At 73.7% G+C, this 57,671-nt stretch carries 44 protein-coding genes, 1 tRNA gene and 3 pseudogenes (1 of these 48 running past the window's edge); 19 read left to right on the top strand and 29 right to left on the bottom strand.

The genetic code is table 11. The annotated features are described in order from the left end of the window. On the top strand, window positions 1–470 hold the 3' portion of the coding sequence (locus ABTY40_RS24210; protein WP_352061444.1) for a hypothetical protein. It extends 94 nt beyond the left edge of the window; the window shows 470 of its 564 coding nt (coding positions 95–564); its start codon lies off the left edge, out of view; it ends in the stop codon at window positions 468–470. 61 nt (window positions 471–531) lie between these two features. Here the strand turns inward: ABTY40_RS24210 and ABTY40_RS24205 are convergent, their stop codons facing one another. Then, window positions 532–954, bottom strand: a complete 423-nt coding sequence (locus tag ABTY40_RS24205; protein WP_352061443.1) for a GvpU-like protein — start codon at window positions 952–954, stop codon at window positions 532–534. Between the two features lie 44 nt (window positions 955–998). Then, window positions 999–1,373, bottom strand: a complete 375-nt coding sequence (locus tag ABTY40_RS24200; RefSeq protein WP_352061442.1) for a PRC-barrel domain-containing protein — start codon at window positions 1,371–1,373, stop codon at window positions 999–1,001. A 205-nt stretch (window positions 1,374–1,578) separates the two neighbouring features. Between ABTY40_RS24200 and ABTY40_RS24195 the strand changes: the two genes are divergently transcribed. Next, window positions 1,579–2,328, top strand: a complete 750-nt coding sequence (locus tag ABTY40_RS24195; protein ID WP_352061441.1) for a ZIP family metal transporter — start codon at window positions 1,579–1,581, stop codon at window positions 2,326–2,328. 111 nt (window positions 2,329–2,439) lie between these two features. Here ABTY40_RS24195 and ABTY40_RS24190 read toward each other — a convergent pair whose 3' ends face one another. The 6 genes and pseudogenes from ABTY40_RS24190 to ABTY40_RS24165 all read right to left on the bottom strand — a co-directional run bounded on the left by ABTY40_RS24190 (window position 2,440) and on the right by ABTY40_RS24165 (window position 9,161). Further along, a complete protein-coding gene (locus ABTY40_RS24190) occupies window positions 2,440–3,171 on the bottom strand; it encodes an alpha/beta hydrolase (RefSeq protein WP_352061440.1) in 732 nt (243 codons plus the stop codon). Between the two features lie 175 nt (window positions 3,172–3,346). Beyond that, window positions 3,347–3,472 (bottom strand): hypothetical protein, encoded by a 126-nt coding sequence (locus ABTY40_RS24185; RefSeq protein ID WP_345279188.1) that lies wholly within the window; start codon window positions 3,470–3,472, stop codon window positions 3,347–3,349. 35 nt (window positions 3,473–3,507) lie between these two features. After that, window positions 3,508–6,885 (bottom strand): RHS repeat-associated core domain-containing protein, encoded by a 3,378-nt coding sequence (locus ABTY40_RS24180; RefSeq protein WP_502990663.1) that lies wholly within the window; start codon window positions 6,883–6,885, stop codon window positions 3,508–3,510. Window positions 6,886–7,283: 398 nt separating this feature from the next. After that, window positions 7,284–7,590 (bottom strand): annotated as a pseudogene (locus tag ABTY40_RS24175) (VOC family protein). Between the two features lie 39 nt (window positions 7,591–7,629). Continuing rightward, window positions 7,630–8,046 (bottom strand): hypothetical protein, encoded by a 417-nt coding sequence (locus ABTY40_RS24170; protein WP_352061437.1) that lies wholly within the window; start codon window positions 8,044–8,046, stop codon window positions 7,630–7,632. Beyond that, window positions 8,004–9,161 carry an ArsR/SmtB family transcription factor gene (locus ABTY40_RS24165; protein ID WP_352061436.1) on the bottom strand — a complete coding sequence of 386 codons (1,158 nt, stop codon included), beginning with the start codon at window positions 9,159–9,161 and terminating at the stop codon, window positions 8,004–8,006. Before ABTY40_RS24165 ends, ABTY40_RS24170 begins: the two co-directional genes overlap by 43 nt. 675 nt (window positions 9,162–9,836) lie before the next feature. On the opposite strand from ABTY40_RS24165, the gene ABTY40_RS24160 reads away from it, so the two are divergent. The 4 genes from ABTY40_RS24160 (at window position 9,837) to ABTY40_RS24145 (ending at window position 14,691) form a co-directional block, all read left to right on the top strand. Then, complete coding sequence (locus ABTY40_RS24160) at window positions 9,837–11,366, top strand: Re/Si-specific NAD(P)(+) transhydrogenase subunit alpha (RefSeq protein WP_352061435.1); 1,530 nt, start codon at window positions 9,837–9,839, stop codon at window positions 11,364–11,366. A gap of 1 nt (window position 11,367) precedes the next feature. Beyond that, window positions 11,368–12,786: a Re/Si-specific NAD(P)(+) transhydrogenase subunit beta gene (gene pntB / locus ABTY40_RS24155; RefSeq protein WP_352061434.1), complete on the top strand. Its 1,419-nt coding sequence runs from the start codon at window positions 11,368–11,370 to the stop codon at window positions 12,784–12,786. Window positions 12,787–13,468: 682 nt separating this feature from the next. Further along, entirely contained in the window at window positions 13,469–13,828 is a 360-nt protein-coding gene (locus tag ABTY40_RS24150) for a helix-turn-helix domain-containing protein (RefSeq protein ID WP_352061433.1), read from the top strand. Between the two features lie 161 nt (window positions 13,829–13,989). Next, window positions 13,990–14,691 (top strand): hypothetical protein, encoded by a 702-nt coding sequence (locus tag ABTY40_RS24145; RefSeq protein ID WP_352061432.1) that lies wholly within the window; start codon window positions 13,990–13,992, stop codon window positions 14,689–14,691. A gap of 54 nt (window positions 14,692–14,745) precedes the next feature. Here the strand turns inward: ABTY40_RS24145 and ABTY40_RS24140 are convergent, their stop codons facing one another. The 4 genes from ABTY40_RS24140 to ABTY40_RS24125 form a co-directional block, all read right to left on the bottom strand. After that, window positions 14,746–15,132: a DoxX family protein gene (locus ABTY40_RS24140; protein ID WP_352061431.1), complete on the bottom strand. Its 387-nt coding sequence runs from the start codon at window positions 15,130–15,132 to the stop codon at window positions 14,746–14,748. Between the two features lie 180 nt (window positions 15,133–15,312). Next, window positions 15,313–15,957: an L-threonylcarbamoyladenylate synthase gene (locus ABTY40_RS24135; RefSeq protein ID WP_352061430.1), complete on the bottom strand. Its 645-nt coding sequence runs from the start codon at window positions 15,955–15,957 to the stop codon at window positions 15,313–15,315. Next, window positions 15,954–16,586 carry a carbonic anhydrase gene (locus ABTY40_RS24130; RefSeq protein ID WP_352061429.1) on the bottom strand — a complete coding sequence of 211 codons (633 nt, stop codon included), beginning with the start codon at window positions 16,584–16,586 and terminating at the stop codon, window positions 15,954–15,956. The genes ABTY40_RS24135 and ABTY40_RS24130 overlap by 4 nt, the downstream gene beginning before the upstream one ends. Window positions 16,587–16,685: 99 nt before the next feature. Continuing rightward, the gene (locus ABTY40_RS24125; RefSeq protein WP_352061428.1) at window positions 16,686–17,807 is read right to left on the bottom strand and encodes a hypothetical protein; all 1,122 of its coding nucleotides are present in this window, start codon (window positions 17,805–17,807) and stop codon (window positions 16,686–16,688) included. 304 nt (window positions 17,808–18,111) lie between these two features. Between ABTY40_RS24125 and ABTY40_RS24120 the strand changes: the two genes are divergently transcribed. The 4 genes from ABTY40_RS24120 (at window position 18,112) to ABTY40_RS24105 (ending at window position 22,278) form a co-directional block, all read left to right on the top strand. Next, window positions 18,112–20,082, top strand: coding sequence for an APC family permease (locus ABTY40_RS24120; RefSeq protein WP_502990662.1), 1,971 nt, complete (start codon window positions 18,112–18,114; stop codon window positions 20,080–20,082). A 240-nt stretch (window positions 20,083–20,322) separates the two neighbouring features. Next, complete coding sequence (locus tag ABTY40_RS24115) at window positions 20,323–21,528, top strand: cytochrome P450 (RefSeq protein WP_352061426.1); 1,206 nt, start codon at window positions 20,323–20,325, stop codon at window positions 21,526–21,528. Further along, window positions 21,525–21,746, top strand: a complete 222-nt coding sequence (locus ABTY40_RS24110) for a ferredoxin (RefSeq protein ID WP_352061425.1) — start codon at window positions 21,525–21,527, stop codon at window positions 21,744–21,746. Before ABTY40_RS24115 ends, ABTY40_RS24110 begins: the two co-directional genes overlap by 4 nt. A 187-nt stretch (window positions 21,747–21,933) precedes the next feature. Beyond that, window positions 21,934–22,278 (top strand): GNAT family N-acetyltransferase, encoded by a 345-nt coding sequence (locus ABTY40_RS24105; protein ID WP_352061424.1) that lies wholly within the window; start codon window positions 21,934–21,936, stop codon window positions 22,276–22,278. Window positions 22,279–22,350: 72 nt separating this feature from the next. On the opposite strand, the gene ABTY40_RS24100 is transcribed toward ABTY40_RS24105, so the two are convergent. Further along, a complete protein-coding gene (locus ABTY40_RS24100) occupies window positions 22,351–22,830 on the bottom strand; it encodes a hypothetical protein (protein WP_352061423.1) in 480 nt (159 codons plus the stop codon). A gap of 65 nt (window positions 22,831–22,895) precedes the next feature. Beyond that, complete coding sequence (locus ABTY40_RS24095) at window positions 22,896–24,218, bottom strand: hypothetical protein (RefSeq protein ID WP_352061422.1); 1,323 nt, start codon at window positions 24,216–24,218, stop codon at window positions 22,896–22,898. 96 nt (window positions 24,219–24,314) lie between these two features. On the opposite strand from ABTY40_RS24095, the gene ABTY40_RS24090 reads away from it, so the two are divergent. After that, on the top strand, window positions 24,315–24,980 hold the full coding sequence (locus ABTY40_RS24090; RefSeq protein WP_352061421.1) for a maltokinase N-terminal cap-like domain-containing protein: 666 nt from the start codon (window positions 24,315–24,317) through the stop codon (window positions 24,978–24,980). Between the two features lie 64 nt (window positions 24,981–25,044). Here ABTY40_RS24090 and ABTY40_RS24085 read toward each other — a convergent pair whose 3' ends face one another. Continuing rightward, complete coding sequence (locus tag ABTY40_RS24085; RefSeq protein WP_352061420.1) at window positions 25,045–25,632, bottom strand: helix-turn-helix domain-containing protein; 588 nt, start codon at window positions 25,630–25,632, stop codon at window positions 25,045–25,047. A gap of 98 nt (window positions 25,633–25,730) precedes the next feature. On the opposite strand from ABTY40_RS24085, the gene ABTY40_RS24080 reads away from it, so the two are divergent. Next, entirely contained in the window at window positions 25,731–27,188 is a 1,458-nt protein-coding gene (locus ABTY40_RS24080; RefSeq protein WP_352061419.1) for an MFS transporter, read from the top strand. Here the strand turns inward: ABTY40_RS24080 and ABTY40_RS24075 are convergent. The 3 genes from ABTY40_RS24075 to ABTY40_RS24065 form a co-directional block, all read right to left on the bottom strand. After that, window positions 27,175–28,245 carry a trypsin-like peptidase domain-containing protein gene (locus tag ABTY40_RS24075; protein WP_352061418.1) on the bottom strand — a complete coding sequence of 357 codons (1,071 nt, stop codon included), beginning with the start codon at window positions 28,243–28,245 and terminating at the stop codon, window positions 27,175–27,177. The genes ABTY40_RS24080 and ABTY40_RS24075 overlap by 14 nt on opposite strands. 33 nt (window positions 28,246–28,278) lie before the next feature. Further along, complete coding sequence (locus ABTY40_RS24070; RefSeq protein WP_352061417.1) at window positions 28,279–33,828, bottom strand: trypsin-like peptidase domain-containing protein; 5,550 nt, start codon at window positions 33,826–33,828, stop codon at window positions 28,279–28,281. 145 nt (window positions 33,829–33,973) lie between these two features. Beyond that, window positions 33,974–34,876, bottom strand: a complete 903-nt coding sequence (locus ABTY40_RS24065) for a DNA/RNA non-specific endonuclease (protein ID WP_352061416.1) — start codon at window positions 34,874–34,876, stop codon at window positions 33,974–33,976. A gap of 103 nt (window positions 34,877–34,979) precedes the next feature. Between ABTY40_RS24065 and ABTY40_RS24060 the strand changes: the two genes are divergently transcribed. Beyond that, entirely contained in the window at window positions 34,980–35,828 is an 849-nt protein-coding gene (locus ABTY40_RS24060) for a caspase family protein (RefSeq protein WP_352061415.1), read from the top strand. On the opposite strand, the gene ABTY40_RS24055 is transcribed toward ABTY40_RS24060, so the two are convergent. The 7 genes from ABTY40_RS24055 to ABTY40_RS24025 all read right to left on the bottom strand — a co-directional run bounded on the left by ABTY40_RS24055 (window position 35,818) and on the right by ABTY40_RS24025 (window position 47,209). Further along, on the bottom strand, window positions 35,818–38,826 hold the full coding sequence (locus ABTY40_RS24055) for a helix-turn-helix transcriptional regulator (RefSeq protein WP_352061414.1): 3,009 nt from the start codon (window positions 38,824–38,826) through the stop codon (window positions 35,818–35,820). The genes ABTY40_RS24060 and ABTY40_RS24055 overlap by 11 nt on opposite strands. 214 nt (window positions 38,827–39,040) lie before the next feature. Next, window positions 39,041–40,846, bottom strand: coding sequence for a S8 family peptidase (locus ABTY40_RS24050; RefSeq protein ID WP_502990659.1), 1,806 nt, complete (start codon window positions 40,844–40,846; stop codon window positions 39,041–39,043). Between the two features lie 1,181 nt (window positions 40,847–42,027). Further along, window positions 42,028–42,894: a GNAT family N-acetyltransferase gene (locus ABTY40_RS24045; protein WP_352061413.1), complete on the bottom strand. Its 867-nt coding sequence runs from the start codon at window positions 42,892–42,894 to the stop codon at window positions 42,028–42,030. A gap of 365 nt (window positions 42,895–43,259) precedes the next feature. Beyond that, complete coding sequence (locus ABTY40_RS24040; protein WP_352061412.1) at window positions 43,260–44,201, bottom strand: diacylglycerol kinase catalytic domain-containing protein; 942 nt, start codon at window positions 44,199–44,201, stop codon at window positions 43,260–43,262. Then, on the bottom strand, window positions 44,198–45,244 hold the full coding sequence (locus tag ABTY40_RS24035; RefSeq protein ID WP_352061411.1) for an SPFH domain-containing protein: 1,047 nt from the start codon (window positions 45,242–45,244) through the stop codon (window positions 44,198–44,200). The genes ABTY40_RS24040 and ABTY40_RS24035 overlap by 4 nt, the downstream gene beginning before the upstream one ends. A 49-nt stretch (window positions 45,245–45,293) precedes the next feature. Next, entirely contained in the window at window positions 45,294–46,358 is a 1,065-nt protein-coding gene (locus tag ABTY40_RS24030) for a DMT family transporter (protein ID WP_352061410.1), read from the bottom strand. Then, window positions 46,355–47,209, bottom strand: a complete 855-nt coding sequence (locus tag ABTY40_RS24025; protein WP_352061409.1) for a phosphatase PAP2 family protein — start codon at window positions 47,207–47,209, stop codon at window positions 46,355–46,357. The genes ABTY40_RS24030 and ABTY40_RS24025 overlap by 4 nt, the downstream gene beginning before the upstream one ends. A gap of 265 nt (window positions 47,210–47,474) precedes the next feature. Between ABTY40_RS24025 and ABTY40_RS24020 the strand changes: the two genes are divergently transcribed. From ABTY40_RS24020 to ABTY40_RS24005, 4 genes are all read left to right on the top strand, one after another. Then, complete coding sequence (locus tag ABTY40_RS24020; RefSeq protein ID WP_352061408.1) at window positions 47,475–48,077, top strand: TetR/AcrR family transcriptional regulator; 603 nt, start codon at window positions 47,475–47,477, stop codon at window positions 48,075–48,077. Window positions 48,078–48,106: 29 nt separating this feature from the next. Then, window positions 48,107–48,484, top strand: a complete 378-nt coding sequence (locus ABTY40_RS24015) for a DUF488 domain-containing protein (protein ID WP_352061407.1) — start codon at window positions 48,107–48,109, stop codon at window positions 48,482–48,484. A gap of 165 nt (window positions 48,485–48,649) precedes the next feature. Next, window positions 48,650–49,732, top strand: a complete 1,083-nt coding sequence (locus ABTY40_RS24010; RefSeq protein WP_352061490.1) for a MerR family transcriptional regulator — start codon at window positions 48,650–48,652, stop codon at window positions 49,730–49,732. Window positions 49,733–49,771: 39 nt separating this feature from the next. Then, on the top strand, window positions 49,772–49,984 hold the full coding sequence (locus tag ABTY40_RS24005; RefSeq protein ID WP_352061406.1) for a hypothetical protein: 213 nt from the start codon (window positions 49,772–49,774) through the stop codon (window positions 49,982–49,984). A 23-nt stretch (window positions 49,985–50,007) separates the two neighbouring features. Here the strand turns inward: ABTY40_RS24005 and ABTY40_RS24000 are convergent, their stop codons facing one another. Continuing rightward, a complete protein-coding gene (locus ABTY40_RS24000) occupies window positions 50,008–50,526 on the bottom strand; it encodes a DUF309 domain-containing protein (RefSeq protein ID WP_352061405.1) in 519 nt (172 codons plus the stop codon). A 126-nt stretch (window positions 50,527–50,652) separates the two neighbouring features. Here ABTY40_RS24000 and ABTY40_RS23995 point away from each other — a divergent pair. Then, a tRNA-Pro gene (locus ABTY40_RS23995) sits at window positions 50,653–50,726 on the top strand. A 97-nt stretch (window positions 50,727–50,823) separates the two neighbouring features. Here the strand turns inward: ABTY40_RS23995 and ABTY40_RS23990 are convergent. The 3 genes and pseudogenes from ABTY40_RS23990 to ABTY40_RS23980 form a co-directional block, all read right to left on the bottom strand. After that, window positions 50,824–50,961, bottom strand: a pseudogene (locus tag ABTY40_RS23990) (site-specific integrase); the annotation flags it as partial. A gap of 630 nt (window positions 50,962–51,591) precedes the next feature. After that, window positions 51,592–51,740: pseudogene (locus ABTY40_RS23985) on the bottom strand (transposase); the annotation flags it as partial. A 295-nt stretch (window positions 51,741–52,035) separates the two neighbouring features. Next, the gene (locus tag ABTY40_RS23980) at window positions 52,036–53,610 is read right to left on the bottom strand and encodes a S8 family peptidase (protein ID WP_502990661.1); all 1,575 of its coding nucleotides are present in this window, start codon (window positions 53,608–53,610) and stop codon (window positions 52,036–52,038) included. A 911-nt stretch (window positions 53,611–54,521) separates the two neighbouring features. On the opposite strand from ABTY40_RS23980, the gene ABTY40_RS23975 reads away from it, so the two are divergent. Next, window positions 54,522–57,143, top strand: a complete 2,622-nt coding sequence (locus ABTY40_RS23975) for a helix-turn-helix transcriptional regulator (protein WP_352061403.1) — start codon at window positions 54,522–54,524, stop codon at window positions 57,141–57,143. Window positions 57,144–57,671 lie beyond the last annotated feature (528 nt).

Below are 57,671 nucleotides of genomic sequence, written 5' to 3'. Positions count from 1 at the left end.
TGGGCACCCAGTCCCCGCCTCAGCACGCGGAGCGGCTCAGGAAGGCGGCTCGGGTCGCCCGGTTCCACATCGCCCTGACCCAGGACACGTGGGACCGGACCCGGCTCAGCGGCCGGGACGACCTGGACGCCGACACCTTCGGGGACGTGGAGCCGCGGGGACTCGAGGGCGAGCCGGGCAGGCGCGGCCTGATCGAGGTCACGCTGACCGGGCCCCAGCTGGCCGCCTACCTTCGCAAGCTCGACTACGACGCCCACGGCGGGACGGACCGGGACCGTACGGACGAGCCACTGGCCCGCCGCGTGTACGACGCGGTCGTCCGGGTCGTGGACCGGATGGAGCCGGGCACGGCAGCGGCAGAGGCGCCGTACGTCCTGGTCGACGAGGCGGCCGCGGCGGGCCCGTCGGCCGCTCCGGGTGCGCCGGAGCTCCGGCGGACGTCGGCCGCGCCGAACGGCCGGCCGGCCTGAGCCGCGCCGTACGCGTCCCTCCGCCGGTCCGCGCGGCCGAGTCCGCCGCTCGCCGCGCCCGTCAGGACGGGGCGCCGAGGGACCAGCCGCAGATGTCGCCGACCCGTCCGCGCCATACGGGGGTGGTCGGTGTCCCCGGCACGGACATGAAGGTGACGTCCACCAGGTGGATGAAGGGCTGGAGACCCCCGTCGTCCCCGGTGGTCTGCCGCAGAGCGGCCTGGACGGTGTGCGGCAGCTGCGCCAGCAACTCGGACCGCTCCTGCCGGCCGATCGCCTCGGACACGACCTCCTCCCACCGGTCGGCCCAGGCCTGGGGACCCACCAGGTGCCCGCCCACGATCCCGCCCGGTGTGGTGAGGCAGATCGCCATGCTGGCCTCCCGGCGCACCGCCACCAGACGGAGCAGGAGCTCCAGGTGGGCATCGACCGGCGGTGCGCCGGCCCCGCCGGGGGAGGAGGGCCCGGAGCCGGGCTCGTTCACGACGGTTCCTTCCGTATCGACAGGGGCGGGGCGGCCGGTGGTGGTCAGACGGGGCTCGGCCCGCCCCCGAACGGTCCGCCTTCCCGGTAGTAGAGGGCGATCTCCTCCCGGTACTGCCGGTCCGCGAGGTGCTTGTCGGCGTGGAACTCCGGGGCGTTCTTGATCTGTTCCTTGGTCAGGCCGACGTGCACGGTGTGTTCCTCCACGTCGACACGGGTGACCGTGCTCGCCGGGAGCAGCACCTCCTTGCCGAAGATCCAGACGCCGGTGTCGACGACCAGATAGGCGTCACCGACGTCCTCGGAGTGCTTGTCGACCTTGCCGATGTGCCCGTCGTTCGCCTCGACCCGCCATCCGGCCAGGTTCGTGCCCACCGGATATCCGGCCGACGCTCCGTAGGCCCACGCGTTCTCCGTCATGCGGATCCTCCTTCGTTCCGGTCGAGCGGTGCGGCGGTGCCTCCCGCCGCGACCCCAGGAGGACCGCCTGCCCCGGCCCCCGGGGACCCACACCCGTACGACCGCCCGGGTGCGCCGCCGAAGCCCGCGGGGACCCGCCGGTCTCAGGCGGCGGACGGCGGGTACACGCGGGGGACATGTGTCGTCGGCGTGGAGCGAGGCGGTTGTGGCGGGAGCACTGACTGCGGGGGGATGGGGGCTGTTCGCGGGCGCGGCGCTGTTGGTGGGAGCCGCTGCCGGCTCGTTCGTACGGGTTCCACCCCGCCTGATCGCGCTCGTGATGGCGTTCGGCAGCGGAGTGCTGATGGCGGCCGTCTCGTTCGAGCTGATCGCCGAGGCGTACGAACGGGCCGGTCTGGCGCCGGTGGTGGCCGGTGCGGTCGGCGGGGCGGTCGTGTACGCGGGGGCGAACGCCCTGCTGGCCCGGCGCGGTGCCCGGCACCGCAAGCGCTCCGGCCGGCGGCAGCCGAGCGAGAGCGAGGAGCCCGGCTCGGGCAACGCCCTCGCGCTCGGGGCGCTGCTGGACGGCGTCCCGGAGTCCGTGGTCATCGGCACCAGCCTGCTGGGCGGCGGGCATCTCGGGACGGCCACGGTGGGGGCGGTGTTCATCAGCAACCTGCCCGAGGGCCTGGCCAGCGCCGCCGGCATGCGCGCGGCCGGGCGCAGCCGCACGTACGTCTTCACCCTGTGGGGGAGCATCGCGGTCGTCAGCGGGCTGGCGGCGCTGGCGGGGTACGCACTGCTCGGCGGGGCGTCCCCCGCGCTGATGGCGGTGATCACGGCCATGGCCGCCGGGGCGATCCTCGCGATGATCGCGGACACGATGATCCCCGAGGCCTACGGCAGGGTCCACCTCCTGACCGGACCGGTCACGGTTCTGGGGTTCCTGTCGGCGTTCGCCCTCGCGCACCTGTAGGGGCGGGCCGGCGGTCACGAGCACCCGGTCCCTGCCCCCGTCCCGTACCCGCTCGGCATCCGGCGCGGCCCGCTCGGTCCCCTTGCCGTGGCGGCCCCGGGCAGGGTGCATTCACCGGGTGGCGTCCGGCGTGACGGGGCTGCCGTTCCAGTCGTCGTCCCCGGCGAGGGGCGAGGGGAACGGTGCGATGCCCAGGAGGGCCGCCGTGACGGCCGCGGTGAGGCGGTGCCAGTGGCCGGCCCGGCGGATCATCGCGTGTCCGCCGTGGGGCATGCGGATCCCCTTCGCCCGGGCGCCGGCCGCCCGGGCGCGGGTCAGGAGGGCCCAGGTGCCCTCGGCGGAGGTGACCCGGTCGGTCTCGTCATGGAGGGCGCAGACGGTACGGCCGCGCAGGTGGGCGACCGGTTCTCCCGGCGGGCACCAGGGGGCGAGCGCCACGACTCCGGTCACGTGCGGGTCCGACGCCGCGCGCAGCGCCGCCCGTGCGCCCATGGAGTGGCCGACGAGGACCACGGGCACGGGGCCGGTCAGCTCCCGCAGTTCCGCCAGGGCGCGGTGGGCGTCCGCGACGGGGTGCGCCCGGTGACCGTTCCAGCCCCGGTGCCCGTAGCGGACGTGGGCGACGAGGACGTCGTCGTGGGCGGTGGCCCGCGCGATGGCCCGGGCGAACGGCCGCATCCTCAGGGCGGGCGGATCGAGGGCGGGCGGTGCCTCCGGGCCTTCCGCCCGGCCGCCGTGGAGGATGAGCACCCCGGCCCGTACCCGCCGCGGAGGGCGGAGGTCCTGGGCGGGACGCAGGACGAGGGCCGCACGCGGGCCCTGTGCTTCTCGTGTCGGAGCCATGCCTCAGCTTCCCGGACCCGCCCCCATGGGCCGTCGCCGGGGCGGCGACGGCGGGAAGCCGCTGGTGCGCGCGGCCGCCCTCTCAGAGCGTGCCCTATGTGGGCAGCACTTCGCCCGGCCGGTGGGGAACCAGCCGGGCGGAGCGCCACACGTCCCGCGTGTCCGGCGGGTGGTGCTACCTCTTGCGGGCCTTACTCACCAGGAACGCCACCCCGACGATGACGACCAGGGCGATGGCGATGATCCAGAAGGGCGGAGTGCCCTCCCCGGCGCCCTTGGCCAGGAACTGGCCGTATGACATGTGGTCCTCCCGTTGCTGTCCATCGATTTCGATGCCTAGTTCAGGACGCTGGTTGCGGCCTTCTCGCCCAGTTCGCCCGCCCCGTATCCGACGGCGAAGCAGGTGGCGCCGACAGCCAGCCCGCCCACGCCTGCTGTGGGTGCGCTGGCAGCGACGGCGGCCGCGCCGCACCCGGCCTCGGCGGCGGCACCCGCCGCCAGGCCGACCCCCGTGGCCAGCGCGTCCTTGTAGTTGCCCTCGGACACGTCCTTGGCCATGCTGCCGATGTCGTACATGTCGAAGCCCTTGCCGACCGCGTCGAAGAAGGCCAGCCCGGTCGGGTCGATGCGGTTGACGGGGTCGCCCTCGGCGTAGAGGTAGGGGTTCTTCTCCTGGCCGGAGGGGTCGGTGCTGGTGAAGCGGCCGATGTTGGGGTCGTAGTAGCGGGCGGCGAAGTGGTAGAGGCCGGTGGCGTCGTGGTAACCGCCGGCGAACTGGTACGGCTGCGGCACCTGTTCCGAGGTCCCGGCACGCTGGACGCCGCGGGGGCTGTAGGAGTACGTGTTGACCTTCGTGCCGGCCTCGTCGGCGAGCGCCACGACCGAACCGAGCGCGTCGGTGAGGTAGTAGTAGCTCTTGCCGCCGGTCGTCATGGAGTTCAGGGTGCCCCCGGGCTCACGGTTGAATCCCATGTCGACACCGCCGAGGCTCTTCGCGGACAGGCCGAGCGGCCCGTTGTGGAAGAACGTGTCACCGAGCTTGATCCGCTCGCTCTGGTCCGTCGAGCCGTACTGGCCGGCGTAGGTCTTGCCGCCCACGGTGACCGACGTCATCTGGGAGTAGTCGGACCAGGCCGCGGCGGTGCGGGTGCCCTCGGGGGTGGAGGCCCCGGCGGTCTCGTTGCCGACCTTGTCGTACGACCAGTTCGTGGCGGAGCCGTTCTTCGCCGTGATCTGCTGGGCGTCGTTGACCGTGTAGGTCGTACCGCGCGGGCAGCCGGGGTCGACGCCCTGGGAGGTGAGGTTGCCGGCCAGGTCGTAGCAGTACTGCCAGGACGAGTTGAGGGTGGTGCCCTTCTCCTCCTTCGCGTAGGAGAACCGGCCCGCGCCGTCATAGGTGTACGTCGTCTTCATCCCCGCGACCGCGTCCGTGCGGGTGCGGATCTTCCCGCCGTCCTTGAGGGGGGTGGTGGTGTTGGCGTCGTGGTCGTAGCCGTAGGCGTAGGCGAGGTCGACCAGCGTGCCCTTGGGCGATGTCGCCCGGATCCGCTCCGGCCGGCTCGACTTGTCGAGCGTGACCTCCTGGGCGGTCCCGCCGGGGTACGTCGTCTTCGTGCGGACGTCGTTGCTGTTGTACGTGTACGTGGTGACCTTGCCGGTCGGGTCCTTGAGCTGCGTGAGCTTGTTGACCTCGTTCCAGGTGTAGTCGGTCAGGCCGGCCGGGTCCTCGTACGTGTCCACGTTGCCCGCCGGGGTGTAGGTGAGGCGGGTCTGGGATCCGTTCTGCAGGGTCCGGACGGTCTCACGGGACAGCGGGTCGAAGGCATAGGCGGTGACACCGGTGCCGTCGGAGCGCAGCGTGAGGTTTCCGTCGCCGTCGTAGGAGTAGGTGACGGTGGCGTAGCCGGAGGTGTCGACCTTCACGATCCGGTCGCGGTGGTCGTAGGTGTAGAGGGTGGTGACCCCCCGGCCGTCCCTGGCGGAGGCGGGCCGGCCCAGGTCGTCGTAGGTGTAGGTCGTCACACCGAGCGGCGCCGGCGGGGTGACCTTGATCAGGTTGCCCTTCGCGTCGTACGTGAAGGAGGTGGAGACCGACTTGGTCGAGGACATCTTCGTCGTGACCTTGCAGCGCTGGCCCTCGAAGCCGCCGCAGGTGGGCGTGGCGGGGTTGTGGTCGAAGGTCTGCGTGCCGCCGCCGGTGCCGGTGACGGCGACCGACTTGGTGTTGCCCGCCGTGTCGTAGGTGTAGTCCGTCTTCTCACCGTCGACGGTCGTCATCGAGCCGGGCAGATCTGCGCCCGACAGCGTCTGATAGCCGGCCACGGCGGCAGTGGCTCCGGTGGGCAGCTTGGCGGAGGTGAGGTTGTTGCGGGTGTCCCAGCCGTACGTGGTCACATTGCCACCGGTGCCGCCGACGCCCATCGCGTCCGTCGCGGTCTGCACGTTGTTGTTCGCGTCGAAGGTCTTCGAACGGGAGTGGCCGAGCGCGTCGGTCACCTTGGTGACCTTGCCGTCGCCGTCGTGCTCGTACTTCGTGGCGTGCTGCTCGGGGTCGGTGACGGTGGTCGTCCCGGCGTCGGAGGGATAGGTGCCGGTGTAGGCGTACGTGTAGGTGGGACCGGTGTGTCCGGAGGCGCCGGTCTGCGTCGCCCGCAGCATGGAGGTGACCCGGTTCTGGGCGTCGTAGGTGAAGACGGTCACCCGGCCCTCGGGGGTCGTGACCTTGGTGATCCTCCCGTCGGCGTCGAAGGCGTAGGTCGTCGTCTTGCCCTCGGTGTCCGTCGTGCGCGAGAGGTTGCCGCCGCCGTCGAGGTCGAAGACGGCGGTGCGGCCGGTGTGGTCCTTGGCCTGCCACTGGTTCGGATACGTCTTGAGCAGGTCGACCCAGCGGCCCGAGCGGGTCTCGGTCAGCCGGAAGCCCTTGTGCTCGCCGGTCTCGTCGTGCTGGTCGACCGTGATCGTGCCCTTGTTGCGGTCGGTGACCCTGGTCAGCGTCCCGTGGACGTCGTAGGTGTCCTTCACACCGGACTTGCGGTCGGTCAGGGTGTAGGTGCCGTCCGTGTTCTTCTTCAGGTCCTTCGAATATCCCTTGGGCGTGGTGAAGGTGCCGTCGGCGTTCGTGGTGAAGGACAGCGCGTCACCCGTCGCGTCGTAGACGACGACGGAGTTCGTGAAGACGTGCAGGTAGCGTTCGTACTCCTGCCACCAGCGGTCCGACACCTTGCCATAGGGCCCCTCGAAGGAGTTGTACGTACGGGCCAGGCGCAGTTTCTGTCCCACGCCGGCGACCTCGAAGTCGGTCGCGGCGAGCATGAGGTTGCCGTTGGACAGGTTGATCCGCGCGACGAGGGAGTCGGTGATGCGGAAGTCCGAGGTCTCGTGCCAGGGCACCGAGCCCTGTCCCTTGGGCACCCAGACCAGGGTTCCGGTCTCCCCGGCCGTGCGGTCGGCCGTGACCCCACCCCCGTTCGACGGGACGCCGCCGGTGCGGGCGCGTTCCTTCTGTGCCGCCCGCCAGGCCGCCTCGTCCTTCGACGGCGCCGCCTCGGGCTTGTTGGGCACGGGCTTGGTCGATCCCACCTTGACCGGCGGGATCTCCAGAGGCGCCGCCTTCCTGCCCCACACCGATCCGGGCCCCGGATCCGCCGCGGGCGGGGCGGCGAAGGCGGGCAGCGACGATGCGCCCAGTGCGAGGACCGCGACCGCCACGGTCAGGGAGTGTCTTGCCGATATCCGGGCACGCCGAGAAGGCGTGCCGGAAGCACGCGAAGTCATGCACTTCCCCCCACGAGAAGAGATGTCACAGCGGCCCCATCGGCCACTGGAGCCGCACACGTTGCCACAGCGGCGCTCCGGCCGGCCGGGGCCTGCCCCCCATTCCCTCGCACACACGGGCGAGAACCGGACGAAGTTGCGGCGCTCTTTGTCTCTTCAACTGATGCCGGAGGGAAACATGTGCCCGAGGACAAGGGCGGGCGCCCGCAGAGCAACGTGGCGGGAAATCGACCCGTGTCGTCCGCGTGCCGGACGCCGTTCGGAGCGGGGGTGAGGGCGGTGACCGCCCCCGGACGGCTCGTGGTGTCCCTCGTGTGCGCCCTCAGGCGCGGGCGGGGTCACCGACCTGGGAGCGGCTGGGTGAGGTTCAGCGGATTGCCGTCGGGGTCCCGGACGTGGGCGACGCGCTGCCCCACGGCATGTCGCGGGGTTCACCGCTGACCGTGCCTCCCCGCGCCCTCACCCGCCCGAGCGTCTCGGCGATGTCGTCGACACCGATGCTGAGCACGATCCACGGCGCCCCCGGTCCCCGGGGCCGTCCTGGGGCACGAGCCCCGAGGCCGGTGTCACCGATCCGCAAGCCCCGGTAACCGCGCCTCCCTCCGGTACCCGGAAGATCTCCTCGGCGCCGAACAGCCGCACCACCGCTCTCGAGGGCGGCCGTGCGGGTGTTTTGACTACTCGTCAGCAGTTGCGCAGGGAGTACACGGGCGACCAGTCCACGGCGTAGACGTTGCCGTCGGCGGGGTAGGTCCTGATCACGTTGCCGCCCGAGCCGTAGAGCGTCGCGGTGGCGCCGCCGGTCTGGCTGTTCTTGGCCTCGCCCCATCCGTTCCAGTTCGACAGGTAGTACCGGGTGCAGTGGTAGAAGTAGAAGACGCGGAACCGGTTCGCCGACGGGTCCCAGACGGAGGCGCAGAAGTTTCCCGGGGCGCAGTGGACACCGGCGCCGGGCGGCAGCAGCTCCGTGCGGGCCGGGGCGGGGGAGGTCCACGGGGCCGCGGCGGACGGCGCCGCCTGGGCGGGGCCGGTGGCGAGGACGGAGGCCAGCGCCAGGGTCATGGCGCCGAGGACTCCCGACAGAGAACGCTTGATGGGCATGGTTCGTCATCCCCCTGTGGATGCTCCGGGTGCGGACGGGGCGGGACAGCGGCTCCGCTGCTCCCGCCCGCCCATGCTCGCGGTCGTTCCGCGCCGCCGACCACGGGTTTCGAGCTCGGTCGAATACCGCTGGTCGTCCCGTGGTCCAGCAGGTCCGCGCCGAGGCGGGTGAGGGTGTGCAGGACGGCGCCGCCGATCCGCCGGCTGCTGAGGAGGCCGGCCTCCCGCAGGACGGTGACGTGATGGCTGACGGTCGCCGGGCTGAGGCCCACCCTGCTCGCCAGCTCGCTCGTGGTCCGGCCCTCGGCCACTTCCTCCAGGACCGCCGCCCGTGCCTTGCCGAGCAGCGCCGCGAGGGCCTGGTGGGAGGTGGCGGAGGAGGACGGCCGGGGCGAGAGCCAGCGCGGGTCGTGCGTGACCGGGTGCACGAGCACCGGGGGCAGGGAGCCGTCCTTCAGCACGATCGGCCCGGGCCAGCAGAAGAACGAGGGGACGATCCGCAGCCCTCTCCCGCCGAGGTGCAGGTCACCCTCCAGGTGCGGGCCCGCGATGTGCAGCACCGGTGCCGTCCAGCGCACGCCGGGATGCAGCCCCTCGGCCAGCCCCGCGAACCCGGACCGCGACAACGCCCTGGTCGCCACCGACCGCGCCTCGTCGACGCGGGAGCGGATGTGAGGCCAGTAGGGGGCCACGAACCGCTCGTGGTGTCTGCGCACCAGCCCCGCCAGCCCGCTCAGGGCCTGGGGGTCGCCCTCGGCGAGTGCCCGGGCCCAGCCGGGCAGCGGCCGGGCCCGGGCGAGTTCCGTCAGGTCGGTCCGCAGCTGCCGGCGGGGCGTGGACAGGAGCGCCTCGACACCCGCCTCGAAGCCGGCGGAGGCCGCGGAAGGGGTCAGGAAGTCCGCCGAGTATCCCCGGGGCGGGGCCAGTCGCCGCAGACGGAGCGAGTCGGGGGCGACGCAGCCGCTCGCCGCCCGTCGCCAACGGCCGTACAAAAGGGGCGCGTCCCGGGTCTGCAGCAGATGCAGGCTCAGCAGCCCCTCCCACAACGGGTCGGGTTCCTCCGCGAGAACCACCCGCGCGAGGTCCTCGTACGTGAAATGGATCCGCAGCCCCACCGGTCGCCGCTCCCCCTCCCGCCGTCACGTCCCCACGGGCCGTGCACCGCGACGAACGGTGGCGCGGTTTCCGTGCCCCGGCAAGGCGGACACGCGGGCCTGCACAACAACGGCACCTTCCCGCGGACACGGTGGCGCCCGTCCGCCACCTCCTCCCCGCCGCCACCTCGTCGCACGCCTCCACCGGCCGGGAACCGGTGAGCCGGCGCGTGCGGAACCGGCCAGGTTCCGGGAGGAGGCCCCGTCGTCCGTGCCCGGGTGCCGGCTCGCGCGCGCGAGGGCGGCGAGCCGGAGGGTGTGCCGGGTCCAGGCGCCGGCCTCAGGGCGGACGACGAGGGGTGACGGGGCTGGTCGGGGCCCCGTACCAGGGGAGGGAGCCGGTGACTGCGGCCCGTCGTCGTGGGATGTGTCACGGCCTGTCCGCGCGCCCCTCGCGGCGCCAGAATGCGGGAGATGGAAGCTTGCGTCGTGGCCGGTGGCGAACGGTATGAGCCATGCGAGGCGCCGGATGAAGCGCATCTCAAGCCGATACCACGCGAGTTGTGGCATTGATCACGACCGGCATGCTTCCGATCGACGCGGCGGCGGCCCGATTCTGATCGGGGCAAAAACTCGATCCTGAGTCGACATTTATTGGCACATTTTGACGGCAACATCTTTGAACGGAGATCACTCGTGATTGTCGGAGTGCTCAAGGAAGCGCGGGCAGGTGAGAGTCGCGTCGCGGCCACGCCGGCCACGATCGAACAAATCCGCAAATTGGGATACGACGTCGTGGTCGACCCGGGTGCGGGGGGCGCGGCGGGCTTCACCGACAGCGCCTACGAGGCCGCCGGCGCGGGCATCGGCGACGCGACGGCCGCGGATGTGGTGCTGGGGGTCAACGCTCCGAGCCGGTCCCAGCTGGACCGGGTACGGCCCGAGGCGACGGTCATCGCCCTTTTCGCGCCCGCCTTCGACCCGGAGATGGTCGAGGAACTGGGCCGTCGTCCCTTTACCGCCCTGTCGATGGACGCCGTGCCGCGCATCAGCCGGGCGCAGTCGATGGACGTCCTCTCGTCCATGGCCAACATCGCCGGCTACCGGGCCGTCATCGAGGCCGCGCACGAGTTCGGGCGCTTTTTCACCGGCCAGGTGACGGCCGCGGGCAAGGTCCCGCCGGCCAAGGTGCTCGTCGCGGGCGCGGGCGTCGCCGGTCTGGCGGCGATCGGCGCGTCCGGCTCGCTCGGCGCGATCGTGCGGGCGACCGACCCGCGACCGGAGGTGGCCGACCAGGTCCGCTCGCTGGGCGGCGAGTACCTGTCCATCGAGTCCCCCGAGGTGGAGGTCTCCAAGACCGGCTACGCGAAGGAGATGGGCGACGACTACAAGGCGCGCGAGGCCGAGCTCTACGCCGCGCAGTGCCGTGACGTCGACATCGTCATCACCACCGCGCTGATTCCGGGACGCCCCGCGCCGACGCTGATCACCGCCGAGATGGTGGCGAGCATGAAGCCCGGTTCGGTGATCGTCGACATGGCGGCCGCCAACGGCGGCAACGTCGTCGGCACCGTGAAGGGCGAGAAGGTCGTCACCGCCAACGGCGTGACGATCATCGGATACACCGACCTGGCGGGCCGGCTGCCCGCGCAGGCCTCGCAGCTGTACGGCACCAATCTGGTGAACCTGCTGAAGCTGATGACGCCCGCCAAGGACGGCGACCTGGTCCTCGACTGGGACGACCCGGTGCAGCGCTCCATCACCGTGGTGCGCGCGGGCGAGTCCGCCTGGCCGCCCCCGCCGGTCCAGGTCTCGGCGGCCCCGGCCGCCGCACCCGCCAAGGCCGCGGCGGAACCGGCGAAGCCGGCGAAGACGCCGATGACCCCGAAGCAGCGGTTCGGCGGAGTGGCCCTCGGCGCCCTGGCGCTGTTCCTCCTCGCCGCGTTCGCCCCCGCGGCGCTGCTGCCCCACGTGACGGTCTTCGTCCTGGCGATCGTGATCGGTTACTACGTGATCGGCCACGTGCACCATGCCCTGCACACGCCGCTGATGTCGGTGACGAACGCCATCTCCGGCATCATCGTCGTCGGCGCGCTCCTGCAGATCGGCCACTCCAGCACGGCGGTCACCGTGCTGTCGGTCGTGGCGATCCTCCTGGCCAGTATCAACATCTTCGGCGGCTTCGCGGTGACGCGTCGCATGCTCGCCATGTTCAACCGGAGCTGACATGTCTGCGACCCTTGCCGCACAGGCGGCCTACCTCGTCGCCGCGCTGCTGTTCATCCTGGCGCTGGCGGGACTCTCCAAGCACGAGTCGGCCCGACTCGGCAACGCCTTCGGCATGCTCGGTATGGGCGTCGCGCTCGTCGCGACGGTCGTCCTCGCGATCGACGGCGAAGTCAGCGCCGCCGGCCTCGGCCTGATGGCCGGCGCCATGCTGATCGGCGCGGTGATCGGCTTCCAGCGCGCCCGTGGCGTCGAGATGACCGGCATGCCCGAGCTGATCGCGCTGTTGCACTCCTTCGTCGGTCTGGCGGCCGTACTGGTCAGCTGGAACGGCTACCTCAACGTCGAGCACGACCCCGACGGCCACGAGGCCAAGGCCCTGGACGCCCTCGGCACGCTGGGCATCCACCACGCCGAGGTGTTCATCGGCCTCTTCATCGGCGCGGTGACCTTCACCGGTTCCATCGTGGCGTACCTGAAGCTCTCCGCGAAGATCAACTCCAAGCCGCTGGTGCTGCCGGGCAAGAACGCCCTCAACCTCGGCTCGCTGGTCCTCTTCGTCGCCCTGACGGTGTGGTTCGTCATCACGCCGGAGCTGTGGCTGCTGATCACCGTGACGGTCCTGGCGCTGGCCCTCGGCTGGCACCTGGTCGCCTCGATCGGCGGCGGCGACATGCCGGTCGTCGTCTCGATGCTCAACAGCTACTCCGGCTGGGCCGCGGCGGCCTCCGGCTTCCTCCTCGGCAACGACCTGCTGATCATCACCGGCGCGCTGGTCGGCTCCTCCGGTGCCTACCTGTCGTACATCATGTGCAAGGCGATGAACCGCTCCTTCATCTCCGTCATCGCCGGCGGCTTCGGCATCGAGGCCCCCTCGGGCGCCGACGTCGACTACGGCGAGCACCAGGAGATCACCGCCCAGGCCGCCGCCGAACTGCTGTCCTCGGCCCGCTCGGTCGTCATCACCCCCGGGTACGGCATGGCCGTCGCCCAGGCGCAGTACCCCGTCGCCGAGCTCACCTCGAAGCTGCGCGCGAAGGGCATCGACGTACGGTTCGGCATCCACCCCGTCGCCGGCCGCCTGCCCGGACACATGAACGTGCTCCTGGCCGAGGCCAAGGTGCCGTACGACATCGTGCTCGAAATGGACGAGATCAACGAGGACTTCGCCAAGACCGACGTGGTCCTCGTCATCGGCGCCAACGACACGGTCAACCCGGCCGGAGCGGAGGACCCCAGCAGCCCGATCGCCGGCATGCCGGTGCTCACCGTCTGGGAGGCCGGCAAGGTCATCGTCTTCAAGCGCTCGATGGCCTCCGGGTACGCGGGCGTGCAGAACCCGCTGTTCTTCCGCGAGAACACCGCGATGCTCTTCGGCGACGCCAAGGCCCGGGTCGAGGACATCGTCGGCGCCCTCTGACCCGCGGGGCGCCCTGAGGTGAGGACCGGGAGGCCGGTTCGGGGCGGCGACCGCTGCCCCGCACCGGCCTCCCGCGCGGTCGGCTCCCTGGGGGCGACCGCGGGGAAGGGACGGCAGCCGCCGTCCCTTCCGCCGTCCGCGCACCTTCTCGCATCCGACAGGCGAAGAATCGGACCTTCGTCCGACGCAGAAAATCTGTCATGGCGAAGATAGACATTGGTTCGCCCGAGGGTTAGTGTTGTGCCGTACCCAGAAGTCCGGGAGCGCGGCAGGGACGCATTGCCGCGCAGCAGTAGAAGCAGGTGCGGACCGGCGGCGGGGTGAAGGAGCCGGAAGTGGTGGGTTCCTTCGCCGGCCGCCGGTCCGAGCGGCCCCAGGGGTCGCAGGCAGTACCCGTGGTATCCAGCAGTACGTACGAGTAACCGCACGAGGTAGTGAAGGAGCCGAACGCCATCAGGATCGCCCGGGCGCGCGGGGAACGCCGCTCGGGTACCGCAGGCCCCGGATGGGAAGGTGGTCCACGGTCACGCAACCGCGATCCCCGCTCTTCCGCCCTCCGGGGCGGATCGCAGCGGACACGGAAGGCCGGCGTTGATAGGCCGGTAGATGGTGTTGCAAGCTCGGGGCCCGGGCGCCGTCATGGCGCCCGGGCCCCTCGACGCGTCCCCGGAAGAAGAGGTCTATGCCCCCTCGCAGTACCCGCCCCGCCGACAAGCTCGACGACGACGACTATCCCGCCTACACGATGGGCCGGGCCGCCGACATGCTCGGCACCACCCCCGGCTTCCTCCGGGCCCTGGGCGAACACCGCCTGATCACCCCGCTGCGCTCCGAGGGGGGGCACCGGCGCTACTCCCGCTACCAGCTGCGCATCGCTGCCCGTGCCCGTGAACTCGTCGACCAGGGCACCCCCATCGAGGCCGCCTGCCGCATCATCATCCTGGAGGACCAGCTCGAGGAGGCGCAGCGCATCAACGCCGAGTACCGCCGCGCTGCGGCCGGCGCGGTCCCGCCGCCCCAGGCGGTGGCCTCACCGGGCTGACCGCGACCCGGCCCCACGGGTGACCGGAGCCGTACGAGAACTCCGGAGCCGTACGGGAGGCCACGAGCCGTACGGGACCCCCGGGGTGAGTACGCGTACTCACCCCGGGCCCGGTAGCCGCCCCCATCCCCCCGGGCGGTCCGGCCGCCTACCGTCCTCGTATGCCCGACGACACCGCGCCCGCCCGCACGCCCGCCGCCGACATCCCCGCCCTGGTGCCCGACCCGGCCGAGGCGCGGGCGAAGGCCAGTGCCCGGGTCCTCGCGGGCTGCGGGTTCGTCGCGCTCGCCGTCGTCCTCGTTCCCCTCGTCCTCCTCGTCGGGCTCTCGTGGGGGTCGACGGACTTCCCCCGCGTCCCGCCCGAGGAGATGGCGAACCGGGCCTTACAGCGCTCCCAGGAGGCGTACGCCGTCCTCGGCTTCACCCGCACCGTGGAACCCGGGGTCGTGGACCCCGGCGTCAGCACGGAGAACACGTTCGGCGCCGCCTTCTGCTACGACGGGGGCCTGCTGGGCATGGAGGACCGGACCGTCGACGGCGCCTCCTCGATGAGTCATCGCTGGGCGCTGGACCGGGTGACGGCCGGTCAGGCGGTGCCGGGTCTCCGCCGGCTGCACCGGTACGCGCGGGACAACGGCTGGAAGGTCACGTCCTACCGCGAAGGGCAGCGTGGCGGGGCCTGGGAGCTGTACGTCCAGCGGGACGGCGGCGACGAGCGGATGTCCTTCACCTGGTACCCGGACCGGGGGTACTTCACCGGCGGCGCGACCGCGCCCTGCGCCTACGACCCGGAGTGGCGCGCCGGCGACGTCGGCCCCGCCGGGGACGACCTGCGGCCACCCGCCTTCGGCCCCGCCCGCTGACCCGTCTCCCGCCCGCCGGCTACCTCCCCGCCGGTGGCGTCGGCCCCCCGCCCCCTACGGCCGGGGCGCGGGCCCCTCGCCCCGGTGGACGCGCAGGGCCCACAGGACGAGCGGGGCCTGCAGCGGGAGGCGGGCCAGGGCGGCCGCCCGCAGCGGGGCCGGGCGGTGACGCCAGTCGTACGCCATCTTCACGTTCGCCGGGAACACGGCGACGAACAGCACGGCGGCGGCCAGGGCACCCGTCCGCCGGGTGCGCGGTGCCGCCACCGCGGCGCCGACCGCGATCTCCGCGATCCCGCTCAGCCGGGTCCATGTCCGGGGCGAACCGGGCAGACTCCGGGGCACGAGAGCGTCGAAGGGGCGCGGTGCGGCGAGGTGCGCCGCTCCGGCGCCGATCAGCAGGCCGCTGAGCAGCCGGGCGGAGCGCGGGGAGGCGGACATGAGGCTCCTCGGGGTGGGCGGCCGAAGTTACCTGACAGTAGCCCACGGGGTCCCGCCCGGCGGGCGCGAACGGGCGGGCCGGCCCGGGCCGGCGCGGGGGCTTCGCCGGGCGGCCACCCGACGCACCGGTGGCCCGGCACCCCCGTTCAGGGGCGCCGGGCCACCGCGTCACCGTACGGCTCAGGGCACGACGAGGTCCGGCACGACCGCGCGCAGGTCCGCCACCGGCAGGACACCGTCCCGCACGAGCACCGGAACGTCACCGCTGAGGTCCACGATCGACGAGGACACGGCACCGGCGGTACGCCCGCCGTCCAGGTAGACGGCCACCGCGTCACCCAGCATGGCCCGCGCCGCCTCGCAGTCCTGCGGCGAGGGCCGGTCGGTGAGGTTGGCGCTGGAGACCGCCAGCGGGCCGGTCGCGGCGAGCAGGTCGAGCGTCAGGGGATGGTCGGGCATCCGCACCGCCACCGTGCCGCCGGTCTCGCCCAGGTCCCAGTCGAGCGAGGTCCGGTGACGGACCACCAGCGTGAGGCCGCCCGGCCAGAACGCGTCGACCAGCGCCCGCGCCGCCTCCGGCACCTCGTCCGCGAGCTCCCGCAGGGCGTCGGGGGAGTCGACCAGGACCGGCGACGGCTTGTGCCGGCCCCGGCCCTTCGCGGCGAGGAGCCCGGCGACGGCCTTCGGGGCGAACGCGTCGGCCGCGACGCCGTAGACGGTGTCCGTGGGCACGACCACCAGCTCGCCCCGCCGTACGGCCGCGCCGGCCTCCTTCAGGCCCTCCGCACGGGCGGACGGGTCCGAGCAGTCGAAACGGAGGGTCATGAAGCCGGGGCCCCCTCCGGGACGACACCGCGCGTGGTCACCACGCGGGCGCTGCCCTCGGCGAGCGCGTAGCCGAGACCGACGACGGCGACCTCGCCCGCCTCGACCTGCTCGTGGAGCAGCCGGGAGCGGTCGAGCAGCAGGTCCACGGTGTGCCGGATGTGCTCGTCGATGATGTCGCTGTCGGCGGTCAGTCCGGCGGAACGGGCCGCCAGGATGCTCGGCGTCACGCGCTCGACCACGTCCCGCACGAAGCCACCGGCGGCGAAGCCGTCCTCCACGGCCGCGCGGGCCGCGGCGACCGCGCCGCAGGAGTCGTGACCGAGCACGACGACCAGGCGGGCCCCGAGGACGCTGGTGGCGTACTCGACGCTGCCGAGCACCTCGGCGCCGATGACGTGACCGGCCGTCCGGACCACGAACAGGTCACCGAGACCCTGGTCGAAGATGATCTCGGCGGCGAGGCGCGAGTCGGAGCAGCCCAGGATCACGGCGAACGGGTCCTGCCCGGGGGCCAGCTCCGTACGGCGGGCGGCGTCCTGGTTCGGGTGCTCCGGGGTGCCCGACACGAAGCGCCGGTTGCCGGAGAGCAGGGATTCCAGTGCGACTGAAGGAGAAGTTCTAGGCATGCCGTCACCCTATGACCTGACGCCGCCCCGGCTCCAAGCAGCACCCCGGGTTCGGGTGACGGATCCGGGGCCGTGACGGGGAAAGCCCCGGTGGCACGGTCATCCCTGCGTGAGGCGGTGCGGGTGGGCCGGGTCGGCCGGACAGGTGTGCACGCGCAGGAGGCCGCGGCCGAGGTACACCCCGGCCGGGTCGATCACCCGCGGGTCGTCCGCCGCCTCGCGGTCCTCCACCGGCAGCCAGCTCCGTGAGGCGCCGTCGCACTCCCACGCGGCTACGGTGAGCAGCGGCGGCATCGCCGTCCCGCACACGGCACAGTCCACCGGGGCCGGCCCGGTCAGGTGCCAGGACGCGAAGCCGCCGACCTTCCAGCCCGGCGCGACCGACAGGTCGCTCATGTAGTCGTACTCCTCGGGCTCGCGCGCCCGGGCCTCCGCCATCGCCGCCGCGTACTCCTCGTACGTCGCGTGAGCGGGCGGGACGGGGTCGGGCTCCTCGTCGTGCTCGTCGTCCAACAGGCCCTCCTCCCACGCGGCGATCTCCTCCTGGACCTCCTCCGGCAGCAGCTCCAGGTAGGCGTGCTCGACGACCCGCTCCGGGTGGACGACGCACGGCGTGGGGACGCACTCCGCGCGGCCCGCGACCGGCGGTTCGGGCTGCGGGACGAGGACGGCACCGACCTCTGCCGCGCACCGCCACCGCAGTTCCACGCCGACGGTCCGGTCCGGGCCGTGCGCCTCGAAGGGGCACCAGAGCACCTGCAGCAGGTCGTACCCCTCGGGGCAGGCGAGATCGGGTACGTCCCGGGCGAAGAGCTGCGCGACGGCCAGCATCGGCAGCGGGTCCCCGTCGCGGGGCGCGGACGCGTGCCGGCCGGGCCCGGTCCCGGCGAGCAGCCGGTGCTCGGCGGCGGTGAGGTCCCGGCCCCGCGCCGCGTCCAGGACGCGCCGCCGGAGCCGTACGTCCGACAGCAGATGCCCCGTCGCCTTCGGGTGCGTGGCGGTGCACACCGGCCACGGTTCCCCGGCCGGCCAGAGCAGCGGCCCCCCGACCGAGCTCCGGTCCGGCCGTGGCGTGCCCTGCCGGGGGTGCAGCCGTGTCGCCGTCCTGCGGTACGGGGCGGAGGCGAGGACGGGGAACAGAGCCTCCACGTCGTAGGGGCGCGGGGGAGTGGTGCGGGCCGGAACGGTACGGGGCGGGGCCGGGCGAGGGGTGAGGGGCACGCGGGGATCCTCCAGGGGGCCGTTAAGAACGCGACATGATTTTCCCGGTGACTCGTGGTGATCAGGACACGACGGGAACGCCCGGGTGAGGCCGATTCCCGGGGAACCGGCCCGTGCCGCCCCGCCGGGGAGGGGGCGCGGAGGCCCGGTCCCGCCCCTGGTGGAGGGGCGGGAGGACGACCGGGACGCCGCATACTCGGTGATCGCGTTGCCGCGGAGGCGGTGCCGCCGGCCTGTGCGCAGGAGCGAGAGAAAGTCGATGGGAGCCATGAAGGACGCGAACGGCCCGGCCGCGCACCAGGAGATGCGCGCCGCGGTGCCCGAGACGGTGGACAGTCCCGCGCTGCGGCCGGAACCCACCGGGCGGCTGGCGCGGTGGATGCTGCGCCACCAGGTGCAGCCCGTCGGTCCCGCGGCGGGCGAGGGGCATGCCGAGCCGCACGCCTGGTGGAAGGTGATGTGCCTGACCGGGGTCGACTACTTCTCCAGCCTCGCGTACGTACCGGCCATCGCCGCGCTCGCGGCCGGCGCGGTCTCTCCCCTGGCGACCCTGCTGATCGTGGCCCTGACCCTGCTGGGCATGCTGCCGATGTACCGCAGGGTGGCCGCGGAGAGCCCGCACGGCGCCGGGTCGGTGGCGATGCTGGAGGACCTGCTGCCCTTCTGGCGGGGCAAGTTGTTCGTCCTCGTGCTGCTCGGTTTCGTCGCCACCTCGTGGATCATCACGATCACCCTGTCCACGGCGGACGCGTCGGTGCACGTGGTGGAGAACCCCTTCTTCCCCGAGGCCCTGCACGGCCACGAGGTGGGTCTCACCGTGGTGCTGCTGCTCGTCCTCGGCGGCGTGTTCCTGCTCGGCTTCAGCGAGGCCGTGAGCGTCGCCATCCCGCTGGTCGCCGTCTTCCTGGCGCTCAACGCGGTCGTCATCGGCGTCGGCCTCGTCCATGTCGTCACCGCGCCGGGCGCGTTGGCGGCCTGGACCGGGGCGCTCACGGACGGCGGAGGCGGCTTCGGGGCGCTGATGACCCCGGCGCTCCTGGCGTTCCCGCTCCTCGTGCTCGGCCTGTCCGGCTTCGAGACCGGGGTGAGCATGATGCCGCTGGTGGCCGCCGGGGGCGCGGACGGGGAGGAGCGGCTGCGGGCGCGGATCCGCAACACCCGACGGCTGCTGACGACGGCCGCGCTGATCATGAGCGTGTACCTGCTCGCCGCGTCCTTCGTCACCACCGTGCTGATTCCCGCCGAGGAGTTCCGGCCGGGCGGCGCCGCCAACGGGCGCGCCCTGGCCTGGCTCGCGCACGAGCACGTCGGGGAGGCGTTCGGCACCGTCTACGACATCAGCACGATCCTGATCCTGTGGTTCGCCGGCGCCTCCGCCATGGCCGGACTGATCAACATCGTTCCGCGCTACCTGCCCGACTACGGCATGGCCCCCGAGTGGGGGCGCGCGGTGCGGCCCGTCGTCCTCGTCTACACCGCCCTGTGCGTCCTCATCACGTTCGCCTTCGACGCCGACGTGGACGCCCAGGCCGGCGCGTACGCCACCGGCATCCTGGCGATGATGGTCTCCGGCGCCTTCGCGGTCACCGTCTCGGTGGCCCGCCGCGGACGGCGCCCGGTGGCGGCCGGTTTCGCGCTGCTCACCCTGATCCTGCTCTACGCGCTGGTCTACAACATCGTCGACAAGCCCGACGGCATCACCATCTCCGGCTTCTTCATCGCCGGCATCGTCGCCGTGTCGCTGATCTCCCGGGTCTCGCGGACCACGGAACTGCGCGCCGACCGCATCGTCTTCGACGAGGCCGCCCGCCGCTTCCTCGCCGAGACCCTGGCCCACGACCACGCGATCAACATCATCGCCAACCGCCGGCAGGCCGGTGACGGAGCCGAGTACCGCGACAAGGAGCGCGAACAGCGCGGCACCAACCCGGTTCCCGGCAGGGCCGACGTGCTCTTCCTGGAAATCGACGTGGTCGACCCCTCGGACTTCAGCGAGGCGCTCGCCGTCCACGGTGTCGAGGTCGACGGGCACCGCATCCTGCGCGCCGAGGCGCCCGCCGCGCCGAACGCCATCGCCGCGATCCTCCTCGCCCTGCGCGACACGACCGGTGTCCAGCCGCACTGCTACTTCGCCTGGGCCGAGGGCAGTCCGCTGAAGCACATGTTCCGGTACTTCCTCCTGGGGCGCGGCGACACGGCGCCCGTCACGCGCGAGATCATCCGCCGGCACGAACCGGACCCGGGGCGCCGCCCCGGCATCCACGTCGGCGGCTGAAACGGCCGGAGAGACACACGGAGAGGCACCCGGGGGGGCGCTGTCGGCGACAGTGCCCCCCGCATTGCCTTCGCCCTCGACCATTGCAACGTGCCGTTGCGTTCATGTTCTGTTCATTGCATCAATTTCCCCTCCGTGACCAGTAGTTATGGCGGCTACTTCGTTGACGACCTTCTGAAGGCAACGTAGCTTTCGGTGACCGGCAAGTCCTGCGCCGGGAGCCCGAGATGAGGAGTCGCCATGACCGCCAGCGAGCCCGTCCACACCGTCACCGCCCTGCCGCCGGCCCGCCGGCCCGGCTGCCCCTTCGACCCGCCGGCCGAACTCGTCGAGGCCCGCCGGCACGGCCCCCTCAGCCGCTTCGTCCACCCCGGCGGGAAACCGGGCCGGCTGATCACCGGCTACGACCTGGTGCGCTCCGTCCTCGCCGACCCGCGGTTCAGCTCGCGCAAGGAACTCCTGAACGTCGGCGACTTCGAGGTCCCCCCGGCGCCCCCCGGCGAGTTCCTCCTCATGGACGAACCGCAGCACAGCCGCTACCGCAAGCCCCTGGTGGGCAGGTTCACCGTCCGGCGGATGCGGCTGCTGACCGAGCGCGTCGAACAGATCACCGCCGACTGCCTGGACGCCATGGAGAAGGCCGGCCCGCCGGCGGACCTGGTGACCGCCTTCGCCAAGCCCATCCCGACCCTCGTGATCTGCGAGATCCTGGGCGTGCCCTACGAGGACCGCGCCTCCTTCCAGGACCAGATCGACACGTTCATGGGCGGGGAGGCCACCGACGAGGAACTGATCGCCGCCTACACCGCCACCCAGGAGTACCTCGCCCGTCTGGTGGCCGCCAAGCGCGCCCACCCCACCGACGACATCCTCAGCGAACTCACCGACAGCGACCTCACCGACGAGGAGCTGAAGGGCATCAGCCTGATCCTGCTGGCGGCCGGCTTCGACACCACCGCCAACATGCTCTCCCTCGGCACGTTCGCGCTCCTGCGCCACCCGGACCAGTTCGCCGCGCTGCGCGACGACCCCTCCCTCACCGAGGGGGCCGTGGAGGAACTGCTGCGCTACCTGAGCGTCGCCAAGACCTTCATGCGGACGGCCCTGGAGGACGTCGAACTCGACGGCCACACCGTCGAGGCCGGGACGACCGTCGTCCTCTCGTACCACACCGCCAACCACGACCCCGAGCGCTTCGCCGACCCCCACGTGCTCGACGTCCGCAGGCCGTACGGCGGACACCTCGCCTTCGGCCACGGCATCCACCAGTGCCTCGGCCAGCAGCTCGCGCGCGTCGAGATGCGGGTCGCGTTCCGCGCGCTCCTCGACCGCTTCCCCACCCTCCGCCTCGCCGTCCCGGCCGACGAGGTCGCCCTGCGCCCCGAGACCGCCGACATCTACGGCGTCAAGAGCCTCCCGGTCACCTGGGACCGGACCGCGTCATGACGCCGCCGCGCGTCCACGTCGACCGGGACCGCTGCATCGGCGCCGGCATGTGCGCGATGACCGCACCGGAGGTCTTCGACCAGGACCCCGGGGACGGCCTCGTCCTCCTGCTGGACGCCGACCCCCCGCCCGCCCACCGGGCGGCCGTACGGATGGCGGCGGGCGTCTGCCCCTCCGGCGCGATCACCGTCCACGACCCGGAACCCGGCGCCCCGTAGTCGGCGCGTCGAGCACCTCACGCAGCTGCTCCAGGCTGAAGCCCGCCGTCCTGCCCCGGACGATCATCGCCACCCGGGCGATGTGCCCGGGCGTGTGGGAGCAGCAGGACGGCCGGCTCCCCGAGTCCCGTGCACGGTGGCGGATAGGGTGACGGCGCACCGCACCGCGCTTTCCCGAAAGGCCGTCATGAGCGAGCAGACCACCACCCCGCCCACCGTCCGCCGCGTGGACGAGCGCCACCGCTACGAGATCCTCCTCGACGGCGCCCGCGCCGGCCTCACCGCCTACCGTGACCGCGGCGAGCAGCGCGTCTTCTTCCACACCGAGATCGACGACGCCTACGCGGGCCAGGGGCTCGCCGGCGTCCTCGTCCAGGAGGCGCTGACCGACGTGCGCGCGGCCGGCCGGCGGATCGTCCCCGTCTGCCCGTACGTGGCGAAGTTCCTGACCAGGCACGAGGAATTCGGCGACATCACCGACCGGGTGACCCCGGAGATCCTCCAGTGGCTGGACGGCGAACTCGGACGCTGAGCGGCGTACGCGAGCGCCGCGGGGCCCGAGGGGGCCGGACGGTGACCGTCCCCCTCGGGCCCCGCGTTCCCGTCAGCTCAGGACGGAGGAGAAGCTGTCCAGCTGGATCCAGGTGACCTTGTTGGTCGCCTGGGGCCCGTAGACGTTGAGGTGCCCGGCGGTGTTGGCCTCGACGCGGACGGCGTTGATGCCCTGGCTGTTGTTGCGCGGGCAGACGCCGCGCGTCGTCTTCGGCGGCCGGATGGCGGCGGGCAGCGTGCCGAGCCGGCCGTCCGCGGCGAAGTCGCAGGTGACCGCGCCCCGCAGCTGGAGGAAGTCGGTCCCCGCGATCCGTACGACGCGGGCCTGGGCCGGCTGGTTGGTCTGGTTCGTGACGGTCGGCTCCAGGACGATCGGCGTCCAGTCGACGACGACCTGGCAGCCCTCGGCCGTCTCCGCGGCGGCGGGCGCGGCCGACAGCAGCGGGGCTCCGACGGCGACGGCGGGGGCGGCCAGCGCGGCGGTGAGCAGCGAACGGCGGCTGGTGGCGGGCCGGGACGGGCTGGGGGTCATGTGCGGTCCTCCGGAAACGACGGTGGAGAGGGGCAGGGGGGCGGGAGAGGGGCCGGCGGGCCGGGTCACCGCCAGGCCACCGAGACGCCGTCGAGGTCGATCCAGGTCACGGCGTTGTCGGTGGTGGCGCCGTACGCCCACAGCGCGCCGTGGACGTCCGCCTCGAGACGGCACACACAGCGTCCGGCGCCGTTGTTCCGGGGCACGTTATGGCGGGTGAGGTGCGTCGGGCGCAGCCGGTGCGGCAGCGTGCCGATCCGGGCGTCCGCCGTCAGCCCGGGGCTGCACGTCACGGTTCCGCGCAACTGGAGGTACGTCGTCCCGGCGAGGGCGACGAGCCGCCCGCGCGGCGGCTGGGCGCCGGGGGAGACGCCCGGCTGGAGCGCCAGGTCCTCCCAGTCCTGGAGCACCTTGACCCCGCCGACCGCCGGCTTCGTCGGATACCAGCCGATCGTGACGTCGCGCGAACCGGTGGTGCCGGGCACCGTGTTGCTGAACCCGAAGAGGAGCCGGGGCTCGCCGGTCGGCGGGTCCACCTCGACGGCGACGCCCTCGGGCTCGCGCCGCGTCAGGCCGTCCGCGTTCGTCACCACCTGCCGGTCCAGGCGCGCGCCGGTGCTCCAGGAGTACGAGGTGAGGAAGGCGATCCCGGGGAACTCGCTCGGCACCGTGTCCGGGTGGTTCTCCTTGTCGTACGGGGCCCACTGGTAGTGGTAGACGACGTCGCCGAGGACGGTGAACCCCTGCGAGACGAGCTTCGGCTGCAGCGGGTAGGGGGACGGCACGCCGGGGGTGACGTCCTCCCCGTCGGGCATGACGAACGTCGTCCCCACGGGCGTCCAGGTGCCGGCGGCGGCCGCCGCCGCGTCGTACCGCGTGAAGTGGCGCCGGCCGTCCTTGTGGTACATGACGGTCAGCAGCTTGTTCACCGGGTCGAGCGAGGGACCGGTGCCGGCGGTGCTGCCGGGCGGCGTGAACTTCCGCTCCTGCGGGACGAGCGCCCCGTCGAGGACCGCGCCGTTCTCGAACCGGAACCGGGTGACGGCCTTGCCGAAGGTGGTGCCGGAACTCGTGACGTGCAGCGGTCCGACCTCGGTCCAGAGGTACGTGTCGGCCCCGACGGGCTCGGCGCCCATGGACAGCCCGTGCCCGAACCCCTTGAGCTGCATCGACCCCGTCACCGCGCCGGTCAGCCGGTCGATGCGGTTGAGGTACAGGTTGCCCTGGGGGGCCGTCGCCGAGCTCTCCACCTGGAGGACGAAGACGTGCCCGTTGACGGTGTCCGTGGCGATGGCCTGCGGTGCCGGGCTCTTGACCAGATCGACGGTCTGGACGAGCCGCCCGGAGACGCCGGACAGATCGACGCCGTTGGCGTCCGTGTATCCCATGTTCTCTCCCCCGGGACCCCCACGGATCCCTTCACCGAAGAGAAGATCATCACATGTTACGTTGCCGGTCCCGCACCGGAGGAGAGGGAGACTGCCATGGCCGTCATTCACCGCACCACCCTGCAGCCCACCAAGCTGGAGCTCCTCGCCGCCTGGCTCCCCACCCGCGAGTGGTACGACGCGGCCGTGGCCACCCCCGAGAAGGCCGGCGGCTTCCGGCTCGACGACCCGGCGGGAGAGGTCGGCATCGAGTTCATGGTCGTGGGCGACGCCGGACGACCGCACGCCGCCCCCCACCTGGTGCCCATGACGTACCGCGCCGCCCCCCTCGACGGAGCCGAGGACACCCTGATCGGCACCGCGGAACACGGCGTGCTCGGCAAGCGCTGGATCTACGACGGCACCCACGACCCGGTCCTCGTCGCCGAGCTGTACGCCCTGCTCGCCGGCCGCGCCGCACCGCAGGCCCAGTCCGAGTCCGACACCCCCGACCCCACGGTCCACGCCTCCCTGCGCGGCGCGGCGGCCGACGGCACCGTCCTGGAACTCCTGCGGGTGGTGGACGGCGCCGACCGCACCGACATGGTCGTCCGGACCTCCGACGCGGCGGAGCCCGTCACGCTGCGCCTGCGCCGCGTCCTCGCCCCCACTGCCGGAGACACCCCGGCACGCGGCACGGTCACCGCCGGTTGGCGCCTCTCCGACGGCACCACCGCCCGCGGCCCGTACGTCCTCGTCCCCGAAAACGCCGAGGCCCGCTAGCCCGACCCGTACACGACGCGTGCCGGCACGGCCGCCGGTTCCCCGGCCGCCGTGCCGGGCCTTTTCACGCGCCTCCGTCGCCGTCGCCGGCTCTCGTGCGGACGACGGCCTGGTCGCCGTGCGGGCCGAACAGGTGCAGGATCTCCACCGGTTCCGCCCCGGCCGGCCCGAACCAGTGCGGCTCCGCCGTGTCGAACTCCGCCACCTCGCCCGGCCGCAGGACGGTCTCCCGCCCGCCCAGGACGAGCCGCAGCTCACCGGCGAGCACGTACAGCCACTCGTACCCCGCGTGCGTCACCAGCCGGGGCTCCCGCCGCGCCAGCACCTGCTTGAACACCTGGACCCGCCCCGGGTACTGCGTCAGCGGGACGAGGACGCTCCCGCGATCCCGCCGCACGGGCCGCAGATGGACCCGCGGGTCGCCGGTCGCGGGAGCGGCCACGAGCTGGTCGAGCGCCACCCGGTGCGCCCGGGCGAGCGGGATCAGCAGATCGAGCGTCGGACGCCGCACCCCCGACTCCACCCGCGACAGGGTGCTCACGGAGATCCCGGTCTCCTCCGCCAGCGCTTCGAGGGTGAGCCCGCGGTCGTGTCGCAGCGCCCGCAGCCGGGGCCCGATGCCGTCGAGGATCCGTGACAGTTCGGCGTCCATGTCCACCATTTTGCGGTCTCCGCAAAGTTCCTGGCCGCCGCGCTCCCGCCGCTCCGAACATGACGGCGCACGAACCCGTACGACGGAAGGCGAACACCGTGTCCACCCTCTCCCCACCCGCGTCCGCCCCCCTGAGTTCCCGCCAACGCTGGACGGTCCTCGCCGTCTGCGCGCTCGGCATGTTCCTCGTCGGCCTCGACACCACCGTCGTCAACGTCGGCCTGCCGGCCGTCGGCCGCGGCCTGGACACCGACACCCGGGGCCTCGCCTGGATCGTGGACTCCTACACCGTCACCCTCGCCGGGCTCCTCGTCGTCTCCGGCGCCCTCGCGGACCGCTTCGGCCGGCGCCGCGTCTTCCGGACCGGCCTCGTCGTCTTCGGCCTCGCCTCCCTCGCCTGCGCCGCCGCCCCCACCCTCGGCGTGCTCGTCGCGGCCCGCGCCGTCCAGGGCGCCGGCGCGTCCATGCTCAGCCCCGTCGCCCTCGCGATCGTCCTCGGCGTCATGCCCGAGCCGAAGGAACGGGCCCGGGCGATCGGCGTCTGGGCCGCCGTCTTCGGCCTCAGCATGGCGGCGGGCCCCGTCACCGGCGGCGCTCTGGTCGCCGCCCTCGGCTGGCGCTCCCTGTTCTGGATCAACGCGCCCGTCATCGCCGTCGCCCTCCTCCTCGTCGCCCGCCACGTCCCCGAATCCCACGGACAGCGCACCCGGCGGATCGACCTGCCCGGCCAACTCCTGCTCGGCGCCGCCCTGTTCCTCTCCGTCGGACTCCTCATCGAAGGACCGCGCATCGGCTGGACCTCCCCCACCGCCCTGACCGGCTACACCCTCACCGCCATCACCACCGCCGCCTTCGTCCGCGTCGAACGCCGTCGCCCCGAACCGCTGATGGACCTCGCCCTCTTCCGGCGCCCGCCCTTCACCCGGGCCGTCCTCGGGGCCGTCGCGGTGTTCACCGCGCTCAGCACCGCCCTGCTGCTCCACACGCTCCACCTCCAGGAAGGCCGGGGCTGGAGCCCGCTCGCCGCCGGGCTGGCGACCCTCCCCCTGGCCGCCGGGGCCACCCTGTGCGCCCCCTGGTCCGGCCGGCTCGTCGGACGTCTCGGCCCCCGCCGGCCGCTCCTCCTCGCGGGCGGATTCACCGCCGCCGGAGGGCTCGCCATGCTGCCCTTCGGCGACGGCACGCACCTCGGCGCGGCCGGCCTCGCGCACCTGCTCCTGGCCCAGCTGCTCCTCGGCATCGGGTTCGGCTTCGCCAACGCGCCCCTCACCCACACCGCCGTCGGCGGCCTGCCGCCCTCCCGGGCAGGGGTCGCCGGGGCGATCACCTCCACCGCCCGCCAGCTCGGCGCGGCGATCGGCGTCGCCGCCGCCGGCGCCCTGGTCACGGGCGTCGCCCCCACGGGCCTCGCCGGCGCCGCCCGCCCCGGCTGGCTCCTCGTCACCGCCTGCGGACTGTTCCTCCTCACCGCCGCCCGGACGACCGACCGCCCGCCGGTCACACCCCCGCCGGCCGCCGCCCGGACGACCGACCGCCCGCCCGTCACACCCAGTTGATCTCCGCCCGGGCGAGCAGCGGGTCGTCGAGCAGCTCCCACAGCGGCACGGCGAAGTTGCCCGTCCGGTAACGGCCGCCGAAGTGCAGGCCCAGGACCCGGTGGTCGGACAGGTCGAAGACCGGCGAACCGCTGTTGCCGCCCAGCGTGGAGCAGTCGTGCTTCATCACCAGGCCGCCGGGGGTGAACTCGGTGGCCGTCCCCGGCTGCAGCCGCTTCACGTTGTAGACGTCCATGAAGATCCGGCGCATCGACTCCGGTTCGTTGCGCCGGCCGTCCCAGGCCGGGTACCCGATCACGTACACCGGACGTCCCGGCAGCGCCGCCGGAGCGTCCGCGGCGACCGCCGCGGGGGCCGGCAGCCCACCGTCGGCCGCGGGCTCCACCCGCAGCAGCGCGAGGTCGACCTCCGGGTGGATCCCGACGATCTCCGTCACCTCGTAAGGGGACGACGCGGCGGGCACCCCCGCCGCGGGCTGCTCCTCCGCCGGGTCCACCCGCGCCGACATCCCGAAGCCGAACGTCCACCGGTCCCCGGACGCGCGGGCGAACTCCACCGCCACATGACGGTTCGTCATCACCGTGCCCGGTCCGACGAGAAAGGCCGTGCCGATCCAGTCCAAACTGGGATGCCCGGTCACCTCCACCCGGCCGACCCGGGCCAGCGACTCGCGGATCGCGGTCCGGTGCGCGTCGAGCACCGCCCACTCGTCGTGCTGCGGCGGGAAGTCCTGCCCCCGGACGAGGATCGCCGGCCGCCCTTCGAGGAGGACGATCGCCTCCACCCCGAAGAACTCGTCCTCGCCGATCTCGTCCTCGCGGTGCGCGGCCAGCTTCTCCAGGCCGCTGACCCCGGCCTCCAGGACCCGGGCCCGCTCCTCCCGGGCGAACCGCGAGATCTCCGCCGCGGGCGCCACCTCCCCGGGCAGTTCGAGCACGGACTCGGAGATCTCCGCCTCCAGTCCGCCGCGCACCCGGGCGGCCACCTCCCGCAGATCACCGAAGATCCGCTCGGCCGCGGTCGCGACCGGCGACCCGCCTCGTGCTCCGTTCGGCATGGTCCTCACCCACCTCGGGTCCGTGTGCGTGCCTCAGCCGGGGGCCGGCAGCCCCCGCTGGGCGGTCATGATCTCCTCGTACAGCCCCGGCCGGTGCTCCCGGAGGTGGGCGAGCACCGCGCTCATCTGCGTGCCGACGTTCACGAACCGGGTCCTGCCGCCCTGGAACTCGACCTCGTCGATCTTCTTGGTGCCCCGGTGCAGCCCCACCACCGTCCAGTCGTCGAGACAGACCGGTGAGCCGGAGGACCCGCCGCGGGTGTCGGTGAAGTAGAGGAGGTCCCGCTCGTCCGCCCGGTAGACCAGGTTGTTGCGCAGCGCCACCCGCTTCGGCAGCCCGCCCGGGTGCTGGATGATGTTGACCGGTACGCGCTGCCGCTGCCGGACGAGCAGCGGCCGGGTGGCGACCCGCAGCATCGGCCGCTCCGGCTGTCCCTCCGCGAGACGGACGACGGCGTAGTCGAGGCCGGCGTCCCAGGCGGCGAGCTCACCGGCCGTCACCTCCGGCGGATTCACCATGTTCTCGACGAAGTCGAAACGGGACCGGGACATGACGGCCTGCAGCCTCAGGTCCTCCTCGGTCACGTGCGGACGCACCCCGGACTCCCACGAACGGGCCATCACCACATGGTGGTTGGTCACCAGCAGGCCCGGGGCGACGATCCACCCCGTGCCGCCGTGCGGATAGCTCGGCAGCAGCGGGGCACCCCCTTCGTACGGGGGGATCTTCAGGAGCGCGACGGAGGCACCGGCCCGGATGCCGTGCTGGAGGAAGGCGTAGGGCACGGTGTCGTCCTGGAAGATGATCTCCTCCTTGATCTCCCCGGGCATCATCTCCGCCGGCAGTTCGGCCTCGCCCGCCGTCGTCCGGGCCACGGCGTCCAGGGCGCCCTCCAGGACGGCGCGCGGGCCCGGCTCCGGGGTCTTCTCGATCGCGTTGTGCAGCCACACCTCCAGCGGCACCAGGCCCGTCATCAGGCGTTCGATCCGGTTCATCGCGGCCAGGTCGGCGTCCGTCTGCTCCCGGGGGTCGCTGAACGGCTCCAGCGTGGCCGTGAAGCTGACCGGCATGCCCTTGAGCAGCACGGCCCGCATCAGGTGCCCGGCGAGGCCCGACTCCATGACGGCGTTGCGGATCCGGACGAGCTCCCCCGGCGGCAGGTACGGCTCGCTGCGCACCGCCGCCTCGGCGGAGTGCGGCGGCGGCTGCGTCCACCGGCCGGTCCCGCCCCGCCGCCCCGCGCCGGGGGTCCCGGCCCGGCCGGCCGCGCCCGCCGCCATGGCCGCGGCGATCCCGCGCAGCAGGTCCCCGCTGTCGTCGCGCAGCGCCAGCGCCCGGCGCGCCACCGTGTCGAGGGTGCCCCGTTGCCGTGCCTGCCGCAGGCACCCCCCGATCTCCTCCGCCGTCATCCGCGCGGCCACCGCGGGGGCCGCCGACGGCGCCCCCGGCACGGATCCGCCCGCGCCGTCCCGCCCGTGCGGCACGTCGCCGTCCGGCGCGTACGGCCCGCCGTCCGTGGCCCCGTACCACGTGTCCGGCCCGGCCCCGTACAGCACCTCCGCCCCGGCCCCCGGCAGCTCGCCGTCCCCGTACGGCAGGGGCGCCCGAGCGTCCGGTTCCGGGGCCGCCGCGGACCGGAGGACGCGGGCCAGGGGAGCCCGCAGCGCCGGCTCGTCGTCCATCGTGGCGTCCATCCAGCGGGCCAGCTCCGTCACCACCGCGTCCTGGTCCGCGGGCAGGCCCACGAGCCGCAGGGTGTGTTCGAGGAGCCGGGGGTCGGCCGGGCAGGCCGACGCCGCCGCCGTACGGGCCAGGGACGGCTGCCGGGCCAGCTCCTCGTCCGGCATGGCCCGCAGCGTCCTCGCCAGCTGCTCCCGCGCCGCCGGGGCGCCCGTCCCGGCCAGGTCGGCCAGCCGCGACCGGGCGACGAGGACGCCCAGCGACTCGGAGCGCAGCCCGAGGCCGTCCGCGACCTCCTCGGCCTCCCGCAGGGCCCGGTCCGCGCCGGCCAGGTCCCCGGCGTCCTGCGCCAGCCGCGCCGACAGCTGGAGCAGTTCGAGCCGGGTCTCCGCGCAGCCGGCCTCCGCCGCCCCGTCCACGGCCCGCTCGGCGGACTCCCGTGCCCGCTCCGCCCGCCCGGAGCGGGCGAGGGTCTCGGCCAGCAGCGCGTGCAGCCTGCTGCAGGGGGTCCACGGCCGACGCTCGGCCAGCCGTTCCGCCGCCGCCTCCACGAACCCCTGGGTGAGCAGGTCCTCCACCTCGCGCGCGGCGATCCGCTCCCAGTCCTCCTGCGCCGCCTCGGCCATGATGCGGTCGGGCACGTGCCCGCCGATCCTCCCGAGGAGGAAGGCGGCCGACCGGTGCGGCATCTCGGTGTGGGTCGAGCCGCCGAGGTACGCGGCGACCCCCGGCTCCCAGCGGGCCTCGACCGTACGGGGGTTCTCGCCGAGCCGCAGCCGGTGGTAGATCTCCTCGGCCCGGGCCCGCGGCCCCTCCCGCGCCGCGTAGTACGCGACGGCCCGCCGGTCCACCGCCCGCATCAGATCGGTGCGGGCGCTGTCGGAGAGCCGCAGCATGATGGCCCGCAGATCGGTCCGGTGCCGGACCGCCCCGGGCCCCGCCGGCTCCATGAGGTCCACCCGCGAGGTGAGCAGCCCGAACAGCCGGCGCGCCTCCCCGGCCGTGTCGACGCGCGTGCCCGCCGGCCCGGCGAGCACCTCCCGGATCAGCTCGGGGGTCAGGGAGCGGAGCGCCAGTCCCGCCTGGACGAGCGCCCGGACGTCGTCCTCCGCGATGTGGTGGAGGATGCGGTCGTAGAGGGTGCCCTGGATGAGCATCTGGTCGACCTGCCGGTCGAAGTAGCGGCGCCGCGAGGGCAGGGTGCGCAGCACCTCGCCGAGGGCGTCGGAGTCGCCGCCGAGCGCGACGGCGGTACGGGCGGCGAGGCGCAGGCTCAGCGGATGGCCGCCGACCCGGTCCACCAGGTGCGCGGCGACCGTCCCGTCCCGCACCCCGGAGGAGACCAGCAGCGCGACGGCGGACTCGCGGTCCAGTTCCTTCAGTTCGTGGGAGCGGGGGGTGAGGATCCGGGCCGGGTGGTCGATGGGCGCCCGTCCGGAGACGATGAAGCGCAGCCGGGGGTAGGAGGCGCGCAGCGCGGACCAGACGGCCCACATGCGGGTGATGACGGGGGAGCCCCGGTACTGCGCCTCCTCGAAGGAGTCGACGACGATCACGAACGGCGGTGGCTGTCCGTCGCGCGGCGGGTTCCCGGCGCCGCCGGTGGCGGTACCCGATCCGGCGGCGGGCCCGGCGGCGGAGGCGACCAGGGCGGCGAGCCGGCGGGCCAGGTCCTGCTCGCGGGCGCTGGCCCGGGCGTGCAGGTCCGCCGAGTAGTCGCGGCCGAACGTGGCCCGTGTGGTGGAGAGCCGGCGGAGCGCGTCGACCTCCTCGCGCTCGTCGCTCTGGGAGGCGGCGGTGCGTTCGCACGCGTCCGCGAGCGCGTCGAGGGCGGGGCGGTGGTCCGGGTACTGCACGCCGAGCTGCCGGGCGGTCTCGGCGAGGAGGGTGGCGGGCTCGTGGAGGGAGAGCGTCCGCCGCGCGAAGTCGATGTACGCGAAGGGGAAGGGCGCCTCGTCCAGGGCGTCGAGCAGAAACGTCGCGAGCAGGGTGCTCTTGCCGACGCCGCCCACGCCGTGGAGGAGGACCGGGGGCTCCGCCGGCTCGGCCGGCAGGTCGATGTAGGCGCGGAGGGCGTCGAGTTCGGCCGCCCGGCCGTGGAAGGAGTCCGGTACCAGGCGGCGCAGCGGCTGGAACAGCCGGGCCCGTTCGAGGCGGCGCTGGACCGCGTCCACCGGCGGCAGCCCGGGCACGCCGGGGATCCGCCGCAGCCAGAGGACCGCCTGCAGGGCGTCGGAGAGCTCCTCCACGTCCTCCCCGCCCTCGTCGCGCGGCGCCGGCAGCCCGACGCCCGTGAGCAGGGCGAGCGCGAACCGCTCCGGCCCCGGGTGCGGCCCGGGACCCCCGTCGGTTCCCCCGGCCGGCCGGGGTCCGAGACCGGCCAGGAGGGCGCGCAGCGCGGCCTCCGGGCCGGCCAGCCCGGCGAGGGCCGCCTCCCGGACGTCCGGCTTCAGCGTCCACGCGGCGGTCCCGGCGGAGGGCAGGGCGACGCAGTCGTCGACGAGTTCCAGGACGGCCTGCCCGGTCGGCCGTTCCTCGCCGGGCAGGCGCAGCAGTTCCGGGTCGAACTCCTGGAGCAGGCAGGCCGCTTCGCGGTAGGCCCGGCGGAGTTCCGAGACGGGGGGCGCGGGCGCCGCGAGGCCCGTGCGCAGGGCGTCCCGCAGCAACCGCCCCGTCGCCACCGGCGCGTGCCCCGTACCGGGCGGGCCGTCCCCGGCGCGGGTGCCGTCGCCGTCGGGGCGGGCCCCCGGGGCGCCGGGCCCGGGCGGAGCCGCCCGGAACACCCGGTGGAGCCGTACGACGTCCTCCACGGCCGTGCACACCCGGCGCGACCAGCTGTCCGCCGGGTCCCGGGACTCGGCCGCGCGCAGCACCTCGGTGACGGCCGTGTCGGTGAGCTCCCGCAGGGCGGCACCCCCGGCCGGCGCGCACTCCTCGGCGAAGAACCCGGCGAAGAAGGCGCGCAGATCGCCCTCGTCCAGCTGCCGGGTCGTGTCCCGGTACTCGGTCTTCCGTACCTCGTAGGGCAGTTGGCGCCGCCCGGTGGCGTAACCGAGCAGCACGAGCCGGGGCGCGGTCGCGCTCCGTACCGGGGCGTGCTCATAGACGGCGCGGGCCAGGACCCCGATGCAGTCCCAGGCGTCGGAGCCCGGATCGAGCCGGTCGCAGTCGTCGAGGACGAGCCAGAAGCGCTCACCGGAGGCGCTCGCCCGGGCCACGACGCGGTGCACGGCGTCCTCGTACGCCGGCAGTGGATCGTTCAACCGTGTGGGGTTCAACGGAATCTCGTCCCGGCCGGGTCCGGCCACGAAGGCGGCGAGCCGTTCGACCAGGCGGGCCGCCGTGGTGGTGCGGGAGAGGGTCACCCGGACCGGCCGGAAGCCGCAGTGCTGGCCGAGGTGGCGGATGAACTCGTAGGTGTACGAGCGTCCGCTGTCCGGCGGCCCGTCGACCACCAGGACCGGCCGCTCGGCGTCGGCCGTGAAGGCCCGGAGCTTCTCCCGCAGCTCCGTCCGGTCCAGGAAGGCCTCGGTGCCGTGCCGGAGGAGCGTGCTGAGGAACGGGTCGCGCGGGGAGCGCAGGAGCCGTTCGTCGTCCCGCAGCCGGGTGAGGAGGGTGCGTGCCTCGGCACCCGGGGCGTGCGCGTACGGGTCGTCGATGGCGGCGAGCGCGTCGAGCGAGGCGAGGACCGCGAGCAGGCGCCGCTGGTGGGCGAGGTCCCGGCGGGCGGCCTCCACCACGAGGAGGGCGTTGCGTCCGGCGTCCGGCGTGAGCGGCAGGTCCTCGACGAAGTCCGCGGGCAGGCCCGCGTCCAGGAGGCGTTCGCGCGGCTCGGGGGTGTCGAGGAGGTGGTCCCGCACCCAGCCGGCGACGAGCCCCCACTCCGTCTCGGTGAGCGGCATACGGCACCTGCCCGGGGCTCCTCGCGCGGCACCGGCCGGGCCGGCGCCGGACCGCGGATCCAGGCGAACTGGCTGACGCGTTCCATCGTTTCACCGGCCGAGGACGGCCGCAATCGGTGCCGGCCGAGGCCCGTGCCGGCACCGGTCAGGGGTGCAGCACCATGTCCTCGTACGACTCCAGCCGCCGCCAGCGCTCCTCGGGGGAGCGGAAGGCCGGCATCACGTCCACGTCCGGCAGCGGGCCGAACTCCAGCTCGGTGATCTCCGCGACGTCCGAGACCGGCACCTGGTAGGTGCGGAAGGGCCCCAGGGGCGGTGGCGTCCCGGGCGTCGCCCCGGCGAAGGCCCGCTCCGCGTCCCGGCTGAGGTCGGGACTCTGGTCCAGGACGTACCCGGCGGCCGCCAGCGCCCCGTCCTGCATGAAGGCGGCCACCTTCCAGAAGCGCAGCGGCACCTGGATGCCCCGGTAGGGCGGGTCGGAGTCCTGCAGCACCGGCCCGGTGAGCACGACGAGCTTGCGGTCGAACTCGGCCGCGTGGTCGAGCAGGTGGTTCTCCAGGCCCTGCCACAGTCGCTTGCCCTGGTTGAAGACGTCCGGCTGCGGGGCCGCGTTGGTGAAGTGGAAGGTGTCGGCGTCGGCGCGGTGGGCGACGGCGGCGGCGCCCCAGACGGGGTCGAGCCGGCGGACGAGGTGACCGCGGTCCAGACTGTTGTCCCGATAGATCTCGTCGCCCGCCTGCTGTTCCTCGGGCAGCCGGGGGTCGTAGCGCCAGACGTCCTTGCGCGGCACGTCCGTCAGCAGCTCCCGTCCCTCGACGCACACCGCCGTGGCGGCGGCGAGCCGCCGGTCGGGCCGGAAGGCCACGGTGAAGTGGGTGTAGGGCAGGATCACCGTCCGCACCGCCGGGCGCACCGGGAGGGGGAGCGGGACGACGGGGCCGAGGAAGGCCTCGTCGTAGCCGGTCCGGTCGGCGAGCGCGGCATGCCGGGGATCACCGGCGGGCGGCGTGGACGGTCCCGGGGAGGACGGCGGGTCCGAAAGGTTCATACGATGTACGTACCGCATGGAGAGGGGCGTGCTCGGCGCCGGACCGCAGGCCACTCGATCAGACGCCCCGGTGTCCCTCCCCTCCCTCCTCAGGAGGCCCACCATGCCCCTCGGACTCTCCCTGCACATCGGACTCAACCAGGTCGACCCCGACCGTTACGACGGATGGGACGGCACCCTCCTCGCCTGCGAGAACGACGCCCGCGACATGGCCGCACTCGCCCGCTCACGCGGGTTCGAGCCCACCCTCCTGCTCACCCCGGACGGCACCGCCGACCGCTTCACGGCCGCCCTCGACGCCGCCGCGGCCCGGCTCGGCCCCGGTGACATCCTGCTGCTCACCTACTCCGGCCACGGCGGCCGGCTCCCCGACGCCCCCGGCGGCGCGGACACCTCCGGCCGCACGGACGACATCGAACCCGACACGTACGACGAGACCCTCGTCCTGCGCGACCGCCAGTTCCTCGACGACGAGATCCGGCAGGCCTTCCGCGGCTTCGCCGACGACGTGCGCATCGTCGCCGTCTTCGACTGCTGCCACAGCGGCAGCGCCATCGAGGTCCCCGCCGGCGGCCCGGAGCGTCCCGCCGCCCGGTACCTGCCCGAACCCGTGCGGCAGCGTCTCGCCGCCCGTGACCACGCCTTCTACCGGGAGCTCCGCCGCGCCCTCGCCGCCCGCCGCCCCGCCCCGGACGACCCCGCCGGCGGCGAGGGCCCCGGCGCGCTCCTCCTGGCGGCCTGCCAGGACGACCAGGTCGCCCTCGACGGCGCCGTCAACGGCGCGTTCACCGGGGCCCTGCTCCGCGTCTGGGACGACGGCGCCTTCGACGGCGGCTACCGTGCCTTCCACCGGGCGATCCGCGCCGCCATGCCCCCGACGCAGGTCCCGAACCTCCACCTCACCGGCGCGCCGCCCGAGGCCTTCCTCGACCAGCGGCCCTTCACGGTCTGAGCGCCGTCGCCAGCTGCGCGCGCGAGCGGACGTCGAGCTTCTGGTAGATCCGGGTCAGCCGGGCCTCGACCGTCTTCACGCTCAGATACAGCTTGGCCGCGGCCTCCTGATTGCTCGCACCCGCGCTCACCAGACGGGCGAGCCGCAGCTCCGCCTCCGTGAGCGCGGACAGCGCCGGCGGTGCCTCCTCGCCCCCGCCGGCCGGCCCGGGGCCCTCGCCCGCCGGGGTCTCGCTCACCAGCGCCAGCCACGGCACGGCCCCCGCCCGCTCGAACACCGTGGCCGCGGCCTGCAGCGCGCTCTGCGCCGCCGACCGCCGCCGGCGCCGCCGCTCCACCCGGGCCAGCGCGATCAGCGCCCGCCCGTGCTCCAGCGGCAGCCCGGCCCGCGCGAAGCTCTCGGCCGTCCGGGTCAGCAGCTCCGCCGCCTCGTCCGTCCGCCCCTCCGCCGCCAGGCACAGCGCGTACGCCCGGTCGCAGCCGAGCAACACGGTGTGCCGGCCGAGCCGCTCCGCCACCGGCCGCACCTCCGCGAGGAGCGCCAGCGCCTCGTCGGCGGCGTCGTGGGCGAGCAGTGCCTCCGCCAGTTCCTCGTGCCACCGGAGCATCGACGGATCCACGGTCGACTGCGCCCGCTCGTCCGCCTGCACCCGGCGCAGGGTCTCCAGGGCGGCGGCCACGTCCCCGTTGATCAGCTGCACCCGCCCGAGGGCGTACCGGCTGCGCGAGAGGAAGACCCGGTCGCCCTCCTCCTCCGAGGCCTGGACGCTGCGCCGGGCGTAACTCGCGGCCCGGACGAAACTGCCGCCCGCCGTCTCCGCGAGGGCCAGGGCGTACCAGGCCGGGCCGGGGGAGAGCCCCGCCTCCAGGGTGAGGGCGAGCGACTGCCCGGCGTGCGCGAGGGCGGCCGGGCAGGAGCCGTTGCGCGAGCCGATCTCGGCCAGCGTGCGGAACAGCTCGATGGCGTCCTCCACCGATCCGCGCCGCTGCACCAGCGGCAGCAGCGCGTTCAGTTCGTCACGGGCGTCCGCCAGCCGGTCGTCGAACAGCGCGTGACGGATCGTCAGGATCTGGGCGGCGTTGCGGATCCCCAGCGGGCGCTCGGCCAGCTCCAGGGCGCGGGCCCGCGCGAGCACGGCGTCGGCGTCCGGCGAACCGAGCGCGCGCTCCATCCGCGCCCGCACCGTCAGCGCCTGCGCCTCGGTGCGCGGATCGCCCACCGAGGCGGCGAGCCGGGCCGATTCGACCGCCGCCGTCCGCGAGCGGTGCGGGTCACCGTCCGCCAGCACGTACTTGACGGCAAGCCGGAGCTGCACGGCGGCCCGCAGGGCGGTGTCACCCTCCGAGTCCTCCATCGCGTGCACGTACATCTCGTCCAGACCGGTCAGCCCCTGGCCCGCCGTGTCGAGCACGGCGAGCCGCGCCCTGACCCGGTCGGCCGGTTCCGCGTCGCGGCCGAGCAGATCGGTGGCGGCCCGCATCGCCAGGTCCGCGCGCGCCGCGCGGGCGGCCTCCTCGGCGGCGTGCACGAGCCGCTCGATCCGCCGCGTGCCGTTCCGGCCGGGCGTCGACTCGGCCGCCAGCAGCGCCAGTTCGGCGGCGAGGGCGCTGTTGCCGCGCCGCCGGGCGACCTCGGCGGCGGCGGCCACCTCGGCGGCGAGTTCCTCGTCGGGGCTGTCGGTGGCCAGCGCCCGGTGCCGTACCGCCTCCACCGGGTCGTCCACCACCTCCGCCAGGGCCGCGTGCCCCGCGCTCCGCTCCGCCCAGCAGGCGTCGTGGACCAGCGTCGACGGCAGCAGTCCGGCGGTGAACGTCACGGACCCGTCCTCGGCGAGCGAGACCAGATCGGCCCGCTCCGCCGCCGCCAGGTCCGCCTCCGCGTTGGGCCGCCCGGCCCGCCGGATCAGCGCGGCCGACGGCCGCAGTGCCAGCGCCGCGAGCAGCAGCGTCTCGCGTACGGGTGGGGGAGCCGCGCCCAGCAGCTGCCGCGCGAGGTCCCGCGCCCGTCCGGAGAGCGTCAGCGCCTCCGCGTGGTGCACCGGCGTCCGGGCGTCGGCGAGCGAACGGCCGACGGCCAGCGCGAGGCGCGGGTTTCCGCCGCTCGCGCGGTGGATCCGGCCGGCCATCCGGGAGGGCAGCCGGTGATGGATGAGGAGTTCGGCGATCTCGTCGGCGTGCAGCGGCGGGACCAGCAGCACGTCCGCCTCCGAGGGCACCCACAGGTGGGCGGTGCGCGCCTCCTCGCCCCGGTGCGCGTCGCGGTTCGGCGGGGTGCGCGGATCCCCGTACGGCGTGGTGCGCGGTTCGCGGTACGGAGCGGGGCGCGGCTCGCGGTACGCCTCGCCCGTCTCGCCGTACGGCTCCGGCGTCTCCACGGCGACGACCCGCAGCGCGGGCGGCGCCAGGTGGAGCGCGAAGCGCAGCAGGTCGGCGCTGTCCGGGTCGACGTACTGCACTCCGTCCACCACCAGCAGCACGGGCCCCCGGCAGGTCAGGGCGCGCAGGATCCGGGCGATGCCGAGGCGCAGCGCGATCGGGTCCCAGCCGTCCGTGTCGATCGGGGCCTCGCGGCACAGCATGGCGACGGCCGTGCGCTGCGGGCCCGGCAGGTCGTCGAAGGCGCCGGAGGTCAGCACCCCCGGAGTGGTGAGCGCGGCCGCGGCGACGGTGCCGGCGGCGGGCGCCGCACCGGCGGGGCCACCGGCCGGCTCGGTCCGGGCGGCGCCTAGCCCCGCCCAGGTCGTGGTGGCCGCGACGGAGGCGACGAGGGCGGCGGCGGCCGCCCCGGGTATCTCACGGTCGGACGGCAGGGTCGCCAGCCACAGCACGGTCTCGCCGCGCGCCTCCGCGCGGGCCGCCTCGGCGAGCGCCACCTCGGTCTTGCCGACGCCCGCCGGTCCGGTCAGCAGTGCCCGGCCACGGGTGTGCAGGACGCGCTCCAGACGGGAGAGCAGTTCCTCACGGCCCACGGGAGCAGGCCGGTGCGGCGCTGTCGTCACTGTCCACCACCTCCGGCCCTCGGGCCCCGGCCCATGAGCCCCGTGCGCAGAGGATACGGAGACCACCCGCCCAGTCCAGGCCCCCCGTCCGGCATTCGGACAGCGTGCCCCGCGCAAAGAGGAGCCGCTCACGCCAGAACGCGCCCGTGGTGTAGACCACGGACGCGTCGCTGACCAGCAATGATGCTGATGTGGGGGGTGGTTCAGGGGGCACTCAGAAGGTGAGGCTCCACGAGTTGATGTAGCCGGTGTCACCCGAGGCCACATCGCGGACCTGAAGCTTCCAGGTGCCGTTGGCGACCTCGCTGGAGGCGTCGACCGTGTACGTCGTGATGACGTTGTCGGTGCTGTCCGAGGAGGAGGACGCCTTCAGGTTGCGCACGGTGCCGTCGGGGGCGACCAGGTCGATGACCAGGTCACCGCGCCAGGTGTGGCGGATGTCCACGCCGACCTTGAGGGCGGAGGGGGCGTTGCCGGTGCGGCCGGTGACGGCGATCGAGGACGACACGGTGGCGTTGTCGACGATCGTCACGTCCGTGCCGTTGGTGAACGTGGTGCCGGTGGGCGGCGTGGTGGTGCCGGTGACCGCGTCGACCGTCTTCGCGGCGTCGGCGATGCCGGAGCCGCAGCCGCCGCTGCAGGTGCCGGGCAGCGGGCGCGCGTTCGACTTGATCGCGGTCTCGATGTCGGCCGGGGTGAGCGTGCTCTTGGCCGACTTCAGCAGGGCGGCGAGACCGGCGATGTGCGGCGCGGCCATCGAGGTGCCCTGGTAGGGCTTGTAGTTCTCGGTGGACTGGACCGTCGTGCCCGCGTTCAGCGTCGAGAGGATGCCGTTCTCGGGGGTGGTGACGGTGCCGGGGGTGTCCGTGGCGCGGCGGGTCTCGCCGCCCGGCGCGGACACGTCCACGGCGGTGCCGTAGTTGGAGTAGTACGACCGGTTGCCCTCACGGCTGGTCGACGCCACGGTGATGACGTTCGAGCAGTTGGCCGGGGTGAAGCCGGAGGTGTTGGCGTTGCTGTTGCCCGCCGCGACGACGACCGTGGTGCCGCGCTGGACGGCGCCGTTGATCGCGGTCTGGTAGACGCTCGGGCAGGTGGAGCTGGCGCCGCCCAGGCTCAGGTTGATGACCTTGGCCGGGGTCGCGTTGGCCGGGACGCCCGGCACGGAGCCGCCGGAGGCCCAGGTGATGGCGTCGGCGATGTCGGAGGACGAGCCACCGCACTTGCCGAGGACCCGGACGTGCTGGACCTTCGCGCCGTACGCGATGCCGGCGATGCCCTTGGTGTTGTTGGTGACCGCGCCGATGGTGCCGGCCACGTGCGTGCCGTGCCACGACGAGTTCGAGGCGCGGGAGCCGGTGCCGCACTCGCCGTCGGTGGCGTTCCAGTCGCCCTCGTCCTTGGCGTCCGCGTCTCGGCCGTTGCCGTCACGGGCGTCGGAGGAGGTGGAGATGAAGTCGTACCCCGCGACGGTGTTGGCCGCCAGGTCGGTGTGGGCCGCGTAGCCGGTGTCGATGACGGCGACGGTGACGCCGGAACCGGTCGTCTTGTCCCAGGCTGCAGGAACGTTCATGCCGCCGGTGGCCTCGAAGAGGTCCCACTGCTTGGCGTACTCGGTGTCGTTCGGCGTGACGGCCATCGCGTAGGCGCGGATGTCCGGCTCGACCGAGGCGACGGCCGGGTCGGCGCGGAACGCGTCCATGACCTCGGTCACGTCCTGCTCGGTGGCGCTGTCGCCCAGGTCGACCAGGGCGGCGCCGCCGGCGAGCCGGCGCTCGAAGGCGAGCTTCTCGCCCGTCTTGGCGGCCTTCTCCGCCGCGTCGCTCTTGGCGGCGGTGTTCGAGCCGGCCTCGGCGGCCTGGCTCTTGTAGGTGACGATGACCTTCTCGACAGGGGCGCTGGGCAGCGTCCCCATCGCCTGCGAAGCCGGAGCCGGCTTCGGGGTGGCAGCGCCCGGGGCGGCGGCGAACGCCCCGGAAGTGGTGGCAGCGGCACCGAGGATCGCGGCGCTCGCGACCACGGATATGACTCTCCGCCTGGAACCGTTCAAGGTGTGGCCCTTTCGAGTACGACGTAGCTGCGGAGCAGTGGCGGCGGCGCGGGAGTCGCGGGGCGATGTGGGGTCGCGGTCCGTCGGTCCCTGGGCTGGGGGGCCCGTGCGCCGCCACCGGCGCGACGGCCCGGGTCAAGGCCGCCACCGGCGGACACCACCCTCCGCATGCACCTGTCAGGTGCGGTCCGGGGGATGATATCTGCCGGTGCGGAGGACAGTAGGGAACGGGCGGGTGAACCCGATACGGGGAAAACCCTTGTCACCCCTCACCCCGTGGCGGGGGCAGGTGAGGGGAAGGTGACGGAAAACGTACGGGGAGATGAACGGGGGTCCCTGCGGGAGGCCCCGGACGCACCGTCGCCCCCGGCCGCCGGCGCGCCTGCGGCCGCGCCGCGCGGAGGGTTCGGAAGGAACCTCCGGCCATGCCGTCCGGTCGCCGGGGGGAGGGTGCGTCCCGGGCCGCATCAGGCGTCTGACCTGCTCTTATGGGGTGGGCGATGGGTGGCGGCGCCGCCCGGCCGGCGCGGTGGCGGCCTTCCTGGACGGCCCCCGCGCCGGCCGCCGTCCTGGCTCCGCCCCGGGCAGCGGCCCCCTGCCCGGAGGCTCCTCGAACCCTCCCGCCCGGCGCCTCCCCGGCCCCTCCCCCGACCCTCGCGGACCGGGGCGGGGGCGGCGAGGGGTGGTCATTCAGTGGGCTCGGTTGTCCGTATAGCGGACGGTCCGGGGGGTGGAGGGGGGTGTTTCCGGCCGCCGGGGCGGGGGCGGGGCGCGGGGCCGCCTCCGGCTCGGGCCGGGGCATCGGCCCCCGGCCCGCGTGCGGGCGGCGGTGGGCCGGGGGGCGCGTGACGGTGGGCGGCGCTGGGGGCGGAGGGACGCGCGTGACGGTGGGGGTCGGGGGGCGGAGCCCCGGCGGCCGGCCGGGATCGGCCCGGAACGGGACCCGGGCCGAGGTCGGGCGGGCCGGGCGCCATCGGGCAGGTCCGGCCCGGTTCAGGCGGGTGCCTGGATCGGGCGGGTCCGGATCGGGCGGGTGCCTGGATCGGGCGGGTGCCTGGATCGGGCGGGTCCGGATCGGGCGGGTCCGGATCGGGCGGGTCCGGATCGGGAGGGGGTTCAGGCCCGTCCCGATCCGGACCCGCCGTCCCCCCTCAGCCCAGTTCGAGCGTGGTGACGCCGAAGACGCGCTCCCAGGCCACCGGCCGGACCGGGCCCGTGTACATGCGGGCCGTCTCGAAGGTCGGCTCGAGGCCCCGCTCCCGTGCCAGCCGCGCCGCCGCCGGGTTGGCCTCCGGCATGTCGATCGCGATCCGGGCCGCGCCGAAGTCCCGCGCCTCCCGGGCGAGCGCGTCGAGAAGGGCCGCCGCGTCCTGCGGTCCGTCCGCGAACAGCGGCCCGATCCGCGCCTCGCCCTCGGCGGGCCGCACCACCCCGTAGCCCGTCGGGCGCCCCTCCGTCACCCGGACCAGCGCGCGGTGGCCCGGGGTCGTCAGCCAGGCGGAGAGGAAGCGCGGCCGGTCGGCGTGGTGACACGTGCTGTCGTACGCGGCGAGGGCCGCCGGATCGACCCGGCCGGCCGGTACGACGCCCGCCACCGGCCTGTCCGGGGCCGGCACCTCTCCCACGTACCGCGCCGAGCGGTACGCCATGGTGAACCCGGACCGCCGGTAGTTCTCCTGCTGCGCCGGCACTCCGTCGAGGCCCACCGTCCGGGCCCCCGCGTGGGCGAGGCCCGCCCGCCAGGTGGCGAGGCCGTGCCCGAGGCCCCGGAGCTCCGGCCGGACGAGGTAGAAGCCGAGGAAGGCGTAGGCGTCGTCGTAGGTGACGACCGACACGGCGGAGACGGGCTCCCCGTCGATGCGCCCCAGGAAGAACCCCTCGGGGTCCTGCGCGAAGAACGCCGACGCGTCGGACAGGCCCGGATTCCACCCTTCCTCGACGGCCCAGGCGCGGACGGTCTCCCAGTCCTGCGGTGAGGCGGTCGAGACGATGAGCGAACCGGGGGAGAGGAGGGTCATGGGGGTCCCTTCGGCGGCCGGGCCAGAGGCGTCGCGACAATCCGGGCGAAGCGCCGCGAGCTTATCCAGGCGGTCGCCCGCCCCGGCCGCGCGCCGATGCTTTCCGGCCGTCCCGCACGACGGCGTGGACGGGGGCGTCCCGTGGGCGAGACCGGGTGCCGCGACGTCCCGTCGCCCCGCGAGGCGCGCCGTGCCACCACGCCCTGCGGCACGGGAGGTGCGCCCCCCACACCCTGGGGGGGACGACGACCATGGACGCCGGATCGGCGCGCGGCCGGAGCGGGCGCCTGGAAGACCCCGCCCGGCCGCCGCGGCACCGTCCTCCCGGGCGGACGGCCCCGCCTGCCCGGAGGCGGTGGCGCCCCTCAGCCCACCAGCCGCAGCCGGCGGTCCGCGACCGACAGGTCCACCGTCTGGCCCCAGGTCAGTTCCAGGGCGTCCGATTCCAGCCCGTCGCCGAAGGCCACGAGACGGTCGGACTCGACGGTGAGCCGCAGGCTCGCCCCCGCGCCGAGGAGCCCCTCGACGCGGCTGGTGCCGGTCGTGGGGGACGGCCAGGCCTCGCGGACGAACCAGGCGAGCCGCGCGTCCCCCGGCGCGGGCAGGGCGAGGGTGCTGGAACGCTGCTGCCACAGCGACCGCAGCCAGCCCGTCGCACCCGTCCCGGTGCCGACGAGCACCCCGGAGGAGGCCTGGGCCTCCGCCGCTCCGGCCGGACCCGCGCCCGACGCCGTACGGGGTCCCGCCTCCGTACGCGGACCGCCGAAGCCGAGGGTGTAGCGCGCGGTCTGGTGGCCGGGCGGACCGACGTAGATCTCGTTGAGGGCGAGGAGCCGCTGCGCGTCGTCGGTGACGGCCGCGACCATCGTGAGCTCGTCGACCGCGGCGCGCCCGCCCGCCGCGTACGGCAGCAGCCGCCGGGCGTCGGCGGCCCGGTGGCGTACCAGGACGCCCGGATTGCGCCCGGGGTCCGCGTCGATCCCCACGACCGGCTGCCCCGCGAGGTACTTGGCCGCGTTGGCGACCAGACCGTCCTGGCCGGCCACGACCACCACGTCCTCGGGGCCGAACAGGAACCGGTCCAGATCGGCGCGTTCCACCCGGGTCTGCCGCCAGGTGAGCGGCACGGCGGCCGCGACCTCGGCGAGGGCGCGCCGGGTCCGTTCGTGGCGCTCGCGCACCGCGTCCACCGAACGCCCGCGCGCGGCGAGGAAGAACGCGGCCTGCCCGTGCGTGCCGTGCCGGGCGAGCAGCTCCTCGTACTCCGTCGTCCGGTGGACGAGGACCGCGCGCGGCGCCAGGCTCACGGCCGGACCCCGCCGTCCGGTGCCTCGGCCCCGCGCGCCCGCCCGCCCCCGCCCTCGCCCAGGCGGGTGAGCAGACCCGTGAGCACGTCCGGGGAGAGGGTGAGGTGCTCGATCCGGGGCAGGTTCTCCGCCGCGCGGGTCATGGCCAGGGCGTGCAGAACGGCGGGCTCGGCCTCGGCGTGGGCGCGCAGCCACGCGCTCTGCGCCCCGGCGCGCGCCGCGCCGACCTCGCGCGCCGCCTCCGCCTCCGCGCGGGCCAGCCGCACCTTCCGTACCGCCTCGGCCTCGGCGCGTACGGCGTCGGCGGCCGCACTCTCCTCGGCCTCGCGGCGCGCGTTGGTGCCGCGCTGTTCCACCAGGCGCTCCTCCTGGCGGGCCAGCTCGATCTTGCTGGCGAGTTCGTTCTCGGCGATGGCGCGCTCACGTTCGACGGCCACCGCGCGCCGCTCGTACGTCGCCCGGTCCGCCTCCTGCTGGATCTGTTCGCGGGCGGGCGTGCGCAGGGCGCGTTCGACCTCGGGTTCCGGGCGGATGGCCACCACGCGGACGGCGACCACCTCGATGCCGGTGGCGGGCAGCCGCGGTTCGGCGCCCAGACCGGCCGTGATCCGGTCCCGTACCGCCGCCACGCCGTCCACCAGGGCCTCGGCGAGGGTGGTACGGGCCAGGACGTCGAGGGCGTGCTGCTGGGCGGTCTCGGTGAGGAGCGTGGCGATCTGTTCGAGGGGCGTGCCGCGCCAGGCGCCCGTGTCCGGGTCGATGGAGAAGTCGAGGCGGGCCGCGGCGGTTCCGGGGTCGCCGATCCGGTACGTCACGGTGGACTGCACGCTCACGTCCTGGAAGTCGGCGGTGCGCGCGTGGAAGGCCATGGCCAGCTCGCGGTCGTTCACCGGGACCTCGGAGAGCGCGGCCGTGCGGGGCCGGAACCAGAAGCTCAGTCCCGCGCCGTCGTGGACGAGCCGGCCGCGGCGCTGGTGGCGGATGTGCGCGGTGGGCGCGGAGCGCAGATGGCGCCAGCCGGCCCGCCGGGTGATGTCGGCCATGGGACCCCCTTGTCGTCACAGTGACGATAGAGGGCCCCGCCGGTTCTCGTCAAGATGACGCAATAGGGGTGCGGGAGTGCTCCGTACCGGACGCCCGGCCCGCCGGAACGGCGACGACCGGCGCGGGCGCGGGCACGGCCGGAAGCAACGGGCCGGCGGGCGCGGGAGTGGCGGGGGCGTCCGGGTGGGTGGCCGCGACCGGCGGGGTCCCCGGGGACGGCTGTCCGGGGGCCGGGGAAGTGGCCGCCGCGCCGCCCCTCGTCAGGAGCACCACGCCCCGGGCCGCCACGAGCGAGGCGGCCGCGGCGATCACCCAGCCCCATGCCCCGGCGCGGAAGGTCTCGCCGAGCAGCGCCACACCGATCACCGCCGCGGCCGCCGGATTGGAGAGGTTCACGACGGCGAGCGGCGCGGCGAGGCCGCCCCGGTACGCCGTCTGCGAGAGCAGCAGTCCGCCCACCGCGAAGGCGGAGATCAGCACCGCGAGCAGGGTCGTCTGCCACCAGGCGGGCGCTCCGCCGGGCAGCGTGAACGCCAGCGCGGCCGTCAGCGTCTGGGTCAGCGCCGAGGCCACCCCGGACGCGATGCCCGAGGCCGTCGCGTGACCGAGTCCGCGCGAGCCGGGTCCTGCCGCCCCGCGGGCCCCGGCCGGGGAGGCGAGCACCGCGATCAGCGCCGCCGTCGCCGCCGCGACGACCAGGGACTCGCGCAGGCTCAGCGCCTCGCCCGGCGCGGTGGGCCCGGTCACCGCGACCAGGCCCACCAGTCCGGCCAGGGTCCACAGCGCGCCGCGCCACTCGGTACGGGTCACCCGGCGCCGCGCGCAGTACGCCCCCAGCGGCAGGGCCGCGACCAGCGTCAGCGCCCCCAGCGGCTGAACGAGCGTCAGCGAGCCGTAGTGCAGCGCCGCCACGTGGGCGAGCGCGCCGGCGGCGTTGAGGCCGACCGCCCACCACCACTGCCCGCGCGCCAGCAGCGAGCGCAGCGCCCCCCGCCCGGCGCCGGCGGAGGCGGAGGCGGCGAGCCGGGACTGTGCCACGGCGGCGAGCGCGTACCCGGCCGCCGAGACCAGGGAGAGGAGCACCGCGAGCACGGTGCCGCCGGCGGGGCTCATCGCAGCACTCCCGCGGTCGGGCGGGGCGCCGGGACCGTGGCGGGGGACGCGGCGGTCCGTGACGCCAGGGCCGGTGCCACGGGGGACGCGGCGTGCGGCTCCGGCGGGGAGGCCGTACGCCGCCCGGGCGGCCGGACGAGTGCCAGCGCCAGGCCGAGGAGCGCGGTGGCGGCCAGCGCGTCGAGCCAGTAGTGGTTGGCGGTGCCGACGATGACGAGCAGCGTGAGGAGCGGGTGCGCCAGCCACAGGACCCGCCACGGCGAACGGGTCGCGGCGATCAGGCCGATCGCGACCATCAGCGCCCAGCCGAAGTGCAGCGACGGCATCGCGGCGAACTGGTTCGCCATCGAGTCGGCCTCCGGCGTGGCCCCGTACACCGACGGTCCGTAGACCCGGGCCGTGTCGACCAGGCCGGTGGTGGCGAGCAGGCGCGGCGGGGCGAGCGGCACCGTCAGATGCAGGGCCAGCGCGGCGGCGGTGAGCAGCGCGAGGACGCGACGCGACCACAGGTAGTGGGCGGGCCGGCGCCAGTACAGCCAGACCAGGAAGGCGAGGGTGGCCGGGAAGTGCACGAGCGCGTAGTACGTGTTGGCGGCCTTGATCAGCGGCTCGCCGTGCAGGAGCAGCGTCTGCACGGCGCCCTCGCCCGGCAGGCGCAGCGCGCGCTCGGCGTCCCAGACGTGGTCGGCGTTGCGGAAGGCGCGGGCCTCGTGGCCGTTGGCGAAGAGGCGGCCCAGCTTGTAGACGAGGAAGAGGGAGGTGACCAGGAGCAGCTCGCGCAGGAGGGGTGGCCGGACCCCGCGTGCCGGACCCCCGGAGACCTCCCCTCCGCGAGGGATCCCCGGTTCCACGGGTTCCCGCGGGTCCTCGCGTTCCGCCCGGCCTTCTTCCCGGTCGGGGGTAGCCGTCGCCCCCGGCCCTGCAGGACGTGGCCCTCGTATCCCGCGTATCCCGGCAGCCATCGGCGCGGCCCCTTTTTCGTATCCGAATCAGCCAAAAAGGCAACAAACGGAGGGAAGCGTAGATCCGATTTCATCGAGACGCAAGCGTCTCGATACGTTTGCGTCTCGATTCGGCCGGGTTTAGGCTTCGGGCAGAGGTGTCCGGGAGGAATCGATGTCCACTCAGGCCGCGACCGCCGCAGCCCGTCGCAGCAAGATCACGCCCGAGCGCGAGGCGGAGCTGTACGACGCGGTGATCGCCCTCCTGCGGGAGGGCGGCTACGACGCCGTGACGATGGAGGGCGTCGCCGCCCGCACCAAGTGCGGCAAGGCCACCCTCTACCGGCAGTGGGGCACCAAGCCGCAGCTCGTGACCGCCGCCCTCGCCGAGCGGCGCTGCGCCGTCTTCGCCGGCATCGACACCGGCACCCTCGCCGGCGACCTGCGCGAGGCCGCCCGCCTCGCCGCCTCCCGCCGCGACCGCGACGCCGAACTCATGGAAGCCGTCGCCCAGGCGTACATCCAGCACCCCGACCTGCGCGCCGGGCTCCGCACCACCGTCATCGCCCCCGAGATCGCCGCCCTCGACGCCATGCTCGCCCGCGCCGTCGAGCGGGGCGAACTGGCCCCCGACAACCCGGCGACCGGCTTCGTCGCCCCCTGCTTCCTCGGCATGCTCCGCGTCGAGCGACTCTTCGAGGACCGCTTCACCGACGCCTCCGCCATGCGGACCTTCGTCGACGCCGTCCTCCTCCCGGCGCTGCGCGTCGAGGGGTGAGCCGCGCCGCGCTCCCGCACCCTGGAGCCATGGCTGCCCGTCACACCCCCACCGTCCGCGTCCGCCGCGTCTACGACGCCCCCTCGCCCGACGACGGGGTCCGGGTCCTCGTCGACCGGCTCTGGCCGCGCGGCCTCGCCAAGGCCGACGCCCGCGTCGACGAATGGCCCAAGGCCCTCACGCCCTCCACCGAACTCCGCCGCTGGTACCACGGCGAGGAGGGCACGTACGAGGAGTTCCGGCGCCGCTACGAGGCCGAACTGGCCGCCCCCGAAGCCGCCGAGGCCCTCGAACGCCTCCGCGCGCTCGCCTCCCGGAGCACCGTCACCCTCCTCACCGCCACCAAGGACCCGGACGGCAGCCACGCCTCCGTCCTCGAACAGGCCCTGACCGCGCACCGCCGCTGACCCGTCCGGGCGCTCTCCCGCCGCCCGCCCGACCGGGCCGGTTGACCTTCCCGCCCGGGGAAGGTCCAGCATCGGCCGTGCCGGACGAGGTGTCCGGCACAGGGAGGAGGCACGCCGGTGGAACGGTACGAGCACGGTGCGGCGGACGAGGAACGGCCGGCCCGGATGATGACGATCGGGGAGTTCTCCCGGGCGTCCCGGCTGTCGGCCAAGGCCCTGCGCCGCTACGACGAACTCGGCCTGCTCCGGCCCGCCCGCGTCGACCCGTACACGGCCTACCGCTACTACACCGAGGACCAGCTCGAACGGGCCCGGCTCGTCAGCTGGCTGCGCCGCCTCGGCATGCCGCCGGACCGGACCCGCGAGGTCTGCGACCGGTACGTCACCGACCCCGACGCGGCGGCCCGCGCCGTCCGCGCCCACTGGGCGCGCGCGGAGGCCGAGACCGCCGCACGGCGCAGCCTGGCCGCCTCCCTGACGGACCTGCTGGAAGGACCCCGCACGATGACCACCCACCCGTACGCGCTCACCGCCGCCGCCCACACCGACCCCGGCCTGACCCGCCCCGCCCAGCAGGACGCCGCCGTCGCGGGGCCCCGGCTGCTCGCCGTCGCCGACGGTTACGGACCCGCGGGCGCGGAGGCCGCCCGGACGGCCGTCGAGGCCCTGGCCGGTCCCCTGCCCGAGCGCACCGGCGACCTCCTGAACGCCCTGGAGGACGCGGTCACCCGCGCCGGCGCGGACATCGCCGCCCACGGCGGGGACTCCGGCACCACCCTGACCGCCGCCGCCTGGACCGGCTCCCGGCTCGCCGTCGCCCACGTCGGGGACTCGCGCGCCTACCGGCTCCGCGACGGCGCGCTGCTGGCGCTCACCCGCGACCACACCGTCGTCCAGGACATGATCGACACCGGCGAACTGACCCCCGCCGAAGCGGCCGCGCACCCCGACCGCCCGCTGCTCCTGCGCGCCCTCGACGGCACCACCCCCGCCGCCCCGGACCTCACCGTCCACGAGGCGCGCCCCGGCGACCGCTACCTCCTGTGCACCGACGGCCTCTCCGCCGTCGTCCCCGCGGACGACATCCGCCGCGCCCTCGCCCACGGCACCCCCGACGAGACGGTCCACGAGCTCACCGCCCTCGCCCACGCGCGGGGCGGACCGGACAACCTCGCGTGCGTCGTCGCCGACGTCACGCCCGCGTCACCGGGCGGGGAACCCCGCCCGTTCCCCGGGCGTCTTCCCTGACAACAGGAGATCGATGGTGCACGACCCGAGCGAGGTGCCATGCACGCGAACGACCCGACGAAGCTCGAAGCCACCCTGGCCGACGGCAGGCGCATGACGCTGACCCTGCCCCCGACGAGCGCGTCCTGGGCCGCCGACGGCCTCGGCTCCCTCCGCCCGGTCCGCCCCACCCACACGGGCCGCCGGGAGAACCCCCCGGTTCTCCCGGAGGACCCGCCGCTCCCGCTGCAGGTGGCCCTCCTCGGCCTCTGACCCCGCGAGCCGGCCGCCCCGCCTCACCGATCGCGGAGCAGACGGGGCGCCTCGGCCGCGGCGTCCGGCACCGGCGTCCGCCCCGCGACGGGCCGGCGCTCCAGCCGCGCGGCCAGGCCCCGGGCCCAGCCCGCCAGCCCGGCGACGTCGATCCCGTACGGCTCGGCGCCCGGCCACCCGGCCTCGATCCGGTCCGCGCCGCGCCGCAGCAGCCGCGCGCCACCCGCCGCGTTCCCCCGGGCCCCGTGCGTGAGCCCCACCGCGAGCTGCGCCAGGCCCTGCCACAGCTCCCGCTCCTCCTCCGGCCCCGACTTCCAGGCGTCCTCGAACACCTCGTGTGCGTGGAACGGCATCCCCGCGTCCAGCAGCCGCTGCGCCTCCCGCACCGTCTCCGCAGGCCCCCGCACCACCCCCTCGGGCTGCCGCGGCACCCCCTCCACCCCGTACGGCAGAGGCCGCCCGAGCCCGTCCCGCGGCCGGGCGTTCCGCGCCCGCCCCTCCGCGTCCCGATCCCTGCCGCGCTCCCTCGATGTCCCGTTCATCCCCCCATTCTCCCCACCCGCCCCTCCACCACCGACGCGGTGACAGCCCGTGCGTCACCGCACCCCCCGGAGTGAGGTAATGTTCTCTTGCACGCCGCGCCGGGGAAACCCGGCGAAGACGGGCATCGGGACGTGGCGCAGCTTGGTAGCGCACTTGACTGGGGGTCAAGGGGTCGCAGGTTCAAATCCTGTCGTCCCGACTTGCTTTTACGCAGGTCAGAGGCCGTATCGGAAGCATCCGATACGGCCTCGAGATCGTTTTTGGGGACCAGTTGGGGGCCACGGCGGTCGCTGGGGTCAGACGGCGGCAACTGCCGTGACCCGCAGCGAACGAGGTGCACGGAGCACCATGAGGTGCGCGGAGAGCGCGGCACCGGCTGCGGTGATCTGGTCGGCGTCCGGGTGCAGGTAGCGCTGGGTCGTGGTCAGCGAGCCGCGCACTCGACGGCCTCCTGCTTCGCGAGCCGCTCGGCCGCAGCCTTCTCGCGGGCCGTGGCACGTCGCTTCTGCTCCAGCTCCTTTGCCCGCGCCGCATCCCGTTTCCCAAGATCCCGCTCCATCTGCTCAGCCCTGCGCGCGTCGGCACTCGCTCGCGCCTGTTTCTCCTTCTGGGCACGCGACCACGCCTGCGCAACCTCACGCTCCTCCTCCCTGGCCCGCGCGGCCGCGACACGCTCCGCCTCCCGGGCCTGACGCGCCAGCGACCAGCAGACCCATGAGCTGCTGACCTGCTGGAAGCGGCGCAGCTACGGATCCCTCAGCGGTCTGCGGAGTGACCGCCCTTGATTGCCGTCCGACCGTAAGGCCAGGGAACCGCCAGATTGACATTGATCCTCGGGTGCGTCCTGGCGGTGATTCGATGAAGAGGCTGAGACAGCAGGCGCTTCGACGATCGGATCGCCTCCGGCCGGAAATGTCCTATGAGAAGCGGGCAGCGAGCAGCTGCGATACACATAGGGAGGCGGAGGGCCTGACTGATGATCTGTGACGCTCATTTGACTGCCGCGCGGTTGCCTGGCTTCGCCCCCTCGCTTCTCGGTGGTGACGCTCCGTGATACCGGGCCTCTGAAACGAGCCGAGTTCGTCTGGCGGGTCCCGCCAGGGCGAGCCGGTGCGGTACTTCCGCGCGATGGCCTCAAGCGGCCGACGATGGTCGGCCTATGCCGACCGTGGACCGGATCGGCCGGCAGCAGCGGCTCGATCCGGCCCCCCATCGCGTCAGTCCGGGGACGGGGTGGTACGGATACCTAATTCACTGCATGGTTGCAGGCCGGCGGCGTGCTGACGGTTTGGGCGAGGGTAATGATGCGGCAGGTGGAGTACCTGACGTCGCAATAGCTGCCAGGGCTTCGCCTGGGCGAAGGCGCGTTCTCCCGATGCTCTAAAACCGTGTGGGGCGAAGCGCCGTGAGCCGCGGCGAGTGCTCTCGCCGCGGCTCACGGTCTGCTCAGCGGTGGCTTCCCGGAAGTTCGTGGTGTTGGGTTGCCCGCGGGGAGGAAGGCAGGTGGGTCAGAACTGCAGGGACCAGCTGTTGATGTAGCCCGTGTCGTTGGCCCAGTTGTCCGTCACGCGCAGCTTCCAGGTTCCGTTGGCCGGTTCACTGGAAGCATTGACGGTGTAGGTGGCCTGGACGTTGTCCGCGCCGTCGTTGGAGTTGTAGTCCTTGAGCAGGTAGGGGGTGCCGTCGGGGGCGACCAGTTGCACGCGCAGGTCGCCGCGGAAGGTGTGCCGGATGTCGACGCCGACGGTGAGGGCGGAGGGGGCGTTTCCGCTGACGTTGGCGACGGTGAGCGGGGACTCGGTGGTCGCGTTGTCCCTGATGGGGTAGTCGTTGGTGTTCTCGAACCTCGGCCCGGCGGGAGGCGTGGAGGTGCCGGGGTTGGTGTTGAGCAGCTTGTTCGGGGACCCCGGCTTCGCGTCACCGATGGTGACCGTGCTGGCCTGGGCGACCAGGGCGTCACGTGTTTCCTTGGGGGTGGCGCCGGGGTGGGCGGCCAGGTACAGGGCTGCCGCGCCGGCCACGTGCGGGGCGGCCATGGACGTACCGGTCATGGTGCGGGTGCCGGTGTCGCTCTGGTGGCTGGCGGAGACGATGCCGGTGCCCGGGGCCCAGAGGTCGAGGCAGGGCCCGTAGTTCGAGTCGTGCCAGCGCGTGTCCGTCTTGTCGGTGTTGCCCACGGTGATCGCTTCGGGGATCTTCGCCGGGGAGGACTGGCAGGCGTCGGCGGTCTGGTTGTTGGCCGAGAGTGTCCACACGACGCCGGAGGCTATGGATTCCTTGATCGCGTTTTCGACGACGGTGTCGGAGGAGCCGAATACCAGGCTGAAGTTGGCCACGGCCGGCTTGACGGCGTTACGGGTGACCCACTCGATGCCGTTGAGAGCCTGCTCCGTCGAGCTGCTGTCGTTGCAGTCCAGGATGCGGACCGAAACGAGCTTGACGCCCTTGGCCACTCCGTACTGCGAGCCGCCCACCGTGCCGGCCACATGTGTTCCGTGGCCGTGGTTGGCGCAGTCGCTGGCGTCGGTGTCGTTGTCGACGAAGTCGTAGCCGCTCTTGGCCCGTCCGCCGAAGTCCTGGTGGCTCATGCGGATGCCGCTGTCGAGGATGTAGGCGGTGACATTGGCGGCGGTCGTGCTGTAGGTGTACTTGCCGTCCAGCGGCAGGGACTTCTGGTCGATCCGGTCCAGGCCCCACGTGGGATTGGTCTGCGTCTCCGCGGCGTGGCCGATCTGGACCGGCGCGACGTACTTCACCTTGGGGTCGGCGGACAGCTCGCGGGCCTCGTCCTCGCTCAGCTGGGCGGAGAAGCCTCGCAGCGCGTGGTTGTAGACGTGGTGCGCCGTGCCGCCGTACGTCTTGGCGAGCTTGTTCGCCGAAGCGGTCGACACCGTGCTGTCGTTGTCGAGCAGCTGGACGATGTAGCGGCCCTTGACCTGCCGGCCTTCGGGGACACTGAGCAGTTTGCCGGGCTGGGGTGTGGGGCGGGAGTCGGCGGACGCCGTGGGCGCCAAGCTCGTCGCCGCGGCGACGAGCGTCAGCACGGTGACGGCCACCGAGACCCTCTTGCGGGGATTGGACATCATCCTGGTCTCCGATGGAGTGCGGGTCTCACGCCGGCCCCGGAATGGGCGAATCGGCGTGTTTCTCCGTGACCGGCAGGTGCGGTCGGCGGAGTACCCGAACTTTGATCGGCGTCAGATTCCCCCACAAGGCTCGGTCCCGACCGGCACGGATACGTAAAAAAAGATCTGACCGTGCAGGGCCGAGGTGAGATCAAGAGCGATATGTCCTTCGCCGGTCTTCCGGACTTGAGAAAGGCACCAGCGCGGGGGCCAGCGGACGCGAGGTGTTGTTCCAGGGGTGCGGCCAAGCGTCCGCCCTCGGTGGTGAGGGCTGTTGGACCCGAGGTTTTCGCGTTCGGCTCCGTCATGATCCTGTGGCCGGGCGGCGTTCGAAGGAGTGTTTTGCCTGACATGTGCGGCAGGGGCGCCGGACCCGTCGGGACCCCCGGCCCCCCGGCCGCGGACCGGTGCCCGTCGGCGGTCGGCGGTGAATGGGACCGAAACGATGGTGAAAGAGGCGAGCGGCGTGATAAGAGGCGGTGAGAGTCGGCAGCCCCTGCTGTCGTGTGCCGACATGCGGGAATCCAGGAAGCCGCGTGCTCGCTGCCCATCAACGGAGTCCCGCTGCCGCGTCGGGCGGGCCGGACCGGCGGTCGGTCCCACCGCCTTGTGCCTGCTGTGACGATCGCAGAAGGACACCGGCCCCGTGAACGAGAGAGTCGGCCGACCATCCCGGCCTCGCCGATCACGCCACGACCAGTGACACGCCCGACGACTTCCGGCCAAGATGTGCGCACGGTGGACGCCCTCACCGGAGGATGCGGGGCGGGAAGTTCCGACAGTAAGTGTGGAGAGCAGTGGTCACGGTAAGGGAAGCTGCGTGGGAGCAACGGCTACGGCGCGCGCTGGTGCGCCAGGGCGCCAGACCGTTGCTTGTCTTCGCCGAAGGCGCCGCGGGGACGGGTAAAAGCCATCTGCTGCGCAGGCTTGCCAAGCTGCCGGAGGCCGCCGATGCGCCGAAGATCGTCTGGATGTGCGGAACCGGCAGCCCGCCGTCGGACGTACCGGACGACGGCCCCGTACTGCTGCTGGTCGACGACCTGCACCGGGCCAGTGCCGCTGAGTCGCACCGGCTGCGAGAGATGCTGGAGGATCCAAGGCCGGGGCTCGCCGCCGTCGTGACGTATCGGCCCGAGGAATCGGTGGGGCCGGGGCTGCCGCTGGGGAGGACGCCGGTGCGCTATCCGGCGGATTTGGCGGTGCTGAGACACCGCGTCGACCCATGGGACTTGGAGCAGGTGGGTGAAGCCGTGGCGGAGGCCATCGGTGAGCGGGGCACCCCGGAGGCAGCAGCCAGGCTGCTCGAACAGTCAGGCGGCGTGGCGCAGGTCGTCGTCGACGTTCTGACCGTCCTGCGCGACACCGACGGTCGGTGCACGCAGAGAGAGGTCGACAACGCGGGTGTGCCGGTGCGGCTGGCGGAACTGGTACTGAGCCGGATGGCGGCTCTCCCGGAGAAGCACCGGGCACTCGTGTGGGCGGCGGCGGTGCTCGACGAACCGGTACCAGGTCCAGAACTGCTCGCGGTCGCCGGCCTGCCGGGGAAGGGGAAAGAGGGACGTGCGGCCCTGACCGCTGTACTGACCGGTGCCACGCTGACAACGGATGGTGAGGGCCGATACCTCTTGCCCGTTCCGTTGGCCGCTGTCGCAGTGCGGGATCACCTTCCCTGGCCGGAAAAGCAAAAGCTGCACGCGAGGGCAGCACGGGTGATCGCCCGGCGTCAGCCGGTGGATTGGACGGTGCTGGCCCGGCACCGCAAAGAGGCCGGTCAGGTCCGGGGGTGGGCGCGGGCCGTCGAGCAGGCTGCTCGGAAGGCGAGTGAGGCTGGGCGGCACCAGGAGGTCATCACCCTGCTGGAACGGGCCCTCGCCTCGCCGGTCATGCCGCAGCAAGCACGGGGCTGTCTCGCGCCGATGCTGGCCCGCAGTGCGGTGGTGAGTCTGCGGTCCGACCAGACGGTGGAGGTTTTGTCGCAACTGGTCGAGGACGACAGCCTGCCCGTCGCGGTACGCGGAGAGCTTCGCCTGGATCTGGGGCTGCTTCTTCACAACCAAGTGGGCCGGACCGATGCCGGTTGGCATGCGCTGGAACGTGCGGCGGAGGAACTGAGGGACCAGCGCGCAGACCTCGCCGCCCGGGCCATGGCGGCTCTGGCCATGCCTCAGTGGCCAAAAGGCTCAGTTGACCAGCACCTGAGCTGGCTACGCCGCGCGGAGGAAGCCGCCGCAGCCAGCGGCAGCGAGGCGGCACGCGTGGCTGTTGCCGGGAACCGGGCCAGCCTGGCGCTGTGCTGCGGCGACCCAAAAGCCTGGCAGATGCTGGAGCAGTTGCCGACAGACAGCTCCGACCAGGATGTGATCCAGCACACGGCGAGAGGGCTGTGCAACGCCGCAGATGCCGCCGTATGGCTCGGCCACTACGACCGGGCCGCCGAGCTGCTTGCGGCAGGGCTCGAACAGTCGGCGCGCAGTGGCGCCCAGTACGCCGCCCACATGGGGCTGGGCGCACAGCTGTTGCTGGAGTGGAACACCGGGCGCTGGTCGGGATTGGTGGCCCGATGCGAGTCATTTATCACCGAAACCCCCGACATGCCGGTCATCAGTGCTGACGCCCGTATGGTTCTGGGGTTGCATGCTTTGGCGCAGGGCGCCTGGGGGCGCGCGGACGAGTGGTTCAAAGCAGGTGCTGCGGCATTGAGCGAAGGCACGGCGGCCCCGCTGGCAGCCGCGGTGTCCGGCGGACTGATCCGTCTTGCCCTGGCGCGCCAGGACATGAATACGGCCCTCGGGGAGGCGGAGCGGGCGTGGGAACGGCTCACGGCCAAGGGCGTGTGGGCGTGGGCGGCCGACTTGGCTCCCTGGGCAGTGGAGGCGACGGCCCGCGCGGGCGAGGTCGCCAAGGCCGAGGCCATGACGGCGGCCTACACCGCCGGCATCGAAGGCCGCGACTTTCCCGTGGCATCGGCCGCACTCCACTGGACCCGAGCAGTACTCGAAGAGTCGAAAGGCAGCTGGAAGGCGGCCGTGATTCACTACCGCCGGGCCGCGGCTGCCTTCGGCCACATACGCCGGCCGTACAGCCAGACGATGATGACCGAGGCCGCCGCCCGCTGTGAGCTGGCCACCGGAAGCACGGCCGTCAGGACGCAAGGGCTGACCGAACTGACCACCTGCGCACAGACGTACGCGGTGCTCGGCGCCGCCTGGGACGCCGCCCGTGTCCGGGCCGAACTACGGACCCACCAGCCTGCCGACGAGCGACGGCCGCGGGGCCGTCCGTCCTACAGGGACCAGCTCTCTCCGCGTGAACAGGAGGTCGCTGAACTGGCAGCGACAGGCCTCACCAACCGGGAGATCGCCAGCACCCTGCACCTGTCGCCCCGAACAGTCGAACAGCACATCGCGCGCGCCATGCAGAAGCTCGGCGCACCTTCCCGTACCGCTCTGATCGGGCCTACCACGTCGGCTTCTCAAGCCGGGGATGCCTGACGAGCTGGGGCGTGGCTGTGGCGAGCACGCGACAACTCAAGGTGTGACTCGGTTCAGACGGTGTTGCGGCCGAAGGCGAAGCCGGCGACAGCCAGGTCACCCAGCGGTGGAGGTAGGCGCCGGTGTCACCCACCAGACGACTGAGAGCAGTGGGCCGGGGGGCGACTTAGAGGCCACCTCGCCCTCGTCACGTCACCAGATCAGACCGAGAGCAACCCTGTCGCAGCCTTCGGCCAGGCGGCAGGCCCGCCGGGGTGCCCCTCGCTGACGGCCTCGTTCTGGGCGCCTCCTGACCGAGTCCTGAGTCGTGGCACATCTCGGTCTTCGGCCTCACCAGGACAGGCGGGTGCCGCCCGCTTCTTTCGCCGGACGTGCCGAGGCCGCTCCCAGGACGACTCGACCGCTCCGCGCGCCCCGTGCGGTTCCCGGCGGTCTCAGCACTCGATGATGTTGACCGCGAGGCCGCCGCGGGCCGTCTCCTTGTACTTGACGCTCATGTCCGCGCCGGTCTCCTTCATGGTCTTGATG

It is taken from the genome of Streptomyces sp. NPDC126503 (assembly GCF_040302405.1).
In the GTDB taxonomy this organism is placed as follows: domain Bacteria; phylum Actinomycetota; class Actinomycetes; order Streptomycetales; family Streptomycetaceae; genus Streptomyces; species Streptomyces gulbargensis.
The sequence above is the reverse complement of the archived record's forward strand: the minus strand, read 5'-3'. Positions and strand labels throughout refer to the sequence as shown.

Coding starts and splice junctions, on each gene's coding strand:
- ABTY40_RS24200 (WP_352061442.1), bottom strand. CDS start 1,373: ATGACGGAGAACGCGTGGGCCTACGGAGCGTCGGCCGGATATCCGGTG.
- ABTY40_RS24190 (WP_352061440.1), bottom strand. CDS start 3,171: ATGGCTCCGACACGAGAAGCACAGGGCCCGCGTGCGGCCCTCGTCCTG.
- ABTY40_RS24185 (WP_345279188.1), bottom strand. CDS start 3,472: ATGTCATACGGCCAGTTCCTGGCCAAGGGCGCCGGGGAGGGCACTCCG.
- ABTY40_RS24170 (WP_352061437.1), bottom strand. CDS start 8,046: ATGCCCATCAAGCGTTCTCTGTCGGGAGTCCTCGGCGCCATGACCCTG.
- pntB (WP_352061434.1), top strand. CDS start 11,368: ATGTCTGCGACCCTTGCCGCACAGGCGGCCTACCTCGTCGCCGCGCTG.
- ABTY40_RS24150 (WP_352061433.1), top strand. CDS start 13,469: ATGCCCCCTCGCAGTACCCGCCCCGCCGACAAGCTCGACGACGACGAC.
- ABTY40_RS24145 (WP_352061432.1), top strand. CDS start 13,990: ATGCCCGACGACACCGCGCCCGCCCGCACGCCCGCCGCCGACATCCCC.
- ABTY40_RS24140 (WP_352061431.1), bottom strand. CDS start 15,132: ATGTCCGCCTCCCCGCGCTCCGCCCGGCTGCTCAGCGGCCTGCTGATC.
- ABTY40_RS24135 (WP_352061430.1), bottom strand. CDS start 15,957: ATGACCCTCCGTTTCGACTGCTCGGACCCGTCCGCCCGTGCGGAGGGC.
- ABTY40_RS24130 (WP_352061429.1), bottom strand. CDS start 16,586: ATGCCTAGAACTTCTCCTTCAGTCGCACTGGAATCCCTGCTCTCCGGC.
- ABTY40_RS24120 (WP_502990662.1), top strand. CDS start 18,112: ATGCGCGCCGCGGTGCCCGAGACGGTGGACAGTCCCGCGCTGCGGCCG.
- ABTY40_RS24115 (WP_352061426.1), top strand. CDS start 20,323: ATGACCGCCAGCGAGCCCGTCCACACCGTCACCGCCCTGCCGCCGGCC.
- ABTY40_RS24110 (WP_352061425.1), top strand. CDS start 21,525: ATGACGCCGCCGCGCGTCCACGTCGACCGGGACCGCTGCATCGGCGCC.
- ABTY40_RS24105 (WP_352061424.1), top strand. CDS start 21,934: ATGAGCGAGCAGACCACCACCCCGCCCACCGTCCGCCGCGTGGACGAG.
- ABTY40_RS24100 (WP_352061423.1), bottom strand. CDS start 22,830: ATGACCCCCAGCCCGTCCCGGCCCGCCACCAGCCGCCGTTCGCTGCTC.
- ABTY40_RS24095 (WP_352061422.1), bottom strand. CDS start 24,218: ATGGGATACACGGACGCCAACGGCGTCGATCTGTCCGGCGTCTCCGGG.
- ABTY40_RS24090 (WP_352061421.1), top strand. CDS start 24,315: ATGGCCGTCATTCACCGCACCACCCTGCAGCCCACCAAGCTGGAGCTC.
- ABTY40_RS24085 (WP_352061420.1), bottom strand. CDS start 25,632: ATGGACGCCGAACTGTCACGGATCCTCGACGGCATCGGGCCCCGGCTG.
- ABTY40_RS24075 (WP_352061418.1), bottom strand. CDS start 28,245: ATGCCGAACGGAGCACGAGGCGGGTCGCCGGTCGCGACCGCGGCCGAG.
- ABTY40_RS24070 (WP_352061417.1), bottom strand. CDS start 33,828: ATGCCGCTCACCGAGACGGAGTGGGGGCTCGTCGCCGGCTGGGTGCGG.
- ABTY40_RS24065 (WP_352061416.1), bottom strand. CDS start 34,876: ATGAACCTTTCGGACCCGCCGTCCTCCCCGGGACCGTCCACGCCGCCC.
- ABTY40_RS24060 (WP_352061415.1), top strand. CDS start 34,980: ATGCCCCTCGGACTCTCCCTGCACATCGGACTCAACCAGGTCGACCCC.
- ABTY40_RS24045 (WP_352061413.1), bottom strand. CDS start 42,894: ATGACCCTCCTCTCCCCCGGTTCGCTCATCGTCTCGACCGCCTCACCG.
- ABTY40_RS24035 (WP_352061411.1), bottom strand. CDS start 45,244: ATGGCCGACATCACCCGGCGGGCCGGCTGGCGCCATCTGCGCTCCGCG.
- ABTY40_RS24030 (WP_352061410.1), bottom strand. CDS start 46,358: ATGAGCCCCGCCGGCGGCACCGTGCTCGCGGTGCTCCTCTCCCTGGTC.
- ABTY40_RS24020 (WP_352061408.1), top strand. CDS start 47,475: ATGTCCACTCAGGCCGCGACCGCCGCAGCCCGTCGCAGCAAGATCACG.
- ABTY40_RS24015 (WP_352061407.1), top strand. CDS start 48,107: ATGGCTGCCCGTCACACCCCCACCGTCCGCGTCCGCCGCGTCTACGAC.
- ABTY40_RS24010 (WP_352061490.1), top strand. CDS start 48,650: ATGATGACGATCGGGGAGTTCTCCCGGGCGTCCCGGCTGTCGGCCAAG.
- ABTY40_RS24005 (WP_352061406.1), top strand. CDS start 49,772: ATGCACGCGAACGACCCGACGAAGCTCGAAGCCACCCTGGCCGACGGC.
- ABTY40_RS24000 (WP_352061405.1), bottom strand. CDS start 50,526: ATGAACGGGACATCGAGGGAGCGCGGCAGGGATCGGGACGCGGAGGGG.
- ABTY40_RS23980 (WP_502990661.1), bottom strand. CDS start 53,610: ATGTCCAATCCCCGCAAGAGGGTCTCGGTGGCCGTCACCGTGCTGACG.